Origin of the sequence: Weissella viridescens (genome assembly GCF_003862435.1) — a bacterium.
GTDB lineage: Bacteria > Bacillota > Bacilli > Lactobacillales > Lactobacillaceae > Weissella > Weissella viridescens_A.
The window spans coordinates 1-40,810 of sequence record NZ_RHGY01000010.1 but is presented as its reverse complement, the minus strand read 5'-3'; the positions used below and the strand labels follow the sequence as shown (position 1 = coordinate 40,810).

Annotated in this window: 38 protein-coding genes; 23 read left to right on the top strand and 15 right to left on the bottom strand. The window is 37.5% G+C overall.

The genetic code is table 11. The features are described from left to right. Positions 1 to 544: 544 nt before the first annotated feature. From D3P96_RS07710 to D3P96_RS07615, 22 genes are all read left to right on the top strand, one after another. Positions 545 to 1,075 carry a hypothetical protein gene (locus D3P96_RS07710; RefSeq protein WP_124943792.1) on the top strand — a complete coding sequence of 177 codons (531 nt, stop codon included), beginning with the start codon at positions 545 to 547 and terminating at the stop codon, positions 1,073 to 1,075. Between the two features lie 37 nt (positions 1,076 to 1,112). Beyond that, the gene (locus tag D3P96_RS07705) at positions 1,113 to 3,245 is read left to right on the top strand and encodes a hypothetical protein (protein ID WP_124943791.1); all 2,133 of its coding nucleotides are present in this window, start codon (positions 1,113 to 1,115) and stop codon (positions 3,243 to 3,245) included. 146 nt (positions 3,246 to 3,391) lie between these two features. Continuing rightward, a complete protein-coding gene (locus D3P96_RS08400) occupies positions 3,392 to 3,562 on the top strand; it encodes a hypothetical protein (protein ID WP_185696131.1) in 171 nt (56 codons plus the stop codon). Positions 3,563 to 3,627: 65 nt separating this feature from the next. Then, positions 3,628 to 4,791: a phage tail tip lysozyme gene (locus D3P96_RS08460; protein ID WP_124943790.1), complete on the top strand. Its 1,164-nt coding sequence runs from the start codon at positions 3,628 to 3,630 to the stop codon at positions 4,789 to 4,791. A 119-nt stretch (positions 4,792 to 4,910) separates the two neighbouring features. Beyond that, complete coding sequence (locus D3P96_RS07695) at positions 4,911 to 5,165, top strand: hypothetical protein (RefSeq protein ID WP_124943789.1); 255 nt, start codon at positions 4,911 to 4,913, stop codon at positions 5,163 to 5,165. Then, positions 5,158 to 5,346 carry a hypothetical protein gene (locus tag D3P96_RS07690; RefSeq protein ID WP_124943788.1) on the top strand — a complete coding sequence of 63 codons (189 nt, stop codon included), beginning with the start codon at positions 5,158 to 5,160 and terminating at the stop codon, positions 5,344 to 5,346. The genes D3P96_RS07695 and D3P96_RS07690 overlap by 8 nt, the downstream gene beginning before the upstream one ends. Before the next feature lie 138 nt (positions 5,347 to 5,484). After that, positions 5,485 to 5,748 carry a hypothetical protein gene (locus D3P96_RS07685; RefSeq protein WP_124943787.1) on the top strand — a complete coding sequence of 88 codons (264 nt, stop codon included), beginning with the start codon at positions 5,485 to 5,487 and terminating at the stop codon, positions 5,746 to 5,748. A gap of 762 nt (positions 5,749 to 6,510) precedes the next feature. Continuing rightward, positions 6,511 to 6,987: a hypothetical protein gene (locus D3P96_RS07680; RefSeq protein ID WP_124943786.1), complete on the top strand. Its 477-nt coding sequence runs from the start codon at positions 6,511 to 6,513 to the stop codon at positions 6,985 to 6,987. Between the two features lie 151 nt (positions 6,988 to 7,138). Continuing rightward, entirely contained in the window at positions 7,139 to 7,381 is a 243-nt protein-coding gene (locus D3P96_RS07675; RefSeq protein ID WP_124943785.1) for a hypothetical protein, read from the top strand. Continuing rightward, positions 7,368 to 7,595: a hypothetical protein gene (locus tag D3P96_RS08275; protein WP_148091222.1), complete on the top strand. Its 228-nt coding sequence runs from the start codon at positions 7,368 to 7,370 to the stop codon at positions 7,593 to 7,595. The genes D3P96_RS07675 and D3P96_RS08275 overlap by 14 nt, the downstream gene beginning before the upstream one ends. A 24-nt stretch (positions 7,596 to 7,619) precedes the next feature. Beyond that, complete coding sequence (locus tag D3P96_RS07670; RefSeq protein WP_124943784.1) at positions 7,620 to 7,979, top strand: hypothetical protein; 360 nt, start codon at positions 7,620 to 7,622, stop codon at positions 7,977 to 7,979. A 175-nt stretch (positions 7,980 to 8,154) separates the two neighbouring features. Continuing rightward, on the top strand, positions 8,155 to 8,358 hold the full coding sequence (locus D3P96_RS07665) for a hypothetical protein (RefSeq protein ID WP_124943783.1): 204 nt from the start codon (positions 8,155 to 8,157) through the stop codon (positions 8,356 to 8,358). Between the two features lie 110 nt (positions 8,359 to 8,468). After that, entirely contained in the window at positions 8,469 to 8,915 is a 447-nt protein-coding gene (locus tag D3P96_RS07660) for a DUF4064 domain-containing protein (RefSeq protein ID WP_124943782.1), read from the top strand. A 518-nt stretch (positions 8,916 to 9,433) separates the two neighbouring features. After that, positions 9,434 to 9,637 (top strand): hypothetical protein, encoded by a 204-nt coding sequence (locus D3P96_RS07655; protein ID WP_124943781.1) that lies wholly within the window; start codon positions 9,434 to 9,436, stop codon positions 9,635 to 9,637. After that, the gene (locus D3P96_RS07650) at positions 9,634 to 10,191 is read left to right on the top strand and encodes a hypothetical protein (RefSeq protein ID WP_124943780.1); all 558 of its coding nucleotides are present in this window, start codon (positions 9,634 to 9,636) and stop codon (positions 10,189 to 10,191) included. Before D3P96_RS07655 ends, D3P96_RS07650 begins: the two co-directional genes overlap by 4 nt. Further along, entirely contained in the window at positions 10,181 to 10,786 is a 606-nt protein-coding gene (locus D3P96_RS07645) for a hypothetical protein (protein WP_124943779.1), read from the top strand. The genes D3P96_RS07650 and D3P96_RS07645 overlap by 11 nt, the downstream gene beginning before the upstream one ends. A gap of 1 nt (position 10,787) precedes the next feature. Continuing rightward, entirely contained in the window at positions 10,788 to 11,255 is a 468-nt protein-coding gene (locus D3P96_RS07640) for a thioredoxin family protein (protein WP_244919084.1), read from the top strand. Positions 11,256 to 11,400: 145 nt separating this feature from the next. Then, positions 11,401 to 12,321: a hypothetical protein gene (locus D3P96_RS07635; RefSeq protein WP_124943778.1), complete on the top strand. Its 921-nt coding sequence runs from the start codon at positions 11,401 to 11,403 to the stop codon at positions 12,319 to 12,321. A 92-nt stretch (positions 12,322 to 12,413) separates the two neighbouring features. Next, positions 12,414 to 12,944 carry a GNAT family N-acetyltransferase gene (locus tag D3P96_RS07630; protein WP_124943777.1) on the top strand — a complete coding sequence of 177 codons (531 nt, stop codon included), beginning with the start codon at positions 12,414 to 12,416 and terminating at the stop codon, positions 12,942 to 12,944. 211 nt (positions 12,945 to 13,155) lie between these two features. Continuing rightward, positions 13,156 to 14,139, top strand: a complete 984-nt coding sequence (locus D3P96_RS07625) for a helix-turn-helix domain-containing protein (RefSeq protein WP_348542190.1) — start codon at positions 13,156 to 13,158, stop codon at positions 14,137 to 14,139. Beyond that, a complete protein-coding gene (locus D3P96_RS07620) occupies positions 14,063 to 15,262 on the top strand; it encodes an IS30 family transposase (RefSeq protein ID WP_124943775.1) in 1,200 nt (399 codons plus the stop codon). Before D3P96_RS07625 ends, D3P96_RS07620 begins: the two co-directional genes overlap by 77 nt. A 280-nt stretch (positions 15,263 to 15,542) precedes the next feature. Beyond that, complete coding sequence (locus D3P96_RS07615; protein ID WP_124943774.1) at positions 15,543 to 16,784, top strand: hypothetical protein; 1,242 nt, start codon at positions 15,543 to 15,545, stop codon at positions 16,782 to 16,784. 738 nt (positions 16,785 to 17,522) lie between these two features. Here D3P96_RS07615 and D3P96_RS07610 read toward each other — a convergent pair. The 7 genes from D3P96_RS07610 to D3P96_RS07580 all read right to left on the bottom strand — a co-directional run bounded on the left by D3P96_RS07610 (position 17,523) and on the right by D3P96_RS07580 (position 26,757). Next, positions 17,523 to 18,236 (bottom strand): MIP/aquaporin family protein, encoded by a 714-nt coding sequence (locus D3P96_RS07610; RefSeq protein ID WP_124943773.1) that lies wholly within the window; start codon positions 18,234 to 18,236, stop codon positions 17,523 to 17,525. A gap of 12 nt (positions 18,237 to 18,248) precedes the next feature. Then, positions 18,249 to 19,022, bottom strand: a complete 774-nt coding sequence (gene tpiA, locus D3P96_RS07605) for a triose-phosphate isomerase (protein WP_124943772.1) — start codon at positions 19,020 to 19,022, stop codon at positions 18,249 to 18,251. Then, a complete protein-coding gene (locus D3P96_RS07600) occupies positions 19,019 to 20,830 on the bottom strand; it encodes an FAD-dependent oxidoreductase (RefSeq protein WP_124943771.1) in 1,812 nt (603 codons plus the stop codon). The genes tpiA and D3P96_RS07600 overlap by 4 nt, the downstream gene beginning before the upstream one ends. Further along, positions 20,830 to 22,344 (bottom strand): glycerol kinase GlpK, encoded by a 1,515-nt coding sequence (glpK, locus tag D3P96_RS07595; protein WP_124943770.1) that lies wholly within the window; start codon positions 22,342 to 22,344, stop codon positions 20,830 to 20,832. Before glpK ends, D3P96_RS07600 begins: the two co-directional genes overlap by 1 nt. 922 nt (positions 22,345 to 23,266) lie before the next feature. Then, complete coding sequence (locus D3P96_RS07590; RefSeq protein WP_124943769.1) at positions 23,267 to 24,166, bottom strand: hypothetical protein; 900 nt, start codon at positions 24,164 to 24,166, stop codon at positions 23,267 to 23,269. Positions 24,167 to 24,216: 50 nt separating this feature from the next. Beyond that, on the bottom strand, positions 24,217 to 24,966 hold the full coding sequence (locus D3P96_RS07585) for a hypothetical protein (protein WP_124943768.1): 750 nt from the start codon (positions 24,964 to 24,966) through the stop codon (positions 24,217 to 24,219). 153 nt (positions 24,967 to 25,119) lie between these two features. After that, a complete protein-coding gene (locus D3P96_RS07580; protein WP_124943767.1) occupies positions 25,120 to 26,757 on the bottom strand; it encodes a malolactic enzyme in 1,638 nt (545 codons plus the stop codon). A gap of 106 nt (positions 26,758 to 26,863) precedes the next feature. On the opposite strand from D3P96_RS07580, the gene D3P96_RS07575 reads away from it, so the two are divergent. Continuing rightward, positions 26,864 to 27,739 carry a LysR family transcriptional regulator gene (locus D3P96_RS07575; RefSeq protein WP_185696129.1) on the top strand — a complete coding sequence of 292 codons (876 nt, stop codon included), beginning with the start codon at positions 26,864 to 26,866 and terminating at the stop codon, positions 27,737 to 27,739. Between the two features lie 69 nt (positions 27,740 to 27,808). On the opposite strand, the gene spxB is transcribed toward D3P96_RS07575, so the two are convergent. The 8 genes from spxB to D3P96_RS08390 all read right to left on the bottom strand — a co-directional run. Then, entirely contained in the window at positions 27,809 to 29,632 is a 1,824-nt protein-coding gene (gene spxB, locus D3P96_RS07570; protein ID WP_124943765.1) for a pyruvate oxidase, read from the bottom strand. A gap of 90 nt (positions 29,633 to 29,722) precedes the next feature. Further along, entirely contained in the window at positions 29,723 to 30,055 is a 333-nt protein-coding gene (locus D3P96_RS07565) for an ArsR/SmtB family transcription factor (protein WP_124943764.1), read from the bottom strand. A gap of 14 nt (positions 30,056 to 30,069) precedes the next feature. After that, positions 30,070 to 30,993 (bottom strand): NAD-dependent epimerase/dehydratase family protein, encoded by a 924-nt coding sequence (locus tag D3P96_RS07560; protein ID WP_124943763.1) that lies wholly within the window; start codon positions 30,991 to 30,993, stop codon positions 30,070 to 30,072. A gap of 20 nt (positions 30,994 to 31,013) precedes the next feature. Next, a complete protein-coding gene (locus tag D3P96_RS07555) occupies positions 31,014 to 31,691 on the bottom strand; it encodes a type 1 glutamine amidotransferase domain-containing protein (protein ID WP_124943762.1) in 678 nt (225 codons plus the stop codon). Between the two features lie 100 nt (positions 31,692 to 31,791). Further along, positions 31,792 to 33,171, bottom strand: coding sequence for a polysaccharide pyruvyl transferase family protein (locus tag D3P96_RS07550; RefSeq protein WP_185696128.1), 1,380 nt, complete (start codon positions 33,169 to 33,171; stop codon positions 31,792 to 31,794). A 107-nt stretch (positions 33,172 to 33,278) separates the two neighbouring features. Further along, entirely contained in the window at positions 33,279 to 36,746 is a 3,468-nt protein-coding gene (locus tag D3P96_RS07545) for a CDP-glycerol glycerophosphotransferase family protein (protein WP_124943760.1), read from the bottom strand. 160 nt (positions 36,747 to 36,906) lie between these two features. Then, a complete protein-coding gene (locus D3P96_RS07540) occupies positions 36,907 to 38,094 on the bottom strand; it encodes a CDP-glycerol glycerophosphotransferase family protein (protein ID WP_124943759.1) in 1,188 nt (395 codons plus the stop codon). Between the two features lie 103 nt (positions 38,095 to 38,197). Continuing rightward, a partial coding sequence (locus D3P96_RS08390; RefSeq protein ID WP_221621570.1) for a DUF5776 domain-containing protein occupies positions 38,198 to 40,810 on the bottom strand: 2,613 nt, incomplete at its 5' end.

Genomic DNA, 40,810 nt, shown 5'->3' with positions numbered 1-40,810 from the left:
ATAAAAAGCCATAGTGATTAAAACTATGGCTTAAAAGGAGAAAATCATATGACTTTTATGATCATTATTGTTTATTTTTGGAAATACTATATCAAACTTTTTCTAACTATGGTTGGGATTATATATCTATGTAAATCCACTGTATCCTCACAAGACTTAACTGGTTGTATTGGTATGTCAATTATTTTACCCATATGGATACGATTGTTTTCAGACTTTCCAACTTCAAATTTAAAAACCCAATTGCAACTAAGGAAAGAATATACCAAACTATGTGAGAATAAACTGTATTCTGAACGTTTTTATTGTCTTTTAAAAGTCGTGTAGGAAGTAATACGGTAAATATTGCTCCACCAGGGAAATCATACTCTGACAACAATTCAAAATCTTCCTATTTTATTCACACCTCTCTAATTTTTTAAAAAAGTATAGCAAAAATTTATAAAAAAGCAACTAGGTGTTACATATAAAATATTGAAACACTATGATTTCAAAACTTTATTATGGTATAATGAGAGTATCATTAAAAGGAGTTAAACATGTCATGACAAAGAATATGAAATGGTTAATTGGTGGGATTGTAGCAGTTGTCATCATTGCAATTGGTGGCGTAGGGTATCAACAATACCACCAAAAGCAACTTGAAATTCAACATAAAAAAGAACTTCAAAAAGAACAAAAAAAAAGAAAAATACAACTAGCAACCAATGCAGGTAAAGCTTTGGTTCTATCACTTAATAAAACAAACCAAGACTTTATAGATTTTGATTATATGAATCAACCTAATATAGACAACATTGATGCGAGTATCTGGCTAGCACCAGGATCTCAAGATAACAATGCCTTTATAGTTAAAACAGCTTATCCTGTTATTGATGCTGATAAAACGCCACTAACCAAAACAGGTGATGTTAAAGATAAAAACAATGTCTATTTTGAGAAACAAGTTTGGTACGACTATGTTACCCCTGATTCAAATACAGTCTCGCCTATGGATAACGCACACGGGAAACCAAAGACGGGAAAATTAATTTATGAAAGTCATAATTATAAAGTAGACCGTAAGAACAACTAAAAAGTTGTTCTTTTTATTTTGTGGAAAGTGAGAGATTATGCAATTAAAATTAAATARGAAACGCATTTGGCAATTAGGAATCCTGTTCTTAATGGCCTTTTTTATTGGCTTATTTGTGCTTAGCCCGCATATTTTTGCAGCTGATAATTTGGTACAACAAACGATCCATTCTATCGGTAATGCCGTGAAATCTACGGGGAGTGCCGCTAAAAAGGTCGCTGATGCAGTTACAGGTACTGATCCAAAGAAGAATGATAGTCCGATTTTTGATGCCTATCAAAAGGGGGATTTAGATTATGTGATCAATCATATTAATAGCTTTAAACTTTATCATGAAAGTGCTGGCCTTACTAATTTAGATGCGAAAGGAACTTACTTATTAGCGGATACGTTTTGGTCATTTGCCATGATGATTTATACGTCAATGGATTCATTGATTACTGTCTTATTCAACACTTCATCCGTTAATGATTTAATTAATTGGGCTGCTGGTATTACAAAATCACTCTATTCTGGTCTTTCAGGTGTGATTATGGGGACTTTCTTAAGTATTGGTGCCCTTGTGGCGGTGATGTACTACTTTACAAAAGGACGGACAGCTGGCGTAAAACAACTCATTCAAATGTTTGTTTTAATTGCGGCGTCTTCATTTTGGTTTAGTAATGTTGGTCCGATTGTCTCAGACTTAAATTCTGTTTCAGATAGTCTGTCTGCCACACTCGCCACAAATATTTCTGACGCATTAAAACAGGACAACTCTAATAAAAATTTTACGGAATTAACCTCTAAAACCCCTGCAACGGCTTCTAGTTCGGTGGCAATCGTTCGTAAAAATTATTTTGATAATAGTACGTATAAGTTATGGCGAATTGGAACCTTTGGTGAATCTGATGTAAACGATCCTGCAATTAAATTATTTTTAAAACCCTCACCGTTATCAGAAAAAGATGTTGATAAATTAAAAGGTGACACCCAGGTAAAAAACTATAAATCATTCTTATTGAACGAAAATGCGCAACAAAAAAGTTCGGTGGCGTTCGGTGGGATATTTGTGGTGCTATTAGATGGCATTCCCTATGTCCTGATTGGCTTTTTGAATTGGATTGCGACGATGATTGCTCTAACGTTAGTATTTGGTACACCAGTATTAGCGATGCTTTCCTTTGTGCCAAGGTTTGGTAATTCTTTCTATCGGGGTATGGAACAAGTGGTTAAAGCCTTTTTGTTTAAGGCTGGTTCTGTGCTATTGATTGTTGTCGTGAATTTATCAGGACAAATTGTTGATTTATTAACTTCTGGTGGTGGAAATCCAAAGGGAACCGCGGCATTAGCACAGGTCTTAGTTTCAACGATTTTACAATTTGTATTGCTATATCTGGTATTCCGTTTCCGTAATCAATTCTTATCTGTTCTAAGTGGCGGAACTATTTCGAATGTTCCATATGCAGGTAATGTGAGTTCAGCTTTGCAAGCTGGTCGTGATTCGCTTTCTGGTCATAGAAAAACCCAGTCAGCGGAGCCACGGAATCCCGATGAACAATCTACTGACGAAAAATTAGATCAATTACTGGATAAATTGAATGAAATGTATCCAGGCAAAAATACTGGTAATCCCGATGGGGTTCATGATTCATTTGATGATGAACAAAACAACATTAAAGATGATATTGATACTAAGTTAGCTGATGAACTCGAGGATGATGACGATGATGTGTATGACGAAAAGGACGAAAAGGATGAGGAGGGTACTGAAGATTCGGAAGGTCCTGATTCTGAATTACCCGAGGATGATCCTGATGTGGATATTCCAAGTGACTTGGACGGTGATGATTTTGATGATTCGAAGCCTGATATCCCAAGCGGGTTTGATGATGTTGATCCTGATGTCGACATTCCAAAGGACTTAGATCAAATTGACGATCATAATCCGACATCACAACGGCCAGGTGCGTCAAAAGTGAACATCACTAAGTTACCTGATCATGTGGACGACTTTGAAAATCAAGACCAACGACGTATCACACCAAGTGAAGAGGTATTGTTGCCAAAGGATGCAGAAGTGCCTACGAATATAACACCTGTAGAACCTGTTAATTCTGACGATCAACTTTACCAAGACTTCGATGCAGATGCTGCTAAACAGGAACATGAAAGTCTTGACAATAATTAATCAAAGTAGAATACTAAGTCTATTCAAAAGCAAAGAAATCAACTTACTTTACAATGGGGTCTTTTTTATAGATTAAAGCGATGCGTTGCACGGGTTTATTGGGTTTTGACTGTTTTTGAATTAAATCAAATAAAGGGGGGTCCTCTATGTTTAAATTAATTGGCTTAAAAACAGACAAGTTATACACCGAACAAGCTACGAAAGCGGATGTTTTTCGTATCATGCAGGCCCGTTATCCAACCTTCGTCTCTGAAAATAAAAGAGGCCCAAGTAAAGTACAAATTTATCCAGAACCACTTAAATTAATAGAAGAATAGTTTAGATTAGCACTGATGTCGTTTAAAACGAGCATGAGTGCTTTTTTATTGGAAGGAAGGCAATTATGTGGAAAAAGGTCTTAATCCCGTCAGGGGTGCTTATAGGCTTATTTTTAGTACTTAGCGTAATCATCCTTGCCGTTGTGGGTATTAGTAACTCATGTAAGGATACCGTCAATACAGAAACACCGATGTTAGCTACTGGGGGGAGTTCAGGTGGTTGGAAAGATTCTGGCAGTAAAGTGCATAAAAATATGCAGTATGCGCTCGAACGATTTAAAAAGATGGGCTTTTCGGGCGATCAAATCGCAACCGTTTTGGCAATTGGTTGGAAAGAATCTAATTTTGATCCAACTATTGTGAATCCAGGTGGCGGTGTAGTTGGTATTTTCCAATGGGGAAAAGGGGGGCCAAACGGAAATCGTTATGGAAACACACAAGATACGGTGCAATCGCAAATGGATTTAACAGAGCGGGAGCTCAATGGGGCTTATAAGGGGGTTCAAACTAAATTGTTATCTGCCAAATCTATGGCAGAAGCTGAAGAAGCTTGGAATGTCGGTTATGAAGGATTGCCCGCTGGTGATGCTGCACAACGTAAATCATCGCAAATCATGGCTGATGCACAATCAATCAAGCAGACGTTTAAATTAGATTTTGCGGCGCAAAAGCATCAGTCGCAGTTGAGTCAAGATGCCAAAGATAATGCGACGTTGAACGCAACGACGACAGCTGATGATGCCAAAGCGTTAGGCTGTGGGACACCTGCCCCAGTTGGCGGCCAGAGTTCAGGAGCACCTGTTAAGGAAGTACCTGCAAAATATAAGGATAAGATTAAATTTGATAATAAACGTAGTACGACTTATCCCGATAATCGATATCCGTTTGGCCAATGTACCTGGTATGTCTACAATCGGATGAAGCAGACTGGTCATCCAGTTCCATGGTTCTCAGGCGATGGTGGAAATGGTGGTAATTGGGGTGAGACTGGAAAACAACATGGTTTGAAGGTTCAGCCGAATAAACCAGAAGTTGGCTGGGCGGTTAGTTTTAAAGGTGGTCAATATGGGGCACTAGGTCCTTATGGGCATATTGCTTTTGTGGAATATGTCAACGATGACGGTTCATTTCTAGTAAGTGAATGTAACGTTGTTAATGGTGGGAGTGGCACGATTTCATTCCGTGAGTTTAAGAATGGGAATAATTTGACGTTTATTCAAGGTAAATAAGTGCCTTATTAGCAGAAAGAATATTGGAGGAAGAATAATGAGTATACCTGAATTTTATGCAACAGACTTTGATGAAGCAAACATGGCACTACAACGATTTCTAATTGAGGCACAGCGAGATGGCTATATTGACGGGGGCGCAAGCTGCTGAAATTTTAGGGCCATTTATAGAGCTTAACAAGAAGTACGCCAAGCCTGTAAAGATGGAAGCGCTAACTAAAATGATGCTTAATAAGATGCGTAAAATTGATGGGATAGGGTTAGGAATTGTTGATTATCGTGGTAAAGAACCCCAAGTGATCCTTTCAAACGAATTAAACTATGTTGAGGCATATCAACATCCAGAATTGATTGAGGTATTGGACTATGAATAAACATAATGTGGATAAACATTTCAAAACAACTTTTCAGAATAAATTTGTTAGTAAGGGACGAGTTGGTCGATGTATTCGAGAAAAACATGTTTCAGAAATTGGTGATTTGTTGCTGGTGAATTTTGGTGTTGTAAGTATTTGGTGCTTTAAGCGCGATTTAGTGGAAGTTGGTGAATCGTGACTTATTTAGGTCTTAGGTCTTAGGTCTTCGAAAATTTAAGAGTATCGATTGAGACGGGGGACAGGTGATGGCTAACAACTTTTAACAAATATACTGCGACAATAGCAAATACAAGAATGCCTTATTGGAGGATATATTATGAATGTTTTTGGAATTACATTTGAGCTATCTGATTTTTTATTTAAGAGTGTGTACGCAATCTGTCAAATTTTAAAGGCAAATGATGATACTATCTCTTTAATAGATTTACATGTGGATACTGATGCGGATAAATATTTTGCTACTTTTCGTGTGTTTGGGTACGATGGCTTCTATAGATCAGAAACTGCTTCAGCTGACGAGGAGGACGGTGGTGGGATCTATGTGACGAATACAAAGATAATTTATTCTAATGATGATTAATTCTAATGATGATTAATTCTAATGATGATTAATAGAGTATTATGGGGCAGTTAATACACTATCTTAAAAAGATATGTAATAAGGAAAGGAAAATTGGTATTATAAGAATTGCATTAGCATATAAGTAAAAAAGTCAGTCATTAGAGATCAAGATCACTGGTTTTCAGTTTATTAACTGATATAAAATATTTATGTAGGGTAAGTTGTGTTATGTGTAATAAATCTTAAAAAGAGGTATTTAAGTTATGTTTACTTTTTTAACAAAAATAAAAGATGGTATCTTGTATGTAATTCATGCATATTTGAAAATGTTTTATTATTATTCGCCCTTCAATCATGATCAAAGACAATATGAACGTTATATGGTTTTAAAAAAACAATATTTACAATTAACTTCTACAGAACTACATTCAAAGTATTGTGATCAAAAGTCAATTGTGGACAAACAAAAAAACATTTTTACATTGACCGTGATTATTGTTTTTTCGGCGTTATTGTCAGATTTTGGTTCAAAAATTAAAAATTGGTTTTCTGAGATAATAACATTATTCTATTATCCAACGTATACCAATGTTTCTAAAAGATCCGTCCCCAGTGTTGTCATTTTACAAGGACAAGTTGCATTAAATACGTTGTTTGTGATATTTGTGATACTCTTTTTACTTCTTATTTTTTATTTTATTAAAAATATTTCCGAAAATAAGTGGAAATTGTTTATAATGGAGGACGTATTAAAAGAATATTCGAATCGAGACAATTAAAATGGATTACATTAAATTTTTTGTTTTTAGTTTTTTTGAAGATATTCCTACATTAGCTATGTCATCTTTTGAAGTTGCATATATTATAACGAGTTCGCTATTTATGTCCAATTTAAAAAATATGAATGCAGAGCTATCTTCATTTCATCATCCTGGTTTAAAATTGAGTATTGATCAAGCAATGAATATTACATCATTTAATCACCAAGCCTCCTTCTCATTTTTTATAGGTGGTATTGTATTTATACTTATAGGAATTATTATGCTCTTGGGCTTTTTATTTACAATAATTCACACATTAAATTCCAGTAGTTTTGGTGTAATAACACAGTCATGTGTTTTGATAGTTTCAGCAGTAATTAATTATTTTATTGTTTCAAAATTGGTTCATTTGGATTCAATTCCTATTTTTGTTGCTTGGTGCATGGTGCTTGGTTTAACTGGATTAGCAACACTTCTATTTACAATGAATCAATAAATTCAAAATATATTTTTAGCCTAACCATCGTTTCATTAGTTAGGTTTTTTATTTTGTATAGCAGGTAGGACTGTGGCGTCAAATTTCGATACAATTGAATTTAACAACTATTGAATTATGAAAATTATTGATAAGAAAAGAGGATAAGTAAATGACGAAAGAACATCGTTACATTGTGTATGGTATTACTGATGATGGCTTGGATTATGTGCAGTATCGAACGTTTAGTGGATTAATTGGTTTTGAATTTATTGATTCATGGGCTGATCTACAGCTTTATGAGTATGTGGACGGTTGGATTAAATCTGATGCGCAAAAAATCGCAGAAGTACTTGGTGGTGAGATTAAGGAAGTTAATGAAATAAGGCAGGTAAAAAATAATGGACACATATAATTTAGGCATTAATCCAGATAGTCGTTTATTTTTAACAAAGTCGATTACTAAAATCGTGGGAAATATCCCAGTTACATCTGATAAAGTACAATTGTTAACTTTCAAAAATGAGTCTGGAAATTATTATGCAGAGTTTGTTATTATAAATGACTGGATTAAACTCAAAACATGTTATGGGGATACAGGGGAAATCCTATTACAACTAGCGAATTAAGTAACCTTTGGAGGACATTAAACAATGGCAATGACATTTGATGAGGCAATAAAACAAATTAATGAATATGCGCTTGATATTGAAACGAAAGCACTGATCACAACCCTTATTTATGGGTTACGCGATACGTATGAAAAGACGGTAAAGATGACGGCAGACCAATATCAATTGTTTGATGGGTATTATCAAGAATCTGAAACGATCTTGGACTTGGTTGAGTTTGATTTCGGTGAAGATGAATTCGGTGAAGATGCCGCTGGGATCGGTAGTGTTGGTGAGATTCTTTATTTGGAGTTAGCGGCACTTGGTGCTAATATTTCGAGAGATGATTTATTGTACGCCTGGTTACAACCAAATTCAATTGAGGTAATTGAAGAGCTGTAAACCAGTCTGTTTTAAATTATGATTAACAACATGCCTGAAGCTATTAGGTTCAATCAATTTATGGAAATTAATTAATCCATTGAGTCAATTTTAGTGATATGTGTTTTAGTGATATGTGTATAGAAAAGACTGTCATTTTTTGTCAGTCTTTTTTGTTTTGAAAGGATTTATAATTATGGAAAAATCGGAAGAAAAATTAAGCCTGGATGTCTTACATTTATTAAATATGCCAATGCAAACGATGGTTTATTGGCATTATAATGTTGCCGTTGGTTGGTATGTCTCAATCTCAGGTCGAACCTATCGTGTCATTTTGGATAACGCTTTTGCTATTGACCATATTGAAGAGATGCAAATTTTAAGTGGGGAAATCAGATGAAAAAAGGACGGGTTATGATTATAACTGTACTTGCTTTAGGTATGTCTGCATTGTTTTAGAAAAGTTTAATGCTATAATAAATGTAGCATTTTATTAGAAAGGGGTGCTGTATGGACAAAAATAAATAYYGGGGTAAGAAAATTTATTTATTCAATCATTCAGCAAGTAATCTTGAGAAGGACCAAAAATGCTTAAATCACTATGYCAARTACAACAAACAACAATTAGAACTGATGTTAAATCGTGAAGAGGCTAAATCAGATATGCTTAATTCACTGAAAAATACGATTGGCGGGGTTATTCTGGTGTCGTTGTTATTGATTGGCTTGCCGTTGTTCAAAAGATTTTTATCTGTTAAGGCAACTCAGTATACCAATAGTCATGATGTGACATCTGAAAACTATGCATTGAGTGTGAATTTTACGATCTTTGTTTTAGTAATATTGGCGATCAGTTTGTTGATATTCTTTCTATATTATCTTAAGAAGATAAGCGATAAGAAAAGAAAAATGGGTATACTAAAATTAGCAATTAATTATAAACATAGTAAGGATTAGAAAAAATGGCTGATTATTTTGATGAAGAATCTATATTTTTGGATTAGTGGAGTTAATATTTTGTGTTTTCTCGATTGTGTATCTCGTGAAATTGAAAGCATTTAATCTTGAATTAAAAAAAATATGTTAACACATCGAGCCCATTTAAAGTGATGTCGTACAATAATAATCAGGCATGGTGGTTTATATTTGGTATGATTGTAATTACCATTGTTGCGGTAGTAATTGTGGTATTGGGGTTTGTATATGCTCACAGAGGGGTGTCCATTACGTATCTATGGATTCTTTGTATTGCCGTTACGATTAACGGTTGGATATTAATTAAATTATTTATTCTTATACAAAATCCAATTCTAAGGTCAGCAATTATACTTATCTTATGCGGTTTTGGTTATCTGACATATCAAACTAAAAAATAAAATAGTGATTTAAAAAGCTCTGGCTAGATACTTATTTCTGGTTAGGGCTTTTTTGTATTTGTATTAGGGCTTTTTTGTATTTGTAGAGGAAGGAAAATTATGGTTAAACGTGATGAAGTTACTAGTCGTAAGGTACTAGAATTATTAGATATGCCAATGCAAACGATGGTTTATTGGCATTATAATGTTGCCGTTGGTTGGTATGTCTCAATCTCAGGTCGGACCTATCGTGTCATTTTGGACGACGCATTTTCGATTGATCATATTGAAGAGATGCAAATTTTAAGTGGGGAAATCAGATGAAAAAAGGACAAGTTATGATTATAACTGTACTTGCTTTAGGTCTGTCTGCATTGTTTTTGAATCATGGGGTACAACTGAATAATCAATCACATGCGTTAAAACAAAAACTCTCGCAAAAGCAGCACAATTTAAAGCAGGTCGATATTAAAATTAAGCAGGCGCAAACCAGTCAAAAGCCAAAGTCGATTGATTTAATTGCGTTAGATCAAAAAATGCGTACGTTTAGTTTACAGGCTTTAAATACAACTGTTAAGAAGCAATCGGAGTTTTTAGATTTTCAAACAAAAATGGACCAGTATACTGTGTCACATGAAGTTCTAAAGGGACTTTATGCCTATCGTCAACCCACATCAGTTCAAAATGGGGTGGCACCAAAATATACGTTAAAATCAATTCAGCGTGATGAAGCACGTGGTACACAGGTCAATTATCTGATTACTTTAGAATCGGATCAAAATAATCATGAACTCATGGTGTTTGCATTAGGTGTAGATACGTTAACCAATCAAGTTGTTAAATCTCATTTATATCGGGAGGTTCCAGATGATGCTTAGAAACCAGCTCAGTAAGATGTTGTTGCTTATTTTGATCGTTTTATGTGGTTCAACCTGGTATTTTTCATCCCATGCGGCATCTGAGTATGTTAAAACGGAACATCAAGAAGAACAATTAAAAAAAGATATTAAAACGAAAAGCGTAACACTACAACAGGCACAAACGAAAGAACAATTATCTTATCGAGATAATCGTCAAACGTATGAGGCACAGCCTGTTATAGATAAATTTTTTGAATTATTTCGAACCTATGATAGTTCAAATTCGTATAATCATCGCAAAACGGTCATCGAAAAATCTGGTATTGCAGGGATTAATGTAACAAATAGTGACTTATTTAAAACAGATCGTCAAGAAACAGGGGAAGCCTATATTGATAATCATGGTATGAGTTCGACTTTTGTTTCATCTAAATTGTATGTTTCAAAAATTCAAAATGGCGTAATGTTCGGGAAGGTATTGGTCAATTATAGGATTATGACTAAAAATTCAGATGAACAGGTGTCAACGGCACTATATGATGTTCGTTATGACACGCAGAGCCATCGAATTACAGATTTAACTTATGATAACGGAATAAAGGAGATTAAATAATATGGTAAATCGTCATCATCAAAAAAAGCGTGCTTTAGATCTGAGTGAGATTTCACTCAAAGGCTGGGGAATGATTAGTATTGTGGTCGTTATTTTACTGGGTATTGGTGTGGGTCAGTATAACCATTTTGTCCGCGCTCACCGAGTTGTTGCATCAGAAAATGTCAAACAAGCTATTGCGTCTAATAAGTCAGTTGTTTTTTATCGAGATGACTGTCCAACCTGTCGAAAGACATTACCCCTATTATTGGCACGGAATCTCGTTAAACAAGATTTGGTCCTTGTGAACATGAATGGGCAATCAAATCAACACTTTAAAGGGGACTATCATTTGAAATCAGTCCCCACGATTGTAAATAAGGCGGGTAATTATTCTGATCTAACAACCGATGATTTTGTAGATGCCATAAAAGCTGTTGAACCAGAGACATTTCATTTTTCAAATTCAACGGATCCAACTGTTAAATAATAAAGCAGTTACTGCAAGAATTTTGATAAATTTATTTATATTAAAAGAAACCAACTTAATCGCGCTTAATTTTGCCTTATATTTGAAACAGAATGCAACGGGGCACAACTAAGACGTAAACAATTAAATAAGGGAGGCTAGTCTTATGGCACAAACTCCGCAATTAGAAGCTATTGATACGAAAACTCGTGTTAATAGCTTTTTTATGTGGCAAGATATTATGGAAAGTTTTGCAAAGGATTTCTATCTTGATTGTCAGTTACTGATTAAAGATATGCCTAGTTCACCTGGGACTTATTTAAATCGTTTAAAACGATATCATGATAAAATAGAAACACACACCACTAATTGGTCTAATTTAGCTGAAATATTGGATTTGATTAATTTACCAACCGCAATTGATTACCTAAGAGAATGGTATAAAAGTATTATTCAGGTAGACCGTCATGTTGAAGATTACATTGAACGCTTGTCTAAAGTTCAAAATTTGGATCAACAACGCACTTCAGATGTGCGGATGTATGAATTTGTGGATGTGATTCGTCCCTTATGCGTGACTTTTATTGACGCAAAGGACGGGATTGTTAAGGCAATTAAAAAGCAGTTTTTCGCAACTTTAAATCGAACACCAATTGAAATTCGTCTATTTGATAATTTAAAGCAGAAATTTAATCAGACCTATGAGGAGTTTTCAGAAGTTAAAATTGCTTTCCGTATGGTTGAGGAGGAAGGGGCATTTAAGCATTTTGATGGTGTTTTTTCTAATATGGCGCTTCAAATTAATGAATTATCAAGTCGATTAAAGACACTAACATCTGAGTTCGAGCTTGTTGATGATGACCAGTTAATGACTGATTATGCGACAATGATTGGTATGGTTAAGAGAATTGATCAATTGGTTTTAGAAATTCCCAAGCAACAAACTTATAGCATTCAGGGCTTTGAACATGGTGCAATTGGGAGTGATGTGTTTGAAGTTATTCAAAAAATAAATAGGCAAGTGGTTTATTTAGATCGAGAATATCTTGCGGTTATTGACCGATTAGCTGAATTGATGTCTGTCTAGTGAAGAGGGTTATGATAATCATTTAAATTTTTGTTGTTTAATCGTTAAATTTGGGGTATCTTTGAATTAAATTTTTAAAAAGGGGTTGTTATATGAGCAATATGCAATTTGAGATAAGAAAAGCTGTGCCAACAGATTTAGAAAAATTACAAATATTAGCTTTAGAAACTTTTTTTGAATCATTTAGTTCTGGTGCTTCTGTTAATGATATACAAACTTATCTACAAAATGAGATGACGTTAACTAAATTGGAAAATGAATTTCATCAGCCTAATACAATTTTTTTGATAATGATTGATAAACAAACAAATAATTTTATTGGCTATACTAAATTTAATATTGTTAATGAGTATTGGGGAATTATGGCTAATGGGTTACTTGAAATTGAACGTCTATATATATTATCAGCATTTCAAAGTAAGGGCTTAGGCTATAAACTGATTCAAGAGGCAGTTCGTTTTGCAGAATCAAATGCAATTAGTCAAATTGTTTTGTCTGTGTATGATAAAAATCCTAGAGGAATTAAATTTTATCAAAAAAATGAATTTAATGTGGTTACAGAACATTCATTTATGCTTGGCGATGATAAACGAAATTGTCTGGTTATGCTTAAACAACTTTAAAGAGTCAATGTGGTGCCTTAAATGGGTCCTGCATTGGCTTTTTTGTTTACAAATATTTTAGATGGAGCCATGTGATTATTTTTACTTTTTTATAGTTGTTTGAATATTTATTTTGCATTATGGCATTTTAATGATAAAATTATTTTATTGATTCATTCTTTAATCCTTAAGTTGATTTAAGAATTTCTATTTAGAAAGTAGGTGATGTTTTATAACTATTCAAAGAACAGTACGAAAACATGCGATCTCTTTTGAAGAGCGGCTGATTATTGAGCATATGTGGCAAGTCAAATCTTCAGTGAGCGCAATTGCACGTTATTTAGATCGGAGCCGTGGTGAAATTGATCAAGAATTGAAGCGAGGCAATATTTTATATTTCCAAGGGTTAACGGATCATGAATTGCAGTTAATGTCGATTCATAAACGTATTAAATATTCTGCGGAGTATGCCCAACAGTTTGTGGTTCGTTCCAATATGGTTCATGAAGAACGTCATCAATTAACCCCTGAAATGAAACGATTTATTGAAGATAAATTAACGCTTGGGTTATCACCAGAAAAAATAGTTCAGCTATATCCAGATGATGTTTCTGTCACAGGTCGAACAATACGCTATTACATTGATCAAGGATTAATACAAAAACGAGTACATAGTGAAGATGCCTTAGTTAAAATTCAAAATAAAGGCGAAGTGGTTGTTAATCCCATACATAGAAATAATTCTCAAGACATTTTCTTTGGTCAATGGTTAGTTTATGTTAAACATGAAGACTTAGAATATCAACGCGTTTCAACTTTGATTCTCGTTGAAGAATTATCTGGTTTTGTGGTTTTAATTCGTTTAGAAGATAAGGATCCACATGATGTTTATCTAGGGTTAGAGTTGTTTTTAGATCGTTATTTTCAAACTGTTCACGCACTTGATTTTAAAGCATCTTACCTAGGTGACCCTCAATTATTGGCACTCTTGGAAACCTATGAATTGAATTTTAATTTGGTTGATGGGGTAACAACAGAACTTCAGCAGCGCTTTGAAGAAATTGTTCAGTTAATGCCTAACTATGAAGATATCGTTTATTTTAAACAAACTGATCTAGATGGTTTAAGCCGTATATTAAATGAACGGTTGTTTTTTAATTCATTGCAATCAATTGAGAGTAAGTTTAAAGAAGCGCAGGTACAAGAATATGAGTAATCAGAGTCATCGAAAACATTTAACTTTTGCAGATCGAGTTATGTTAGAACATTATTGGAATGAAGAACGGTTATCTATGTCAGAAATTGCGATAAAAATGAATCGTAATCAATCAACAATCTCGAGAGAATTAAATCGAGGTAATGAAAGTGATATTTCTGATGTGCCCAAGCATGTGTTGAATAAATATGTGCACGATTTTATTAAATATTCAGCAAATTTAGCAGAACATCGACGGAATACGCAAAATAATCGAAGTGGGCCACGTAATTTAACATTTGAATGGCAGAAACGTATCGAACATTATTTAAATGAAAAAGACTATTCTCCTGAAGATTTTGTGCACACATTTCCAGACTGTCCAATGAGTTCGAATACGATTCGGAATTATATTGCAAAAGACTATATCAAAGTAAATACTTCGGCTTATGGTCGACGCTCTAAGCGTTATCAGAAAAAGCCTGGTTATGCTTCGACTGATGAAATTAAAGAGAGCTCCGCTAAATTAAATGCTAAGATTGAGCGTTATAATGCACAAGAGGATCATTTAAAATCTACTCAAGTACAACGTTTAACGATTACTGAACGACCTAAAGCTGTGAATGATCGGCGTTTTTTTGGACATTGGGAAATGGATTTAATTGTTGCTCGAGATGGTACACATTTTGGTATTATGGTTTTAGTTGAACGTAAAACACGTTATACCGTAGCTGTTCGTTTAGGGACTAGTCGAAAGGCTGGGGATATGAAAGAGGCTTTTGATTATTTTATGTCTATTCATGGTCAATTTGTTAAATCAGTCACTTTAGATAATGGAATCGAATTTTTGTCATGGGATTATTTGGCACATTTGCAACAACATTATGGGATTAAAATGTATTTCGCTCATCCTAATTCACCGCAAGAACGGGGAACAAATGAACGGAAAAACCGAGATCTAAGACATTTTATGGGTTATGGTGGTTATACAAAATATACGCAGTTGGATTGGGATAAAGCGTGTCAGGTGTTGAATAATAAACCAATGCGTCTTGCATTGAATGGAGATACGCCTAAGAAAAGATATGATCAAGCTTGTTTACAACGGTTACGGCAATTAAAAAAACAAGCAGAACGCAAATAGGTTAAATTTCTAGATAGTAGAATCAATAGACATTGGGTTGTTTATTGATTTTTTTATTTTCTTTCCTTCTATATATAGTTATGGTTATTAAAATTAATGACTTAGTTTAAATTTATTTACGATTTTACACGGTGTGCTTCATTAAAAAATAATGAGTTTATGTGGAAATTATTTACATAAAGCGTTATACTTTTTATGTAAATATGATTTTTGATTGAAATAGTATCATATTTATTATTATTTTGAGACTAGTTTAAAAATGGATTAGAGGAGGGGTATTATGGGTGAATTTTTTAATCGAATTGGGTTGAAAAAAATAATTGGCATTGCGTTGGGAATTGTGGCAATAGTCGGTCTGGGTTGGTATCTGGTTTCTCGACCAACAAACGTTTTAAAGTCTAAAGATGCAGATATAACCTTTAGTGGATATAATGGTTCGGGGTCAGCTAATATGTCACATTCTGACAAATGGGCACAGGATATCTTTGATGCGACAGCAAAAAGATATAAGGTTCCAAGTTCGATTGTTGATTCAATTGAATTAAATGCCTCAAATGTGACATCATTTAGTGACTATAGCAATTTGACAAATTCCTATTTAACAGAAAATAGTACAACGCTTAGTTCATCTGATCGTGATCATCTATTGATTTTATATCATGCTTTAGAAGCGACGAAGATTGATATTAAAGGTAATTCATCTAATTTGAGTAATGGTGATAAAGTTCTTTTAAAACTTAGTGCAAATAGTAATAAAGCGATTAAATCAGGTGAACGTACTTTTAAAGTTAAAGGGCTTAAAAAAGCTACTGAATTAACTGCTAAAGATATTGAAAAGCATGTATCATTAAAAGTAACGGGACTTAATCATCATGGATCGGCTGAATTAAAAGTAGACTCAGTAGGACAAAAATATGGTTTAACTGATTTAGCACTTTCGGATAAATATAGTCCAAGTGGTTCTACTGACCCGTCTCTATCAAATGGCGATAAGGTTAAAATGTATGATACTGGAACAATAAAGAGTCAGTTAGCCGAAGGTTATGTTTTGAAAGGTTCTGCAAATCGTTCTGAAAAGGTTTCAGGATTAAAGGATATTTCAAAGTTGGATTATAGTGCACTTAAAAATGATGCAGATACTGTATTTGCAAAGGTGGAAGAAGATAATAAGGATAATTTCTTTAATTCAATGGAAGGCATCCATGCCACCCTTAAGCAAGTTCGTTATAAATCAGATGCTTTAGATTCAATGAATTTAAATGAAGAATCAGACAATGGTAAAAATCACGGTAAAATTGTTATGTATTATGATATTTCATATATGACCGAAGGTGATGATGTAAATAATGATAAGAAGGTTAAAAAAGAGGAATCTGAAGTGATTTCCTTTGATGTTACTGATAAGAATGGTAAATTGATTAATGATAACAAACCAAATGCTAGTGATATGTCATCGACAGATGCGACTTTAAGTGGTTTTGAAAAAGATTATTCAGATTATGATCAATTAGCAAATAAATAAGTGAATAAGTGAATAAAATTTTTAGTGGTTCATGTAACATCTGTAAACACCTATATTAGAAAATAAATCTAATATGGGTGTTTTTTTGTGTTTAAGATTTCATTTGTTTGAGTACATTCATATTTTTAAAAAATAAACAATCCCATATATAGATTTTGGGTAAAATTTATAAAACTTAATATTTAACAATTTTTAGAAGTTGGTTTGTGAATATATTTGAATAAATTTGGTGATTTTAGTGGTGATACTTTTTTAGCTGTGCTATAATTAGATCAAGAAAAATTTGGTGTATAAAAAAGAAACACGAACAATTAATTTGTTTTTTGCTTTTATTTATATCAACAAATTATATACTTTAACTTCAATCAAAGAGGGGCGGTAAACCTTTAAATATTGCGGTTCAAAAAATTAAAAAAGAAATTTCGGTAAATGGGTTGACATTTGCTTCACTTATTTTAGTTTACATAATATATATTATCGTTAGTTATCATTCGTCGAAGTAAACACTAGATACTTGATAGATATTTTAGGATATCCATCTAAACATGTTTTACAATCGTCGACGCATGAATGGCCGCAAGAAATTCCCCATCCTCAAAAAATGGTTAGAAGTATTTCGGCTTTGATCCCGACATGCTTCTAACCATATATTTTATATTATCTTGTACATGATTCGCTTCTTCCGAGAAGCTACGATAACAGACCATCTCAACATAGATTTCAGTTACTGTATGACGATTAACTGGCTACATTAGCTGTTTCAGTATTTTCATCCAGAATATATCGGTCAACTAATGCTGCGATCACGGATCCTACAAACGGCGCTGTGAGATATACCCACAAATCCTCCATAGCTATGCCACCAGCATAAATTGCTGGAAACAACGAACGTACTGGATTCATTGAAGCACCAGTTAAGTTACCACCTACGAATACTAAGACGGCTATGGTTAATCCAACCGCAATTGGTGACTGAATGGCGTACATATTCGTCTTGGCATGGTTCAATACAAGAATCAGCACCAAAAGAAATGTTGTTAAGACAACCTCGGTCAAAAATGCGACTCCGCTTGAAATATTTGGGAATACGGTACTATTTAAGTGATTCTTGGCAATTTCTTGTGCCCAAATGCCACCAGTACCTTGTAAAAATGATTTATAGGTGACTACAACTAGTGTTTCACCAATTAACCCACCAATAAGCTGTGCGAGTACATATATGAATGCCTCTGTGGCTTCCATTCGTTTGGTTAAATACATCATCAAGGTCACTGCTGGATTAAAATGTGCGCCAGATAGGGGGCCAAAGGCATAAATGAGCACCGCCAAAGCAAAACCCCAACCAATTGCTGGTCCAACTAAATCATTAAAATTCCCAAAAATCACCAATCCGGTTCCAAAATAGAGTAGAAGTGCCGTTCCAACGACCTCTCCAAATAATTTTTTCTTCATTACCCTACACCACTATCCTTCTGACGCAGCGGTCACCATTTTTAAGAATGCTGCCGGTTCCAACGACGCTCGACCAATCAATAAACCATCAATATCAGCCAAATTCAGGATACTTTTAGCGTTCTCCGGTGTCACTGATCCACCATATTGAATGCGAATTTTATCCGCGACATCTTGCGAAAATAAAATAGCTAATGATTGTCGAATCACCCGCCCAGAATGTTCAATAATCTCTAACGATGGTGCTTCAGTTGCACCAATGGCCCACGCTGGTTCATAGGCGATGACAATCCGATGGGCAGCTGACTTTTCAACCCCGGCTAAAGCCACTGCAATTTCAGTAAGTGGTGCCATCTCGACGTCATCTGGATTATAACGGTTTGTATCTTCTGCAATGGCAACAATTGGGGTTAATCCGTTACGTAAACTAGCAGACACCTTTAGTCCAACAGAGCCATTCGTTTCTTTGAACATCTTTCGACGTTCATAATGCCCAACAATTGACCCAGTAACGCCAATATCTGCTAAGGCTGCCGGTGACGTTTCGCCCGTATATGATCCTTCATCTGCCCAATGCACATTTTCCGCAAATACACCAATCGGCAAGCTTAATGATTCACTGTATTTTACCATTTCGTGCAAGTAGACATCTTGGGCCGCAACCCCTACTTCTACTTGCTTTGCATTCGGAAGTTTCCCTTGAATTTCATGTAAAAATTCATAGACTTCGTCAACTTTTTTATTTGTTTTCCAATTACCAATAATTAACGGGGTTCGTTTTGTCATCGTTCTGCCTCTTCTTTTAGCGTCTTTAGTTGTGTTTCGTCACGCAACTGTATATATTCATCACGCATGATTGCTTTTGTTTCCGGCGACCATGTTAAGCATTTTGACATTTCTTCAATAACCGGATCTTCTAATCGCTGTAAGTCTTCAGACTTGAAAAGTAAGTAGTTGGTTCTACGTAAAAAGAAATCAATCGGCCGCAAAACAAATTCATGTTCAATGGCATAATGAAGCATACTCGTTTCTGTGATTGACAAATGCGGTGCACTCACCCCCGTTGCAATATACTTTGCAAGTTCTGGTGTATTAGACCCATACAAATTGGCAAGTTCCAAAGCTTCAGTTTCAAGAACACCCAATGACTCCAATTGTTCTGCATATCGATTAATTTCAGCATCAACTTGATTAGGATTAAAATGTCCGCCTGAAACAGGATAATTTGTTGAATCGATAAGCGTCACAGCCTGATTAAATTCATCTGATAAAGCTTCTGCAACAAACTTCATCGTATCTGATGCCATCAAACGATAGTCCGTTAATTTCCCACCCGACACATTGATGATGCCATTTTCAACTTCAATTTTATATCCACGCGAAACACTTGAAGCGCTTTTTGCGCCCCCAGATAAGTCTTGTAACGCTTGATTAACCGTTTTACGATCGATTTCATGGTCAAAGTATTGATTTATTGTAGTATCAAGCGCATGTAAAATATCATCCGATACAGCCTTCTTGGTGGTGTTACCGTTATAGTCTCCAGTCCCAATTAATGGCCGAATCCCAGCCCAGCTCGCCTGCACGTCATCAAGAGTAATCTTAGCTTTGGGAAAGCGCCGATTAATTGCGGTTAATAAGTAATCAACATCTGGTTGCTCAACTTTTGGATGCGCATAATCACCAGTGTAATCAGTATCGGTCGTGCCAAAGTAGGTTTTGTCTGCTCTTGGAATGACAAATAACATGCGTCCATCATGAAAACCTGAGTCAAAATACAATGTATTTGGTACAGGTAACCGATCTTTTTTTACGACCAAGTGAACACCCTTGGTTGGACGCATCGCATCAGTCGTTGGTTCATCAGCAATTTCAGTTACGCGATCATGCCAAGGCCCTGCTGCATTGATAACTAGCTTTCCTGTAATATCAAACGTTTCGTCATGCAAGTCATCATTAACTTGAACCTGCTTAAATGCACCCCCATCTGAAATTTTCTTCGCTTTGATGTGACTAGCTACAACGGCACCATCTGTCACCGCTTGTTTGATATTTTCAATTGTTAATCGTGCATCATTGTTTTGAAAGTCTAGATAAATGGCTAGTCCCACTAGTCCAGTTTGATCTAACATTGGCAAATAATCATTTGCTTCTTCTGCAGACAACAACTTATGGACATAGGGGCTATCTTTAGAAACCGCAGCTAATTTATCATAAATTTCCATCGCAATTTCAGCACTCATTGGCGTAAAAGTTGCTTCAGGTTCATCGTATAGCGGCATCATCATATGTGATGGGCGTGGAATATGTGGTGCAATTTTTTGTACACGGGCACGCTCCCCAACCGTATCAGCAACGACGTCAACATCGAATGTCTTAAGGTAGCGTATCCCACCGTGGACCAATTTTGTTGACCGACTACTAGTTCCTTCAGAGAAATCTTGCATATCAATTAGGGCGGTTTTTAAGCCCGATGCTGCCGCCTGAAGTGCAATACCAGCACCTGTAATACCGCCACCTATAATCACAACATCAAAGACTGTTTCTTTCAGTGTTTTAACTGCTTGCGTACGTTGCTCACTATTAAACTGCATTATATTTGACCTTTCCGATTTGGCTTAAATACTTGTGTGGCCTCAACAGCGCTTATCCATCCATCGTATAAGCCATCAGCTTGTTCAACTGACATTTCTGAATCAAATTCAGTGGGTTGATTGACCAATGTTTTCAATTCATCAATATCTGACCAAAATCCAACTGCTAATCCAGCCAAGTAGGCGGCCCCAATTGCTGTCGTTTCGACATTCGCAGCTCGAACAACTGGCTTTTGAATCAAATCTGCTTGGAACTGCATAAGGTAGTTATTGAGAGAGGCCCCACCATCAACATGCAATTTTGCAACTCGTAAACCTGTATCAGCATGCATGGCTTCCATCACATCTTTACTTTGGTACGCAAGTGATTGTAGCGTCGCCTTGACGAAATCTTCACGTGTTGTCCCCCGCGTCAGTCCAAAAACTGCGCCACGAGCTTCTGAATCCCAATAAGGTGCGCCCAGTCCTGTAAATGCTGGCACCACATAGACCTCATTTTCGTTGGTTGAAGCATTCGCCATCGCCTCACTGTCTGGGCTTCGTTCAATCACTCGCATACCATCACGCAACCATTGCATGGCTGAGCCTGCTATAAATACAGAACCTTCCAAAGCATATGTCACCTCACCTTTAATACCGTATGCAATTGTGGTCAATAAACCATTATTTGAAAGTTTGGGTTTATTACCAGTATTCATCATGATAAATGATCCTGTTCCATATGTGTTTTTAACATCACCTTGATCCAAGGCTAATTGACCAAACAAGGCCGCCTGTTGATCCCCTGCCATTCCGGCAATAGGGACTTCCGCGCCAAAAAAGTGGATTGGAATGGCCTTACCGTATACTTCAGATGATTGACGAACCTCGGGTAACATTTTTGCTGGAATATTTAAGAGCCCGAGCAGTTCAGAATCCCATTTCAGGTTGTTAATATCGAACATCATTGTTCGTGATGCATTGGTGTAGTCAGTTGCATGGACCGCACCCCCTGTTAATTTCCACAAAAGCCACGTATCAATCGTTCCGAACAAGAGATCACCATTCTCAGCACGTTGTTGCGCACCACTTACATGATCAAGAATAAAACGAACCTTTGTCGCTGAAAAATAAGCATCAGGAATTAACCCTGTCTTTTTTTGAATCAAATCTTTATGACCGTCAGCAATCAACTTTTCAGCAATCGATGCAGTCTGTCGCGATTGCCAGACAATCGCATTATGAATTGGTAGACCCGTTTCTTTATCCCATACAATAGTCGTTTCACGTTGGTTAGTGATACCAACACCTGCAATATCCGTCGGTTGAATCCCCGATTGAATTAATGAGGTTGCTATCACCGCTTGTACGGCAACCCAGATTTCATTCGCATCTTGTTCAACCCATCCTGGTTTAGGATAAGACATTGAAATTTCCCGCTGTGCTTGGGCAATTGTCTCCCCTTTTTTATTATAAATAACGGCACGTGTACTAGTTGTACCTTCATCAATAGACAATACATATTTTGACATAATTCAGTGGTTCCTTTCGTTTTGCATTATTCACAAAGTTATAAAACTGCGTATACACAAAATAACCATGGACTTTGATAAGCCCCAAAAAGAAAGCGCTTTCTCCACTGAAAAGCATACACCCTACCAAATTTATTCACAAGCTTATTTTTTGTCAAAGGTGTAAGTGTTTTTCAATTTTAATTTTTACCCTCCCACAAAATCAAATAAAAAAAGACAATTTATTTATAGAAACGAAACCGCCATTGCATCAGAAACACTTTAATGTCAGCAATATGTTTGATTCATAATTTCAAAATTCTTGTTGTAAAAACTTTTCATGATTTTGGGTACCCCATGTGAAATCATATTAAATATAATTTTCTAATGGTTTACTCATCACAAAAGTTTCGTTCGTTTCACAAATTCAATTTATTTTGTACTTGTGTCATAAAATTAAACATCTTCATTTTAAAGCCAACTTACGCTTAACGAAACCGCCATTTTGCTTGTGAAAATTAGAAAAAACACTATAATATTTCCGGCCTTCGACAGCATAAGTTCAAAAATAAGACCATTGTCGGAACACAAAAAAACACTGAGAGTAACGAGTACAATCAGCGCTTTTAAAAATACATTCTATTTATTCAGGAACCCATTCGGCATCCTTTACGGCTGCTTCAACGTCAGGCATTGACTGACGGTTGGTTAGGAATACTGATGTTTTCAAGCAGATTAACATCTATTTGTTCTAACTAGTAGAGCATGATCTCATCAGGATTTGGCGAATCTCTCACAAAAAAATGGAACTACACATGACCGGGCTAAATAATTTTTATTTTTTGCTAGGAGAGGCTTCAAGTATCGTTATAATATTAAGCATCCATTCTCCAATCAAAAAAAGCCACAAATTGCTATAAAAGAGCGTTTGGGGCTTTTTTCAGTACTACTTTAGATTTTCAATAGAAATTTCGTGTTCCATTTTATACACTTCTGCCACTCTATCCTGATCACGATTTACGTAATTCAAAATAGTTTGAAGGCTCACCGTTTTTTTCATCACTTCACCATTAGAGTGAACAATAAAACTCTCATAGGTAACCTGATTACCTTGAATTCGATACTCATTTGGTCGTAACTTTAGGTCGCTCTGCTTAGCGTGCCTATTTTCGTACGCCAAATGTCGCCCATTTTTATCAATATATACTTTCCAGCCCGAACTTGATTCCGCTAATTCATTCCATCTTCCAATAGACTGACTTATCTCTGAATACCCATAATATATGATTGCTGCATTTAATAAGTGGGGGTTTTTACTAATCTGAGATTGCGTTATTTCTCTCCTACTTTTTACCGCATGCTTAACATTGTATTTGTGAGACTCATATACTTTTGACCCGATATGTCCCTCAATCTTCTTGTGATCAACTAAAGTCACCGAATGGTTGTTTTTACTTAAATCTACTTCATAGTAATGGACATATGGTTTGTATTTTATTTTTTTGGTATCATAACTCGGAATATATACACTTTTCCCTAAAAGCTGCCCCTTACGATTCACGACGATTGGGCTCTTTGTGTCTATGCCCACTTCTTTAGACTTAATAAAGTAGTATTTATTATTTTGCTTACTACGATAAATGGTGATATCAGAATTATCAGGAGCCGCCGGTTTTAAATAATCCTTTACACCACTTTTTTGATTTTCTTTTTTGGCGGCCGCGTAGTATTGATCGCTTACCGTCTTAACTTCTTGTTTTTCTTGATAATGACGCTGAATCATTATTGTGCCAAGAGCCATTCCCAATCCGACCAGCATAGATAAAGCAATTATTTTCTTTTTCATATTGGCTATAGCACTCTCCATGATTAGATCTATGTGCATTTACTGATACATTATAATTTTTTTATTTTATCGTCCAATTTAGAGAATTCCCAGAGTAAAGGGCTTTGATAGTTTGTTGAATCATCAACGTACCACCTCGTCATGCTCTTAGCAAAGCCCGCATACTTTTTAATTGTTGGTACATCGGTTGCATTAATTATGGTATCCATTTGTTTGACAATTTTTTCTATACTACCATACCCTTTTTTATCTAAGCCATTTGAATAGACATAGTTCAGTATACTTTTAGCACTCGATTTAATGCGCAATATCCGTTGCTTTTCTATATTACTTAGCTGGGGTGTTTCAACTATGTTCTGTTGATTCATGAGGCCACCAGAATATTTCCAACCAGCTAATCCAAAATTTTTCTTAGCTTTTTTCAATATTTGCTTTAACTCATCCAAATTATCGCATCCATTTTTAATATATTCATTAACGGCATTTACCATACATTCAAATAAAACATCCAATGGAGTGTATGCCACGACCACATCTCCACCCACTTCAAAAATTTCATCTTCAAATAACAAATCAGTCTGAATAACTGCATAGTTTTTATCTATCGGTTGAGGTAAATCATACTTAGACCAAAACATATCAGCATCTTTAAATCGAATCGCAAAATTATCAAATTCTACACACTCTTTTTTAGAAAGCTTATCCAATTGATCTGTAAAACGATAATTCTGCAATTGATTACAGAATTCTTGCGTCATCTCTTTTATAACTGCTCTATCTTGTTCAATTACGTATGGCATCACTATCTCCCCGATTAATTCACTAACTTAATTTATGCATTTAATTTTCATTATACCGATAAACAGGTCCATGACGAAACGATTTACTTTTATAAACAAAAAAACACCGCTTAACGGCAATGAGGTACGTTAAGCAGTGTTTTATTATCAATATTAATATTCAGGAACCCATTCGGCATCCTTTACGGCTGCTTCAACGTCAGGCATTGACTGACGGTTAATCCCTTCAGCAACAGCTTCCTTTGCCACTGCAATTGCCACACGTTCAGACATTTCACGTAAGCTTGATACTGGCGGCAATACGGGAGCACCTGGTTGACTTGCATCAACCATGCCACCTAATGCATGGGCAGCAGCAGAAATCATGCCATCAGACAAGATCCGCGCTTGTGAGACAATCGTCCCTAAACCAAGTCCAGGATAGACGAGCATATTGTTAGCTTGTCCGATTTCATAAGTCACACCATTATAGGTCACCGGAGCAACCGGAACCCCAGCTGCAACAAGTGCTTTACCATCTGACCACTTAATGATGTCAGCTGGCATTGCTTCATGTAAACGCGTTGGATTTGAGAGAGGGAAAATCTTTGGATGTGGTGTATTGGCGGTCATTTCTTCAACGATTTCCTTGGTAAATGAACCAGGGTTCGTCGAAGTCCCAACTAATACCGTTGGGTGGACGGCTTTAACAACCGCTTCCAAATTCGTTAACTCCTCTGGATGATCAAATTCTGCACGTGAGCGAGCAAATGGACGTTGCTCATCAGTGAGTGTATCGTCATCCTCAAATAGAAGTCCTTGTTTATCAACCATGTAGAATCGCTGACGAGCTTCCTCCTCAGAAAGGCCTTGTTGCATGAATTCAGCTAAGACACGGTTGGCGATTCCAGTCCCAGCTGAACCAGCACCGTAGGTCAAATATACCTGATCCTTGATGTCTTCACCAGTAATGGCGAGTGCACCAAGGACCGCTGCTGTCACCACAATCCCAGTTCCTTGAATATCATCATTAAAGGTTGGCCAGTCAGCTTTATACGTATTCAAAATCTTCGTTGCCGTTGAACGACCAAAATCTTCAAAGTGTAAGTACATTTCAGGGAACAATGATTGCGCAGTTTTAACAAACTTATCTACGAAGTTAAAGAAGTTTTCACCGCGATCACGTGGTTGACGATTACCAAGATACGCTGGATCATCTAAAAGACTCTGACGATCGGTTCCAGCATCAATTGAAACCGGAAGCACGTGGCTAGGGTCAATTCCGGCTGCAGCAGTATAAACCATTAACTTACCAACAGCAATATCAACACCTTGCACACCCCAATCACCAATACCTAAGATTCCTTCGGCATCGGTCACCACGAGTAAGTCAATTTCACGTCCATCGGCTGCGTTCTCCAAAGTTGCCTGGATGTTTTCAGGATGGTTGATGTCTAAGAACGCTGCATTCTGCGGGTTCACGAATAATGCTGAGTAGTTTTCGATCGAGTCAGCAATTGTGGGATCATAGACAACTGGCATAAATTCAGCCACATGCTTATCCAATAAATTAAAGAATAGCGTCCGGTTTTCGTTAAAAATTTGTGAAAGATAGAGCCGCTTTTCTAAGTTTGTTGCTTTTGTTTGATATTGTGCATAGGCTTGATCGGCCTGCTCATCAATACTTTGCACATGACTAGGAAGTAATCCAATTAACCCCAATTCTTCACGTTCAACTTGGGTGAAACCAGTCCCTTTATTTAAAAATGGGTTATTTAATACTTCATATCCACGCATGCTTAATGCCTCCATAAATTGCTTTTTATTTAATGTATATCCACATTGTAGTCACCACCTAAATTTATAGTCAAACCCACGTGTTATAATAAGATATACTTATATGAGATTGGAGCATCGCATGAATATTAACGATTTATCTTATTTTATTGATTTAGCTGAAACACACTCATTTACAGCAGTCGCCAAGCACTTTGATATTAGTCAGCCCAGTGTGACGTATGCTATTAAACGCCTTGAAGAACACTTTGAAGCTCAGTTAATCAAACGAGACCAATCTCATAAAACCATTTCGCTAACTCCCGCAGGTTCAACACTCTATCTGGCTGCACAAAAAATCGTTGCCGAATATCATTTTGCCCAATCTGAAATCAAGCTTCAGACGCAGCAAAAATTGACGCTAGGACTGCCACCAATCATTGCCACCTACTACGCTCCGCAACTCAGTCATTTACTTCTTGAACATAATCTTTTAGAACATGTACAAACCATTGAAAATGGTAGTATCGATTTAATCAACAAGGTGAGTCTGGGGCAGTTAGATATGGCGCTCATTGGTGCACCTACGCCACCGACAGGACTCCAAAATGTTCAATGTAAACAGATTAGTGCCTATCCATTTGTACTCGTTACTGCAGATCAGGCCGCTCCAGATCAGCTTTCATTCAAAGATTTAGATCAACAAAAATTTATCCTATTAAATGAAAGTTTTGTTCACAATTCGGTCTTTACCCAACTCAGTGAAAATAATGGTGTGCACCCCACCATTTCGTACCAAACCAGTAATCTCACGCTTTTAAAAGACTTAGTCCGTCAACACGGTGGGATGAGTTTTATCACCACCCTTGCCTTAACTGATGTCGATCAGGATTTAAAACAAATTAAATTAACTGATGCAGATTTACCAACGTTTAACATCTATGCTGTAAGCCGCATTCAAGAGAATGCCGACGCCATGACGCGTCAGCTTGAGGGGCTTATTAACCATCTCAATTAAAAAAGACGTTCGACTCTTAAATGAGTTGAACGTCTTTTGATTTATCATAAGTGAATTTTATACGCCAGCTTAGAAACTATACTTGTTATCAGTATCATTTTCCTTGATATAACGTGATTCTAGTCCTTCAGCTTCTAGGAATTCACGAAGTGGCACGAGGTCTTCAGCTTCGTACTTTTCCTTGTACGCCTTAACGACATCATCACCATAAAGCTTTGGATCCACCTTCAATGTCTCAACCGGAATTGGACGGTCTTGGGTAATCTTAGCATCAACGACAACAACACGTCCTTGCTTATATTGAGCCACAGCTTCTTGCATGACTTCATCAATATCCTCAATTCGACGAACCGTCAAGCCAACTGCCCCTTGGGCTTCTGCAACCTTAGCGTAATCAACATCAGTAAAGTCGACCCCAAAATTGTATTCATTGGTGTCTTCGTACTTGTCCTTAATAAATCCGTACTCTTTATTCGTGAAGACAATATTAATCACGGGCAAGTTATAGCGCACGTTGGTTACAACATCGGGATAGGTCATTGAGAAGGCCCCATCACCCATCAAATTCCAAACTTGACGGTTAGGATATGTCTTCTTAGCCCCAATCCCACCAGGCAAACCAATTCCCATTGTGGCAAACAATGGTGATGTACGCCACATATTCTTTGGTGTCATGTGCAAGTGACGAAGTGACAATTGGGTCACATTTCCAACATCGGTTGAGTAAATGGCATCATCATCCGCATACTTATTGATGGCGTTGTAAACTTGGTAGGCTTGCAAGGGTCCTTCAGTCTTATGCTCCAACTTGTCCATATACTCATGCCAGTTTTGAACGTTCTTGACGTTAGCATTCCACCATGCAGAATTTTCTACTGGCGTAATCTTATCAAGAATCGCATCAATTGCTTCCCCGGCATCACCCAAAATGGCAACGTCCGTTTCATGACGCTTTCCCATCATAGCCGGATTGTTATCAATTTGGATAAACTTATCAACATTGCGGAAAGTTCCTTGTACCTCCGAGAATGGGAAGTTTGATCCAACAAATAGCACTGTGTCGGCTTCCAAAATCATTTCATTGGCTGGCTTCCAACCCACACGGAAAGTTGAACCTGTTAGGCCTTCAAAATCCCATTCAAAAGTCTCATAGTTTTTACCAGTGGTAATGACGGGTGCCTTTAGCTTACGTGCTAAATCTTGTACCGCACTTCCATGTCCCATCGTTCCAACTCCAGCATAAATGACGGGACGCTTAGCTTGTTCTAACAAGTCAACGGCTGCATCAATTTCTGATTCTAAGACAGGAGCTGAACGATAGTTTTGGAATTCTGATCCAGATGAATAAAGTGGTGTTGAATACAATGATTCTTCATCCACTTCGGCAAAACCAAAGTCAGTTGGCACTTCAAGCACTGCAACTCCACGCTTGGCAATCGCTGTACGAATCGCATCATCAACCAAATGTGGCAATTGTTCTGGTGTTGCCACACGACGATTATAAACCGCAATATTCTCGTACATTGGGTTTTGGTTCAATTCTTGGAATGAATCCATGTTCAATTCACGCACTGGCTTTGAACCCAAGATAGCAAGAACTGGCACATTATCCATAGCTGCATCATACAATCCATTAATCAAATGCGTTGCTCCAGGCCCACCAGAACCGATTGTCACACCTAGTTGACCACCAAACTTCTTTTGCATCACGGCAGCCATCGCCCCAACTTCTTCATGCTTGACTTGCAAGAACTTAATCTTGTTCTCTGGATCTCCCATGGCATTCATGAATCCACTTAATGTTCCTGATGGAATACCGTAGATTGTTTCGACACCCCAGCCTTCCATAACCTTTAATGCTGCTAGTCCTGCTGAAATCTTCTTATCTGACATAAGTTTATCCCCCTCTGATGTAACGCCCTTGTAAGCGCTTTCTTTACTATATTGTAGCGAATTGAACCTGCAGTGTCAAGGAAAGTTATCTTAACACGTGATTTTCAGTAAATCATTTGTTAAATGTTGCATTTTATCGATATTTGATTGCACATTATCAATATAGTAATAGCTTTGCGTCCCCTGCTTGGTATAGTTAATAATCCCAGCATCTTTCAGAATTTTTAAATGATGCGAGACAGCTGGGCGCGAAAGATTAGTCAATTCCGTTAAATCCTTAACACATAGTGGTTCTTGGTGATATGCCGTGATGAGTTTAGAGAGAATTTCTAACCGTTTTTTATCCCCTAATGCAACCAGTAAATCCGTCACTTCCGAGAAATCATGGTTAATTTGTTCACTTAAATCCGATTGTTTGCTCATACCTGATACCTTTCTTAAATATCATGGGCCTCTTTGAAAATTTGCATCAAGCCTTGATCAATTGATGTGACTTCAAAATCCGGAAAAGCCTTTTGAAACTTATCCGAGTTAAAGACATTATCATACTGATAGCGTGGTAGCAATTCGCTCATATTTTTAATTTCAGGTTTGAACCAACTTCCAACTTTAAAAGCCCACATGGGAACTGTTAGCGTCTTAACTTCGTGCTTGAGAATACGTTCTGCCTTTTGCACCATATCTTGATAAGACAAACTTGTGGCTGTTGGTAAATGCCACGTTTGTCCGTATGCAGTGGGTGTATTTCCAACTAATGCCATGGCTCGACTAGCATCAGGTGTCCAAATTAAGGTGCGCAATGTGGTTCGACTAACTGGAATATAGCCCCGTTTTCCCTGTTTAATGGGGTCTAAGAGCATTGAGTTCGTAATACTTTGTGTTTGACCTGGACCATAGAATTCAGGTGCCCGCACAATCACCGCTTCTAAATTATCAGTTTCAATCGCATCTAGCACCATTTTCGTCATTTCCGCGCGGATTGTAGAATTCGGTCCAACTGGGGCAATTGGTGTACTTTCAACTTGAACCGTATCATCTTTGGGGTACATATACGTATTATCGAAATACACGAGTTTGGCGCCCACCACTTGACTAGCCTTAATCACATTCTGCAAAATTAGTCTAAATTGAGTGTCCCAGAGTGAATAAGGTAAGCCTACCGTAAAATAGACGATTTCACTGCCTGCAATGGCCTGTAAAGCTTGATCATATTGCAATAAATCTGCTGCAACCAGTTCATCAGTGGCGTGTACCTGGTGTGGCTTTCGACTTACTAAACGAATATCGTGCGTGTATTCAGCGTATAAAGCTTTCGCTAGTTCCTGACCAATTTGTCCATTACTTCCAAGAATTGTTTGCATAAGTTTGCTCCTTTCATGAGTTAACGTAGATTTTTAATTAAAAGCGTTGCGACTTGTCGTGGTGAGAATGGATTTTGACCTGTAATAAACTGACCGTCTTGAATTGCGAATGGTTTATACGGACGTTTCTTTTCAAACTTAGCCCCTTTTTCCTGTGCTAATTGCTCATTACTAAATGGCACTTGTTTGATTTTCCCGCTTAACAATTCTTCACCATTTGTAAATCCAGTAATTTTACGACCCGTAATCAGGGGATTCTTTTGTTCATCTTGTAAATAAAACAGCCCGGCAATTCCGTGACACACCGATGTGATATAGCCACCGTTTTGGTAAATCCGCTCACTAATTCTTTGAAGGTACGGATTGTTTGGAAAATCCCACATCACACCATGGCCACCACTATAATAGATGGCATCGTATGCATCTGCATCAACTGCATTAGCTGGAATTGAGTTCGTCAAAGCCCGATCGATAAAGTTTGGTGACCGATAATAATCCATAATGGAAGCGTCTGCATATTTAAGACTACGTGGATCAATCGGGATGTACCCACCTTTTGGACTTGTATAGTCAACTGCAATACCCGCTTTTTCTAGTTCTTCCACAAATTCAGTGACTTCGCCAAGCCAGAGCCCTGTGGCGTCATTGGCTTCACCATATGTTGGTACATTTGTCATGACAATCAGTACTTTTTTCATCGTTAATCTCCTTTATACTTGATTCGCTTACAAAAGCATAGCATCAATTTGATTAAAGGTCAAAATATTTAAACCAATAAATTTAAAACAAACCCCTGATTTATTCTTCATCAGGGGTTTCTGTTGCCGTTTTCAGTTGCTTTTGGAGTTGTTCAATTTGTGCATGCAATTTATCATTTTCATTTGTTAAGGCTCGGTTTTTCTCTTGATGGTGCTTGATCGCTGCCCTTAAACGCTTTTCTTTGATTAGATTAGCCGTAGTCCCTTCAGCTAGCCGTGCCCGTCGTTCAACATCCGAGATTTGTTCAGAGGAAGCAACGCCTCGATATAAGTGCGCTTGCTTTTCTAATTTATCGGCATAAGCCATTTCTGGGTCTTGTTCAATCGTAGGTTCCAAACCATTGGCTTTTAAGAAGGCGATAAAATTAGCATAATTGGTAGCTTGTTTCTTTTCTGGCGCATGTACATCCAACTCTTGTAGTAGCACATCAGGAGTTGGATTTTCAGCTAAGCGTTCCGGCAAGATATAGGGTAAACCGTGAAACTCAACTAATTCTTGCATCCGTGCATCAATCGGAATGGTGATACTTGGTGTTCCAGCTAAAGTCGCCGCAACATTACCATGAAAACGAGTACCAATGCTAAAGTCCGCTGACTTCATATCATTAATCCAAGTTGGTGCGTTGAGATAGAATTTTGCTTGACCGCTTGCATATGCTGGATCTTCGATATGTGATGGATAATGGTCGATTGAAAAAGTTGAACCACCAGTGTATAACAATTTAAATTCATCATACTCTTGTGGAATATAACTCGCATCCGCATAGTCACGATGTAAATGATTCAGATAGTCCATTGTGGCTTGCGGTGCACTTTTTGAAAGATTTGTGGTAAACCGTGCCGTCTGTAGATTGACATGGCGAGGTAAGTCTCTGATTTTTAAATGCGGACCAAATGCATACATTGATGGGCAACCAATCACAACATGGTCTTGTCCGGCTTTAAAGCCAAGATTGGTTAAATACTGTGATGTAATTTCACCGCGGAGACCAACAACACTAGACTTCTCCAAGATTGCCGCAACAAAGTCACGGACAATATCATCATACTCAAAGTGTAAATCAGCACCTGCAACACCATAATCAGCCCGAACCCCCATACCAATTAGGTAGACCGGAATATCTAAAGCACGAATCACCTTGGTCAGTGCCTTAAGCGTGGGCATAAAATCGGGTCGAATCGCATCAGCCAATGCGATGATGTAGCCATCATACTGCTCATTAATGTCCGCCACACGATTCATACTAACAACGTACTCGTCGCTATCAATCGTAACGTCGGGACTTACTAAATTACGGAATATACCATAGGCATACAGCATGTTTCCTGAATTTGTACCAATGAAGTCACGGGCAATTAAGTCGCTAGGCGTTTTATAGTCTAGCGGAGTAAGTCCACTTCGTATGAGATATTTTTTCATAACTCGCATCTCCATATCTTAAATCAACGTGTAATTGTTGCAAAGTATACCACAATCAAAACATCAAAAAAACAACCCGATCAAGAGATAAGGTTGTTTTTAATTAATTATTTACCATCCAAAAACGGCAATGATTTTGCTAAATTCAAAGCTGAACGTAATTCATTCTTGACCTTACGCTTTGTCTTGGACTTGAGTTCTTCCAAATCCATGCTTGGTTGGTTATTTTTCACAATATGTTCAGCAACATTGGCATCTGTTACCATTCGTACCAATTCCTTGTTGGCAGAAATATAACCAACAGAAGTACGAAGGCGTGGGACTCCACCAACGTTCCAATCAACACCTTCCACTGTGAGTATGCTTCCCTTTTCAAGAATGAACTTACTTTGCGCCGTATCAACCCATTTCACACCGGCATATGCATATTGATTTTTCAATAGCTCAACCTTGAACGGTGTGGGTTGATTAAGTTTAATGTAGTGGTTCAAATTATTAATTGGGAAAATATTGGTTACCTGTGGAATATTCGTTACAGGAACACCCTCTTTAAGTTGTAATTGCTTGAAAGCATCACGTGCACCTTGCGATGATTGACACAATGACATACCAATATTCTTCGTCTTTGTCCGTAGTTCATCAATTGAGTGACATGAAGCAACATCCGCACGTGTTAGAACAGGCGCAAACGCACGTGTCTTTCCATACATGGCAAGATTATCCTTGTATTGCGCAAAGACTGAAGAAATATATGGATCAAATGGGTGCCTGAAGTAATATTCAAATTCACTTTCGCCAACAAAGCGATCAAAGAAGTCTGGATCGTCAACATTAAGGTTTGCGTAATCCTTAGCAAAGCGTTCAATGTTATCAGAAATTGCCTGATGTGAATTATTCTCTTTTGGAATAAAGATTGGTTCAACACGTCCATCAACGCGCTTGTAACCAGGAATACTCTCATATGGTGTGGTTGCAAAAATTGATTCAAAATCACTAAAGTTTGCTGGCATTTGTGTGAAACGGTGACGAATTGATTCGCCAGTCGTCTCAGTGAAGTTGCGGACATAATAGAATGGATTTGGCACATCCTTGCCGGCGGCATCCTTCAACAAACGCGTTAGTGTGTCCTGCGTATAACCACGTCCCCAGAACTCAATAAAGGCAAACTTTTCATCGAAGTCGATTTCTTGCTTCAAATAATCCGTCACAATTGGTCGACGTTCTGCTGCAATTTCAAGTAAACGTTGCTTATAAGCTTCAGAATGACTAAAGATTTCACGGATTCCAACTGCAATATCACCAGTCAAAGTTGGTTCATTGCGATAACCTTCTAATTCAGGCAAAATCTGCAACAACTCATCTTCGGGTAGTTGACTCGACTTGACCATATCATCAAAGTCATCCATTACGGTAAACATCCCAAATGGTGTAAATGAGGCTGGATCAACTTCATCAACGAATGAGGCAACACGCCAAGCTTTACGTGAACCGTAAATAAACTTCGCTTTAATTGGCAAATGTTCCGTTTCAATCAAGACATCAGCAATTTGCTTCAGGTAGTAACCATCACGTGAGATAAAGTACACCGTTTGGTAACCACGTTCAATGGCATCACGCAAGGCCCAGTTCACATAGGGTACAAAAGTTGGCCCAACAAATGAATAAGCATAGTATGATGGCGCATCAAACTTCATTTGCTTTGGATCAAGCAATTCCCAACGACGACGTTCAAATAAGGTTGCCAAACGATAAGCATCGTAAGCGAAACTCCGATCGGCAGTGTCCACGAAGTAGCGTTCATTTGGCACAAACTCAGCCATATCATGGTTATAGGTTTGGATACCTAAGCGACGTGGCACTGTCCCATCAGCTTCCTTATTGTCTCCATAATGCACCCACTTTTGATAATGATAATCAATATCAAAGAAAATATAGCTGAAGAGACGTCCAGTAGCCTTTTGGTAACCGACTGAACTTGAGACATACATTGGAATATCTGCTAAACGTGAATCGGCACGCTTCACCATTTCCTTGATGATGTGTTCAGGCAAGTACATGTCTGAAATCAACATAACATCATTGCCAGCCGCTTTTAATTTAAAGAGCAGGTCAATGCGCTTTTGAATTGGTTGGACCGCCTCAATTTCAAATTGTTCTTCAGTATCTGCCAAGAATTTAACTTGTGCATCACTTAAATTGTGGTTTGCTTGTAAACGCCCCAGAATATCTTGTAACGTTACTTCAATCTTATCTGTATGACGTTCATAAGTTGTCTTTCTAAAGACATCCCGCACATCCAGCTCCACTTGCTTGCGGACTTTCACATAGTTTTCAACTAAGTAGCTTGAGAATGGTTCCTCCGTATAGTCACCCATGACTGATTGCACCTTAGCAAAGATACTGTCTGGTGAAAGTGCATCACGTTGGATTAAGGTATCAAAAATATCGAAGGTGTGGAGTTCTGGGAAGTGTTCATGCTTAGGTTGTGCTGCATCTGCCGCACGAATCAAGTCTTCGATTGAGTGGTTTTGCTCATACTTAAAGAAGTAATCCATCAAGTAGTCTTTATTTTGAATGGGCTCAATGTCCGTATCAAAGGTTTGCAATAAGCCTTCAAATGACGTAACAATGTCGCCACCCGTCAATTCAAAGTAGTCACCGATAAGTTCAGAATCATTGACATATTGTTCATAATCCGGAATGTAGCGAATAAACTTGCTGACACCACTTTCCAAAAGGTCATAGAAAATCGATGAATAGTCGACAACACCAACCGTTATTTTATCAAAAATCTCGTAGACATCATATTTGTCATTCCAGAAGTAAATGTTCTTATCATCTGCAAATTGCTTGGCAGCTTGCAAGTATTCTGGATCTTGTAGCATGAATGGATGCAACTTCAAAATAAAGAGACCATTATGTTTTGCCATCTTTTCCGAAATTGCCGCTAAATCAGGCAAAAGTGTCTTGAATGATCCATTTACGTTTGTAAAACGATATGTTGGCGCAAACAAATAAACTTCATCAAAATCATCGATGAAATCAAGTGCACCTTTATCCGTACGCATACCAGGTTCACGGTAGACGCTGTTTCGTGGATAACCACCGCGAATAATTTGATCGTCCGTCAAGCCCATGTCCGCCTCAAAATGACTCTCCATTGCGGGTGACGTTGCTAAGAACTTCAAATTATTGCGATATAAGGCATAATTACGGGAATACTTACGAACAATACTCTCCGCAAGGGTTGAATCAGGACCTAATCCCAGTTCAATATGCTTTAAGCCTACACCGTGCCATAAATTAAGGATGATGGCATCCTTGTTCAAGGTTGTTGGATAACTTTCACGGAAATTTTCAGTGACGTACACATCAGCATCCTTAAACAATTGTTCTGCTTTGTTTGATTGCGCATACGTCGCTTTGTAGCCAAGACGGGCAACCATTTGTGCTTCTTCTTTTGTATCGGCAATCCACCAGACTTCGTGTGTTTGTGCATTATGCTTTTGCATATACATTAACAAAGCTTTCGGATTTCCTTGCCATTTATATGTTCCAAATAACCAGAGTTTCATTTTTATGTCCTATATCCCTCTATACAAAATCAAGAAAACTGTCTAAATCTCTCTCGGACGATTATACACTATAATTTCGGCATTTAAAACACGCTAATCTTGAACACCATTTGCGTCATTAATGCAAAATGTATGACCTTTTATCATCAATGTTCGCCAGTTAATCCTTTACTTGCTGTCCAAAATCATTCTCCAACGCGTCAACAAAACGTGCGGATGACCGACCATCTAAATCATCAAAATAAAAATCAAGAAAGTCTTGTAGCTTGGCCTGACTTTGTGTATCAACATGTTGAATCGCTGAAATCATTTCAGACATATCAGATGTAATTGGTCCGGGAACGAAATCCTCATAGTTAACATAAAAATCGCGGGTCGCACGATACGTTTCTAAATCTGGTGCAAAAAAGATTGATTTACGCTTTAACAAACTATATTCAAAAATGACCGATGAATAATCCGTAATTAGCACGTCTGTCGTCAGTAACAGATCATTAATTTCACGAGAACTTGAGACATCGAAGAAAAAGTCGGTATACGCATCGGGAATCGGCACCGCTTCTTTAATAAATGGGTGCATTTTAAATAAGAAGACATAGCCTAATGGTGCTAACGTATCATGTAGGGCTTTAAAATCGAGCCATTCATATGGATAGTAGCCATTAGACTGCCCACGCCCACGAAAAGTCGGCGCAAACAAAATAACTTTTTTATTGTGAATGAAAGGTAACTTTTCTGCCAATTCTTGAACAATTGTTGCTTTCTTCTTTTCGTCGAAGAACAGATCAGTTCTAGGGACGCCCAGTGGACGCACGCGACTTTCATCAATGCCAAACCCTTCCGCATAAAATGGTGCCACATGCTTAGACGACACAATGGCTTTCGTATAGTTTCGATGATTTTTAGATTTTGGATCTGGTCCATCGGGCAAGCCGACACGGCTAAAGCCAAACTTTTTAAAGGCCCCTACCGCATGCCAGACTTGAATTAACTCTGTATTCTTACGAATTTTCAATGGATAAACCAATGGATAGAAGTCGTCCACTAGGACGTATTTACTGGTTCCAATCAACCATGCAATCTTGGTATACATCCAAAAAGACTTGGCTTGGTAATTGGTGCCATTCAAGGCAAATGCCATGTTAAAAGGGTCTTGACGTCGATTAATCTCATTGACGATATATTCAAAATTCCCGGACAAACTTGAACGAGAATCTGATAAAAACGCTACCTGATTCTGACGGACTGGTACGACCGTCTTAAACCCAATATAGATAACTCTGAAATAGAGCTTTTTTACTCGCTGGTAATAAAGATTCAATTTATCCGAAATTTTTTTCACGTTCATCTGATTAACCCTCTCAGTAATACAAAAAGTGTCATTTTTGTTTGCACAAAAACAACACTTATCGCGCTTTCATTCAATTGTACTACATTATGGTGATTAACGTCTAAATATCAAAGCCAGGCGTACGCTTCAAAATTGCTTTGAGCATCTTCTTACCCTTTTTAGCTTGCTTGCGAACATATGGACGTAAGCGTTGTGGCTGTTTGATAATGTGATCAGCATCAGCACTCAATGTCACTGCAGTTTGTTGTTTGTTGGCTGAGATATAGCCCAACGCAGTCCGTAATCTTGGAACACCTTGATCTGTCCAATCAATGCCCAAAACCGTAATCACGGTACCCTTTTTCAACATGTAATTACTCTTACCAGCTTTGACCCAATGCACACTAGCATAGACGAATTGATTTTCTTGTAAGACTACCCGACAAGGGAACGTTTCAATGTGCACATAGCGGCTTAGCTCATTGACCGGGTACGGTACCTTCGTCTGTGGAATATCAGTCACTTTACCACGCTTTAGCTTTTGCGTACGACGATATGCAGCACGTGCCCCATTTGACGAACGACTCAAAGACATTTCCAGGTTACGCGTTTGTTGACGTAAACGACGCGGTGTCGTAAATTGCACCGTTCGAGCACTCAAAATTGGCGCGTACTCTTGTGGCTCCCCATACATTGCCACATTATCCTTATAACGCGCAAAGACCGAAGTGATATAACCATCATATGGGTGCTTAAAGAAGTACTTATAAGCACTTTCACCAGTAAATCGGTCAAATTCACGCTCATTTGCCACATCTAAGTGGACAAAGTTACGGGCAAATAACTGGATATTTTCGGTAATCGCCGCATGATACTCATTCTCTTGTGGTGTAATGATTGGTTGAACACTACCATCATCAGCGCGTACGTAGCCAGGAATACTCTTATAAGGTGTTGTCGCAAAAATTGATTCAAATGGACTAAAGTTAACCGGCATTTGTGTAAAGCGATGACGAATTGAATGCCCATCATTATCCGTAAAGTTTCGCACATAATAGAACGGATTATCGACAGGATGCCCGGCTGCATCTTCCAAAAGGCGCGTTAATGTGTCTTGCGTATAACCACGACCCCAGAATTCAACAAAGGCAAATTTCTCATCGAAATCAATTTCTTGTTGCAAATAATCCGTTACAATTGGTCGACGTTCGGCAGCAATTTCTAACAAACGTTTCTTATAGGCTTCAGACTGACTGAAAATCTCACGAATTGTATTCGCAACGCCACCCTTTAAGGTTGGTGCATGACGATACGATTCTAACTCTGGCAATAATTCAAGTAATTCAGCTTCAGGAAGTTGACTAGACTTGACCATATCGTCAAAGCTATCCATTAAGGTAAACATGCCAAATGGTGTAAACGATGCTGGGTCGACTTCATCAATGAATGAAGGCACACGCCACGCTTTACGAGAACCATAGATAAATTTAGCCTTGATTGGCAACTGTTGCTCTTCAATCATGACATCCGCGATTTGCTTGAGATAATACCCATCACGAGAAATGAAATAGAGCGTTTCGTATCCTCGCTCAATAGCATCTTGTAATGCCCAGTGGACATATGGCACAAATGTAGGTCCAATATAGGCATACGCATAGTAAGCTGACATATCAAACGTCATATTGGCTTGGTTCACAAGAGCTTGACGACGGCGTTGGAACAAGGTTGCCAGCTTATAGGCATCATAACGATAAGGCGCTTGCGCTTCGTCAACATACCATGATTCGTTCGGCACAAAGCTATCCATATCATGGTTATACGTTTGAATGCCAAGTTTACGTGGCACCTTACCATCAGCGTGCTTGTTGTCACCATAATGGACCCACTTTGAATAGTGATAATCACTATCAAAGAAAACATAATCGAACAGCTTACCGGTTGACTTTTGATAGCCAACTTCACTTGAAACATACAATGGTAACTCTGCTAAACGTGGGTCGGCTACTGTAATCATCTTTTGAATCACAGACTTTGGCAAGTACATGTCAGAGATTAACTTAACGTCATGCCCTGCTGCAATGAGATCAAATAGCGTATTGATTCGCGTTTGAATCGGTTGTACGGCCTTAATTTCCGCAGCAACTTCACAATCATATAGGAAATTCGTTTGTGCATCTGAAAGGTGATAGTTTTGTTGCAGACGTTCGAGAATTTGTGCCAACGTGACTTCAAACGTATCGGATTGGCGTTCATACGTTGTCTTTTTAAAGACATCGCGCAAATCAGACTCGACTTCTTGACGAATCGTTTGATAGTTATCAATCAGATAGCGTTCGAACGGTTCCTCAAAATCAGCGAGCTGATCTTGAACTTCCGCAAAAATACTGATAGGTTCCAATGTATCACGCTTAATCAAAGTATCGAAAATATCAAATGTGTGTAATTCAGGATATTGACGATGGCGTGGTCGTGCAGCATCGGCATCTTCAATCAAATAATCAATCGTCGTTGTCTTTTCGTACCCAAAGAAATACGTCATCAAAAAATCTTTGTTTTCAATGGTTGATTGTGGTTGATTAAATGCTGTCAATAAATCACTAAAGCTTGTCACAATCGTACCGCCAGTTAATTCAAAATAATCACCAATCAATTCAGAATCATGCGTGTATTCTTCAAAATCAGGAATGTATCGAATAAATTGATCAACACCACTTTCTAATAAGTCATAAAAAAT

Coding starts and splice junctions, on each gene's coding strand:
- D3P96_RS08460 (WP_124943790.1), top strand. CDS start 3,628: ATGTGGAAAAAGGTCTTAATCCCGTCAGGGGTGCTTATAGGCTTATTT.
- D3P96_RS07630 (WP_124943777.1), top strand. CDS start 12,414: ATGAGCAATATGCAATTTGAGATAAGAAAAGCTGTGCCAACAGATTTA.
- tpiA (WP_124943772.1), bottom strand. CDS start 19,022: ATGACAAAACGAACCCCGTTAATTATTGGTAATTGGAAAACAAATAAA.
- D3P96_RS07635 (WP_124943778.1), top strand. CDS start 11,401: ATGGCACAAACTCCGCAATTAGAAGCTATTGATACGAAAACTCGTGTT.
- D3P96_RS07585 (WP_124943768.1), bottom strand. CDS start 24,966: ATGCCATACGTAATTGAACAAGATAGAGCAGTTATAAAAGAGATGACG.
- D3P96_RS07610 (WP_124943773.1), bottom strand. CDS start 18,236: ATGAAGAAAAAATTATTTGGAGAGGTCGTTGGAACGGCACTTCTACTC.
- D3P96_RS07590 (WP_124943769.1), bottom strand. CDS start 24,166: ATGAAAAAGAAAATAATTGCTTTATCTATGCTGGTCGGATTGGGAATG.
- D3P96_RS07695 (WP_124943789.1), top strand. CDS start 4,911: ATGGCTATATTGACGGGGGCGCAAGCTGCTGAAATTTTAGGGCCATTT.
- D3P96_RS07620 (WP_124943775.1), top strand. CDS start 14,063: ATGAACGGTTGTTTTTTAATTCATTGCAATCAATTGAGAGTAAGTTTA.
- D3P96_RS07565 (WP_124943764.1), bottom strand. CDS start 30,055: ATGAGCAAACAATCGGATTTAAGTGAACAAATTAACCATGATTTCTCG.
- D3P96_RS07680 (WP_124943786.1), top strand. CDS start 6,511: ATGGATTACATTAAATTTTTTGTTTTTAGTTTTTTTGAAGATATTCCT.
- D3P96_RS07665 (WP_124943783.1), top strand. CDS start 8,155: ATGGAAAAATCGGAAGAAAAATTAAGCCTGGATGTCTTACATTTATTA.
- spxB (WP_124943765.1), bottom strand. CDS start 29,632: ATGTCAGATAAGAAGATTTCAGCAGGACTAGCAGCATTAAAGGTTATG.
- D3P96_RS07685 (WP_124943787.1), top strand. CDS start 5,485: ATGAATGTTTTTGGAATTACATTTGAGCTATCTGATTTTTTATTTAAG.
- D3P96_RS07675 (WP_124943785.1), top strand. CDS start 7,139: ATGACGAAAGAACATCGTTACATTGTGTATGGTATTACTGATGATGGC.
- D3P96_RS07600 (WP_124943771.1), bottom strand. CDS start 20,830: ATGCAGTTTAATAGTGAGCAACGTACGCAAGCAGTTAAAACACTGAAA.
- D3P96_RS07710 (WP_124943792.1), top strand. CDS start 545: ATGACAAAGAATATGAAATGGTTAATTGGTGGGATTGTAGCAGTTGTC.
- D3P96_RS07655 (WP_124943781.1), top strand. CDS start 9,434: ATGGTTAAACGTGATGAAGTTACTAGTCGTAAGGTACTAGAATTATTA.
- D3P96_RS07545 (WP_124943760.1), bottom strand. CDS start 36,746: ATGAAACTCTGGTTATTTGGAACATATAAATGGCAAGGAAATCCGAAA.
- D3P96_RS07580 (WP_124943767.1), bottom strand. CDS start 26,757: ATGGAGGCATTAAGCATGCGTGGATATGAAGTATTAAATAACCCATTT.
- D3P96_RS07640 (WP_244919084.1), top strand. CDS start 10,788: ATGGTAAATCGTCATCATCAAAAAAAGCGTGCTTTAGATCTGAGTGAG.
- D3P96_RS07670 (WP_124943784.1), top strand. CDS start 7,620: ATGGCAATGACATTTGATGAGGCAATAAAACAAATTAATGAATATGCG.
- D3P96_RS08400 (WP_185696131.1), top strand. CDS start 3,392: ATGTTTAAATTAATTGGCTTAAAAACAGACAAGTTATACACCGAACAA.
- D3P96_RS07575 (WP_185696129.1), top strand. CDS start 26,864: ATGAATATTAACGATTTATCTTATTTTATTGATTTAGCTGAAACACAC.
- D3P96_RS07555 (WP_124943762.1), bottom strand. CDS start 31,691: ATGAAAAAAGTACTGATTGTCATGACAAATGTACCAACATATGGTGAA.
- D3P96_RS07540 (WP_124943759.1), bottom strand. CDS start 38,094: ATGAACGTGAAAAAAATTTCGGATAAATTGAATCTTTATTACCAGCGA.
- D3P96_RS07560 (WP_124943763.1), bottom strand. CDS start 30,993: ATGCAAACAATTCTTGGAAGTAATGGACAAATTGGTCAGGAACTAGCG.
- D3P96_RS07650 (WP_124943780.1), top strand. CDS start 9,634: ATGAAAAAAGGACAAGTTATGATTATAACTGTACTTGCTTTAGGTCTG.
- D3P96_RS07690 (WP_124943788.1), top strand. CDS start 5,158: ATGAATAAACATAATGTGGATAAACATTTCAAAACAACTTTTCAGAAT.
- D3P96_RS07645 (WP_124943779.1), top strand. CDS start 10,181: ATGATGCTTAGAAACCAGCTCAGTAAGATGTTGTTGCTTATTTTGATC.
- D3P96_RS08275 (WP_148091222.1), top strand. CDS start 7,368: ATGGACACATATAATTTAGGCATTAATCCAGATAGTCGTTTATTTTTA.
- D3P96_RS07550 (WP_185696128.1), bottom strand. CDS start 33,171: ATGAAAAAATATCTCATACGAAGTGGACTTACTCCGCTAGACTATAAA.
- D3P96_RS07615 (WP_124943774.1), top strand. CDS start 15,543: ATGGGTGAATTTTTTAATCGAATTGGGTTGAAAAAAATAATTGGCATT.